The organism is Rothia sp. HMSC036D11 (genome assembly GCF_001814205.1).
In the GTDB taxonomy this organism is placed as follows: Bacteria; Actinomycetota; Actinomycetes; order Actinomycetales; family Micrococcaceae; genus Rothia; species Rothia dentocariosa.
The window spans coordinates 59,995-117,665 of record NZ_KV815300.1 but is presented as its reverse complement, the minus strand read 5'-3'; the positions used below and the strand labels follow the sequence as shown (position 1 = coordinate 117,665).

At 52.7% G+C, this 57,671-nt stretch carries 42 protein-coding genes, 5 tRNA genes and 1 pseudogene (1 of these 48 running past the window's edge); 35 read left to right on the top strand and 13 right to left on the bottom strand.

What is annotated here, in order from left to right; genetic code table 11:
* From HMPREF2958_RS05560 to HMPREF2958_RS05445, 24 genes are all read left to right on the top strand, one after another.
* Positions 1-492, top strand: the 3' portion of a protein-coding gene (locus HMPREF2958_RS05560; RefSeq protein WP_070697403.1) for a fumarylacetoacetate hydrolase family protein. The gene continues 264 nt to the left of window position 1, outside the view; only the last 492 of its 756 coding nucleotides appear in the window; its start codon lies off the left edge, out of view; it ends in the stop codon at positions 490-492.
* A gap of 97 nt (positions 493-589) precedes the next feature.
* Positions 590-2,104, top strand: coding sequence for a glutamate--tRNA ligase (gene gltX, locus HMPREF2958_RS05555; RefSeq protein WP_070697195.1), 1,515 nt, complete (start codon positions 590-592; stop codon positions 2,102-2,104).
* A 178-nt stretch (positions 2,105-2,282) separates the two neighbouring features.
* Positions 2,283-2,594, top strand: coding sequence for a hypothetical protein (locus HMPREF2958_RS05550; protein ID WP_246828051.1), 312 nt, complete (start codon positions 2,283-2,285; stop codon positions 2,592-2,594).
* Complete coding sequence (locus HMPREF2958_RS05545; protein WP_070697191.1) at positions 2,591-2,956, top strand: hypothetical protein; 366 nt, start codon at positions 2,591-2,593, stop codon at positions 2,954-2,956. The genes HMPREF2958_RS05550 and HMPREF2958_RS05545 overlap by 4 nt, the downstream gene beginning before the upstream one ends.
* A gap of 252 nt (positions 2,957-3,208) precedes the next feature.
* Positions 3,209-3,281 (top strand) — tRNA-Gly (locus HMPREF2958_RS05540).
* Between the two features lie 281 nt (positions 3,282-3,562).
* A complete protein-coding gene (locus tag HMPREF2958_RS05535) occupies positions 3,563-5,476 on the top strand; it encodes an S-layer homology domain-containing protein (protein ID WP_037231022.1) in 1,914 nt (637 codons plus the stop codon).
* 276 nt (positions 5,477-5,752) lie between these two features.
* Positions 5,753-5,824: transfer RNA gene (locus HMPREF2958_RS05530), tRNA-Gln, on the top strand.
* A gap of 20 nt (positions 5,825-5,844) precedes the next feature.
* Positions 5,845-5,917, top strand: a tRNA-Glu gene (locus HMPREF2958_RS05525).
* A 148-nt stretch (positions 5,918-6,065) separates the two neighbouring features.
* Positions 6,066-6,137, top strand: a tRNA-Val gene (locus tag HMPREF2958_RS05520).
* 82 nt (positions 6,138-6,219) lie between these two features.
* Positions 6,220-7,104 carry a hypothetical protein gene (locus tag HMPREF2958_RS05515; RefSeq protein ID WP_004004933.1) on the top strand — a complete coding sequence of 295 codons (885 nt, stop codon included), beginning with the start codon at positions 6,220-6,222 and terminating at the stop codon, positions 7,102-7,104.
* 147 nt (positions 7,105-7,251) lie between these two features.
* The gene (gene def / locus HMPREF2958_RS05510) at positions 7,252-7,824 is read left to right on the top strand and encodes a peptide deformylase (RefSeq protein ID WP_070697190.1); all 573 of its coding nucleotides are present in this window, start codon (positions 7,252-7,254) and stop codon (positions 7,822-7,824) included.
* Positions 7,825-7,859: 35 nt separating this feature from the next.
* Positions 7,860-8,801 carry a methionyl-tRNA formyltransferase gene (fmt, locus tag HMPREF2958_RS05505; protein ID WP_070554309.1) on the top strand — a complete coding sequence of 314 codons (942 nt, stop codon included), beginning with the start codon at positions 7,860-7,862 and terminating at the stop codon, positions 8,799-8,801.
* Entirely contained in the window at positions 8,798-10,540 is a 1,743-nt protein-coding gene (locus HMPREF2958_RS05500) for an RsmB/NOP family class I SAM-dependent RNA methyltransferase (RefSeq protein ID WP_070697188.1), read from the top strand. Before fmt ends, HMPREF2958_RS05500 begins: the two co-directional genes overlap by 4 nt.
* 81 nt (positions 10,541-10,621) lie before the next feature.
* Entirely contained in the window at positions 10,622-11,341 is a 720-nt protein-coding gene (gene rpe / locus HMPREF2958_RS05495) for a ribulose-phosphate 3-epimerase (protein WP_070697186.1), read from the top strand.
* A gap of 241 nt (positions 11,342-11,582) precedes the next feature.
* Entirely contained in the window at positions 11,583-12,656 is a 1,074-nt protein-coding gene (locus HMPREF2958_RS05490) for an ABC transporter substrate-binding protein (RefSeq protein ID WP_070697184.1), read from the top strand.
* Between the two features lie 171 nt (positions 12,657-12,827).
* The gene (locus HMPREF2958_RS05485) at positions 12,828-15,179 is read left to right on the top strand and encodes a hypothetical protein (protein WP_070697183.1); all 2,352 of its coding nucleotides are present in this window, start codon (positions 12,828-12,830) and stop codon (positions 15,177-15,179) included.
* Positions 15,180-15,293: 114 nt separating this feature from the next.
* Entirely contained in the window at positions 15,294-16,169 is an 876-nt protein-coding gene (locus HMPREF2958_RS05480; RefSeq protein WP_070697181.1) for a hypothetical protein, read from the top strand.
* A 203-nt stretch (positions 16,170-16,372) separates the two neighbouring features.
* The gene (locus tag HMPREF2958_RS05475; RefSeq protein WP_246828050.1) at positions 16,373-17,434 is read left to right on the top strand and encodes a FecCD family ABC transporter permease; all 1,062 of its coding nucleotides are present in this window, start codon (positions 16,373-16,375) and stop codon (positions 17,432-17,434) included.
* Positions 17,434-18,549: a FecCD family ABC transporter permease gene (locus HMPREF2958_RS05470; RefSeq protein ID WP_070448520.1), complete on the top strand. Its 1,116-nt coding sequence runs from the start codon at positions 17,434-17,436 to the stop codon at positions 18,547-18,549. The genes HMPREF2958_RS05475 and HMPREF2958_RS05470 overlap by 1 nt, the downstream gene beginning before the upstream one ends.
* A complete protein-coding gene (locus HMPREF2958_RS05465; protein ID WP_048755241.1) occupies positions 18,549-19,400 on the top strand; it encodes an ABC transporter ATP-binding protein in 852 nt (283 codons plus the stop codon). The genes HMPREF2958_RS05470 and HMPREF2958_RS05465 overlap by 1 nt, the downstream gene beginning before the upstream one ends.
* A 10-nt stretch (positions 19,401-19,410) precedes the next feature.
* On the top strand, positions 19,411-20,715 hold the full coding sequence (locus tag HMPREF2958_RS05460; RefSeq protein ID WP_070697178.1) for an enterochelin esterase domain-containing protein: 1,305 nt from the start codon (positions 19,411-19,413) through the stop codon (positions 20,713-20,715).
* Positions 20,716-20,742: 27 nt separating this feature from the next.
* Positions 20,743-22,458 (top strand): (2,3-dihydroxybenzoyl)adenylate synthase, encoded by a 1,716-nt coding sequence (locus HMPREF2958_RS05455; RefSeq protein WP_070697176.1) that lies wholly within the window; start codon positions 20,743-20,745, stop codon positions 22,456-22,458.
* A 276-nt stretch (positions 22,459-22,734) separates the two neighbouring features.
* Entirely contained in the window at positions 22,735-22,962 is a 228-nt protein-coding gene (locus tag HMPREF2958_RS05450) for a phosphopantetheine-binding protein (protein WP_239662009.1), read from the top strand.
* Between the two features lie 80 nt (positions 22,963-23,042).
* On the top strand, positions 23,043-27,275 hold the full coding sequence (locus tag HMPREF2958_RS05445) for a non-ribosomal peptide synthetase (protein WP_070697174.1): 4,233 nt from the start codon (positions 23,043-23,045) through the stop codon (positions 27,273-27,275).
* Positions 27,276-27,371: 96 nt separating this feature from the next.
* Here the strand turns inward: HMPREF2958_RS05445 and HMPREF2958_RS05440 are convergent, their stop codons facing one another.
* The 3 genes from HMPREF2958_RS05440 to aceE form a co-directional block, all read right to left on the bottom strand.
* Positions 27,372-28,988 (bottom strand): McrC family protein, encoded by a 1,617-nt coding sequence (locus HMPREF2958_RS05440; protein ID WP_246828049.1) that lies wholly within the window; start codon positions 28,986-28,988, stop codon positions 27,372-27,374.
* Complete coding sequence (locus tag HMPREF2958_RS05435) at positions 28,981-30,684, bottom strand: McrB family protein (RefSeq protein WP_070697170.1); 1,704 nt, start codon at positions 30,682-30,684, stop codon at positions 28,981-28,983. The genes HMPREF2958_RS05440 and HMPREF2958_RS05435 overlap by 8 nt, the downstream gene beginning before the upstream one ends.
* A 237-nt stretch (positions 30,685-30,921) precedes the next feature.
* The gene (gene aceE / locus HMPREF2958_RS05430; protein ID WP_070697168.1) at positions 30,922-33,657 is read right to left on the bottom strand and encodes a pyruvate dehydrogenase (acetyl-transferring), homodimeric type; all 2,736 of its coding nucleotides are present in this window, start codon (positions 33,655-33,657) and stop codon (positions 30,922-30,924) included.
* 477 nt (positions 33,658-34,134) lie between these two features.
* On the opposite strand from aceE, the gene HMPREF2958_RS05425 reads away from it, so the two are divergent.
* Positions 34,135-34,207, top strand: a tRNA-Val gene (locus tag HMPREF2958_RS05425).
* Positions 34,208-34,399: 192 nt separating this feature from the next.
* The gene (gndA, locus tag HMPREF2958_RS05420) at positions 34,400-35,872 is read left to right on the top strand and encodes an NADP-dependent phosphogluconate dehydrogenase (RefSeq protein ID WP_070697166.1); all 1,473 of its coding nucleotides are present in this window, start codon (positions 34,400-34,402) and stop codon (positions 35,870-35,872) included.
* Positions 35,873-36,214: 342 nt separating this feature from the next.
* Here the strand turns inward: gndA and epsC are convergent, their stop codons facing one another.
* The 8 genes from epsC to HMPREF2958_RS05380 all read right to left on the bottom strand — a co-directional run bounded on the left by epsC (position 36,215) and on the right by HMPREF2958_RS05380 (position 43,764).
* On the bottom strand, positions 36,215-36,799 hold the full coding sequence (epsC, locus tag HMPREF2958_RS05415; protein WP_041321815.1) for a serine O-acetyltransferase EpsC: 585 nt from the start codon (positions 36,797-36,799) through the stop codon (positions 36,215-36,217).
* 215 nt (positions 36,800-37,014) lie between these two features.
* Positions 37,015-37,950 carry a cysteine synthase A gene (gene cysK / locus HMPREF2958_RS05410; RefSeq protein WP_004004913.1) on the bottom strand — a complete coding sequence of 312 codons (936 nt, stop codon included), beginning with the start codon at positions 37,948-37,950 and terminating at the stop codon, positions 37,015-37,017.
* A 261-nt stretch (positions 37,951-38,211) separates the two neighbouring features.
* Positions 38,212-38,823, bottom strand: a complete 612-nt coding sequence (locus HMPREF2958_RS05405) for a DUF6318 family protein (RefSeq protein WP_246826015.1) — start codon at positions 38,821-38,823, stop codon at positions 38,212-38,214.
* 471 nt (positions 38,824-39,294) lie between these two features.
* On the bottom strand, positions 39,295-40,044 hold the full coding sequence (locus HMPREF2958_RS05400) for a DUF6318 family protein (RefSeq protein ID WP_048751519.1): 750 nt from the start codon (positions 40,042-40,044) through the stop codon (positions 39,295-39,297).
* Positions 40,045-40,294: 250 nt separating this feature from the next.
* On the bottom strand, positions 40,295-40,915 hold the full coding sequence (locus HMPREF2958_RS05395; protein WP_070697164.1) for a DUF6318 family protein: 621 nt from the start codon (positions 40,913-40,915) through the stop codon (positions 40,295-40,297).
* Between the two features lie 344 nt (positions 40,916-41,259).
* On the bottom strand, positions 41,260-42,069 hold the full coding sequence (locus HMPREF2958_RS05390; protein ID WP_141755796.1) for a DUF6318 family protein: 810 nt from the start codon (positions 42,067-42,069) through the stop codon (positions 41,260-41,262).
* 121 nt (positions 42,070-42,190) lie between these two features.
* A complete protein-coding gene (locus tag HMPREF2958_RS05385; RefSeq protein ID WP_246828048.1) occupies positions 42,191-42,904 on the bottom strand; it encodes a DUF6318 family protein in 714 nt (237 codons plus the stop codon).
* Positions 42,905-42,942: 38 nt separating this feature from the next.
* Entirely contained in the window at positions 42,943-43,764 is an 822-nt protein-coding gene (locus HMPREF2958_RS05380) for a DUF6318 family protein (protein ID WP_246828047.1), read from the bottom strand.
* Between the two features lie 256 nt (positions 43,765-44,020).
* Between HMPREF2958_RS05380 and HMPREF2958_RS05375 the strand changes: the two genes are divergently transcribed.
* On the top strand, positions 44,021-45,904 hold the full coding sequence (locus tag HMPREF2958_RS05375) for a dynamin family protein (protein WP_070554342.1): 1,884 nt from the start codon (positions 44,021-44,023) through the stop codon (positions 45,902-45,904).
* Positions 45,901-47,682: a dynamin family protein gene (locus HMPREF2958_RS05370; RefSeq protein ID WP_070697160.1), complete on the top strand. Its 1,782-nt coding sequence runs from the start codon at positions 45,901-45,903 to the stop codon at positions 47,680-47,682. Before HMPREF2958_RS05375 ends, HMPREF2958_RS05370 begins: the two co-directional genes overlap by 4 nt.
* Positions 47,683-47,760: 78 nt before the next feature.
* Here HMPREF2958_RS05370 and HMPREF2958_RS05365 read toward each other — a convergent pair whose 3' ends face one another.
* Complete coding sequence (locus tag HMPREF2958_RS05365) at positions 47,761-48,600, bottom strand: IclR family transcriptional regulator (RefSeq protein WP_246828046.1); 840 nt, start codon at positions 48,598-48,600, stop codon at positions 47,761-47,763.
* A 200-nt stretch (positions 48,601-48,800) separates the two neighbouring features.
* Between HMPREF2958_RS05365 and leuC the strand changes: the two genes are divergently transcribed.
* The 6 genes from leuC to HMPREF2958_RS05335 all read left to right on the top strand — a co-directional run bounded on the left by leuC (position 48,801) and on the right by HMPREF2958_RS05335 (position 55,884).
* A complete protein-coding gene (leuC, locus tag HMPREF2958_RS05360) occupies positions 48,801-50,285 on the top strand; it encodes a 3-isopropylmalate dehydratase large subunit (protein WP_115333561.1) in 1,485 nt (494 codons plus the stop codon).
* An 11-nt stretch (positions 50,286-50,296) separates the two neighbouring features.
* Positions 50,297-50,890 carry a 3-isopropylmalate dehydratase small subunit gene (gene leuD, locus HMPREF2958_RS05355; protein WP_013399252.1) on the top strand — a complete coding sequence of 198 codons (594 nt, stop codon included), beginning with the start codon at positions 50,297-50,299 and terminating at the stop codon, positions 50,888-50,890.
* A 348-nt stretch (positions 50,891-51,238) separates the two neighbouring features.
* Positions 51,239-52,672 (top strand): UDP-N-acetylglucosamine 1-carboxyvinyltransferase, encoded by a 1,434-nt coding sequence (gene murA, locus HMPREF2958_RS05350; RefSeq protein WP_070697156.1) that lies wholly within the window; start codon positions 51,239-51,241, stop codon positions 52,670-52,672.
* Position 52,673: 1 nt separating this feature from the next.
* Positions 52,674-53,528, top strand: coding sequence for a lysophospholipid acyltransferase family protein (locus HMPREF2958_RS05345; RefSeq protein WP_070697154.1), 855 nt, complete (start codon positions 52,674-52,676; stop codon positions 53,526-53,528).
* Positions 53,529-53,539: 11 nt separating this feature from the next.
* Positions 53,540-54,652: an NAD(P)H-dependent glycerol-3-phosphate dehydrogenase gene (locus HMPREF2958_RS05340; protein WP_070524146.1), complete on the top strand. Its 1,113-nt coding sequence runs from the start codon at positions 53,540-53,542 to the stop codon at positions 54,650-54,652.
* A gap of 107 nt (positions 54,653-54,759) precedes the next feature.
* Positions 54,760-55,884 carry a D-alanine--D-alanine ligase family protein gene (locus HMPREF2958_RS05335; protein WP_070697152.1) on the top strand — a complete coding sequence of 375 codons (1,125 nt, stop codon included), beginning with the start codon at positions 54,760-54,762 and terminating at the stop codon, positions 55,882-55,884.
* 124 nt (positions 55,885-56,008) lie between these two features.
* Here HMPREF2958_RS05335 and HMPREF2958_RS05330 read toward each other — a convergent pair whose 3' ends face one another.
* Positions 56,009-56,599, bottom strand: a complete 591-nt coding sequence (locus HMPREF2958_RS05330) for a DUF3515 domain-containing protein (protein WP_306762169.1) — start codon at positions 56,597-56,599, stop codon at positions 56,009-56,011.
* A 275-nt stretch (positions 56,600-56,874) separates the two neighbouring features.
* Here HMPREF2958_RS05330 and HMPREF2958_RS05325 point away from each other — a divergent pair.
* Positions 56,875-57,671 (top strand): annotated as a pseudogene (locus tag HMPREF2958_RS05325) (transcriptional regulator); the annotation flags it as partial.

The following is a 57,671-nucleotide window of genomic DNA, read 5'->3' as shown; positions in this document are numbered from 1 at the left end:
GTCGGCCCTGGTGATCCAGTGACTCTCCCCGAGTATTCCGAAGCGGTCAGCGTTGAAGGCGAACTGGCGGTTATCATCGGTCGTATTGCAAAGTCGGTTCCGCTGGAACGTGTGCATGAGGTCGTTTTTGGATACACTGTAGCCAACGATCTGACGGCACGTGACGTTATGGAGACGGACACGCAGTGGACTCGTGCGAAAAGCTTTGACGGCTCAACCCCACTGGGGCCCTGGATCGAAACGGAGGTTGATACCGACTCGCTGAATATCACGAGCTGGGTTGATGGTGACGTGGTGCAGGAAGGCAACACCTCTGATATGCACTACTCGGTGGCGGAGCTCGTGTCCGCGGCATCCGAGATCTTTACCCTTCTTCCCGGAGATATTATCTTGACCGGAACCCCGGCGGGTATCAGCGTCCTTCGTGATGGTCATGAGGTCGAGGTTGAGGTCGAAGGTATTGGGGCCCTGGTAACCCGCATCCGCAGTTAGAGCCTATTGGCTGAGAGTGCTAAACATAGATTCCTCAGCGCTATAGGCCGTACAGCAGCATGATTTTGAGATACATAAGTTCAGGAGAAAACCTACTATGACCGAATATCCCGGTCCCGATCTGCACGATCCACGCGAAACTCGCGTACGCTTTTGCCCTTCACCGACCGGAACCCCGCACGTGGGCATGGTACGTACAGCCCTGTTTAACTGGGCTTATGCGCGCCATACCGGTGGTAAGCTCATTTTCCGTATTGAGGATACCGATGCGGCACGCGATTCGGAAGAATCGTTCAACCAAGTGCTCGACAGTCTGCACTGGCTGGGCATTAACTGGGACGAAGGCGTGGGCGTAGGCGGCCCCCATGAACCGTATCGTCAGTCTGAACGCAAACGTGAGGACATTTACCAGAAGGTTTTCGAGAAGCTCATTGAGGGCGGGTATGTCTATGAGGATTTCTCGACCCCCGATGAGGTGCGGGAACGCCGTAAAGCAGCGGGGCAGGATCCTCAGCTCGGCTACGATAACTATGATCGTCACCTGAGTGACGAGCAGAAAGAGGCTTTCCGCGCCGAAGGCCGTAAACCCGTATGGCGTTTGCGTATGCCCGATGAGGATATTACGTTCAACGACCTTGTACGTGGTGAGATTACCTTCAAAGCCGGGTCTGTCCCGGACTACGTTGTGGTGCGTTCTAGCGGTGACCCCCTGTATACTTTCGTGAACCCTGTGGACGATGCTTTGATGGGCGTAACCCACGTGCTTCGCGGCGAAGATCTATTGTCTTCAACTCCGCGCCAAATTGCACTGTACCGGGCACTGATTGATACGGGCGTTACTACATTTATCCCCGAGTTTGGGCATCTTCCCTATGTGATGGGGCAGGGTAATAAGAAACTGTCGAAGCGCGATCCCGAATCGAATCTCTTCCTGCTGCGCGATGCCGGATTTATTAAAGAAGGTCTGCTGAATTACCTGTCTCTGCTAGGCTGGTCACTATCCGCAGATCAGGACGTTTTCTCAGTCGATGACCTAGTGGCGCACTTCGACATTCACGATGTGGTAGGCAATCCGGCACGTTTTGACGTCAAGAAGGCAGAGGCTATTAACGGCGATCATATTCGTCGTTTGGAGGCGGACGATTTCCGAAACCGTTTGGTGCCCTATCTACAAGCCGCTGGTGTTGTTGGTGAGGAACTTTCAGCACGTGAAGAGCAGATTCTGACAGAGGCCGCTCCCTTGGTGCAGGAACGTATGCAGCTCTTGGGCGAAGCTCCGAAGCTTCTGGCATTCCTCTTCAAAGCTGATGAAGAGATTACAATTGCCGATGATGCTCGTAAACAGCTCAAAGAATCTGCCCCTCAGGTTCTTGCCGCCGCTTTAGAAGCGCTTGAACCCCTCGAATCTTGGGATGCGGCAAGTATCGAATCTGCTCTGCGATCCGCTATCGTGGAAGGTCTGGAGATCAAACCGCGTTTGGCATTCGGACCGGTACGTATCGCCGTTTCGGGTGAGCGTATTTCGCCCCCGCTCTTTGAGTCCATGGAGATTCTGGGGAAGGAATCTTCCCTCAAACGTGTACGGGCTTTGGCCGCTGAACTTGGGGCTTAACCCCGAACGCATAGCCGTATCTTTTTTGAGAAGAACCCGGTGGTTCGCAAGTGTGCGTGAACCACCGGGTTTTCTCTATGCAAGATTTGTGTGAAAGCACTCTATATATGGGGCGCTAGTAAATTGTACGGTTCTCGGCTTATGCTGGTTATACGATCGTGCATCGTGGGAGGTGAAGGTGAACCACAATAAATACGTTTTGCGTGCCTTGCGCAAAGGAACCGTGATGGCGTTTGCGAATGCTTCAATCGTCTTGCTTATTGCCACTATTGCAGATGCAGTGAGATCTATCTGGACCATTGTGATAATTGTGTTAGCCAGTGCCTTAGCGTATTTCGCGGCATATCATGAAGCTAAGTTTGATGATGAACAGATTGCGCGTGAACGCGAAGCAGAGAATCAGCAGCAGGAAGGCGAGCATCTGAGAGGGGAGGAAGCCCGTGAAAACGTCCAGGAGCTGGCAGAAAACGATAAGGAGGATAAAGCATGACTAGGCGTGATGTAACATTTGCCGCCATAATGTCTGCCATAGCATTGGCAGTTTACATAGGTGTGAAGGTTTGGCTGGGTGGTCACTGGGACTGGGTAACCTTCGTCATCTGGGTTCTAGCTGCGCTTCTCTTTGGGTTTGGCATTATTTATGCGAAGTCATTCCTAATCCGCATGGTAGATGAGATGACCGAGGATGGAGTAACGCCCAGCGAAGGGGAGCGCCGCACCGGGATTGGTACGGGATCCGAACGTAATTCGCGTGCGGAATCCATCGCGGATGCAGCCGTTGACTCTTCTGCTGAGCACGCGCATCACCTGGGACATCAGCATCATCGTCGGCAGGAATCCTCAAACTCGTAAACATCCTGAGCATATTGGCGTGCTCTAAGCTTCTGTAAAGGGCATCATATAGAAAATATACGTGCTTGCTATCATGCCTATAAACCCTAGTCAGCGTGCTGTAGGCATGGGGAAAATAGTGAGCTGGAGAATGTCAAGAAAAGATTTATGCGTGTAAGAGTTGCGGGCCATCAAACGGTACAGTATAGTATTTACTTGTGAGCGCGTCGGAATGAAAGGTTCCGGCTCGTTATTTTGTGAAAACAGAATATTGCGGTTGTAGCTCAGTTGGTAGAGCACCACCTTGCCAAGGTGGATGTCGCGAGTTCAAGTCTCGTCAACCGCTCTGCGAAAGCCCTGAAGTAATCTTCAGGGCTTTTTGTGTGTATGTCGTAAGGAACCGTAAATGTTGGTTTATCTTCCGTGAAAATTCGGAGATTCTGCCGTGTTCCAAGATTTTGATGACGATAAGTCTCTAAGAAAATAAACGTCATAGATGGTATTTCTATTGCTTTTTGGGAGGAAAGACGTGAATATAGGGAGTACACCTTCTTAGGTACTCCTACCCTAAGTTTTAACTATAGGGTAACTAATTTTTAGTGTCCGTCATTCTCTTAGGGAGTTTATATGGTTCTTTTGCTCACTAAAGCTCAGCGTAAGCCTTTCAAAGCAGCTACCGTTGGGGCACTTTCGATGTCGCTCATGGGGGCACCTTTTGCAGTGCCCGCGTCCTTTGCGGTAGAGTCTCCTGCCCCGCAGCAGATTACTGCTGCTCAGGCTCAACAGGTGCAGGGGATTCCAGGGCAGTATCAGATTCGCCATTCAAAGAACGGCAAAATCTTCATTGCTGGCTCTAACCGTGATATGTCCACATCGACTATTGCGCGTCTGGATGAGAAGACTCTCCAGATAGAAGCAATAGCCACCTTACCTATCACCCGAGCCGGTACCGGATACAACGCTGGGTATAAGAATTTGGGTGCTTTTGGTATTGACGTGGATGATGAGAATGGCACCATTTGGGTTACGAATACTCGTGATAACGCTGTGTCTGTGTACGACCAAAATAATCTCAATCTCTTGTGGACCAACTACGGCGCTCAAGAGGGAGATGAAAACTGGATCGAGCATCCGCGTGAGGTAAAGGTGGATGCTGCCTCCGGCAAAGCATTTGTGACGGGTCGTTACTTCGTCTCTGCCATTGATCTGAAGACCCATAAGGTTGAGAAGATCAAGGTGGGTGGAGATGAAGAAGGTAAGCGCTACATCAGCATGAATGCCACCATTCATGATGGTAAACTTTACGTTCCCGAGCGCGCTACCGGCAAAGTTTATGTGATTGACACGAATACATTTAAGGTTCTGCAAGAAATCCAGACTCACGCCGATGTCGAAGGCGTTGATGTTCTTCCTTCCGATATTGCCATTGATGTTTCTGAACAGGAGATCTACGTCTCTGCACAAGGCAGTTATGACCGTCAGAGCGGCGAGTCTAAGGGTAATTCCGGGGTGACTGTGTATGACCTCAAGACTGGAGAATATAAGAAGTCTATTCCGTTCGGTAAGCAGGCACTTTCGCTCGTCAACGATGAAAATCGTGACCTCGTATACGTTACGGATTTTGCTACCGGTAAGGTCGGCGTGATTGATGGTCGCGCAGATCGTCTTATCGGCGAAGTGCAGTCAGCCTCCAAGGGGGCCAACGATATTACCTTGGGTGCTGATGGTGAGGTCTATATCGCTAATAAGGATGGTTTTGCCCCCGATACGACCATTCCCTTCGGTATGGATTACGCCCAGGGAACGCTAACTTCCAAAGAAGAAACTGCTGATTCTATTACCAAGGTGAAGGTTACCCCGGAGAATATGACAGCGGAAAACCCCGAGGTAGAGATCAATCAGATTACTCCGCAGCAGGAAACCTTTGCAGGTTACCCTGCCCCTCTGACGGGCGGCGATAACAGGACCCTGACCAACGTGTCGTATAACGATATTGCTGGCAACCTCTTTGAGAACGACATCATCAAGCTGGGGGAGAAGAGCATCACAACCGGTTACCCCGATGGCGGATTCCACCCCTTGGAGAGCATCGAACGTGGAGCAATGGCAGCGTACCTATATCGCCTGGCGGGTTCTCCCGAATTTGAGGCACCCGCGGAATCTCCTTTCAGTGATGTTCCTACAACCCACCCCTTCTATAAGGAAATTGCGTGGCTGAAGGCAACCGGTATTACGACAGGTTGGGAAGACGGTACCTTCCGTCCTGAAGAGTCAATAAACCGCGAGGCTATGGCGGCCTTCTTCTATCGTGCCGCAGGATCCCCGGAAGTTCAGCAGAAAGCAACCTTTACGGATGTTTCGGGAAACCCCTTTGCCAAGGAAATTTCGTGGTTCCAGTTCTCGAAGCTCTCCACCGGTTGGCCTGACAGTACGTTCCGTCCGCATGACTCGGTCAAGCGCGATGCTATGGCAGCCTATATGATGCGTTACATGGGTAATTTTGATTCCGTGAAGGTTTCAGCGTCCGCACCCAAAAAATAGCGCATAGCAGGTGAGATGCCTATCGTTGCTTAGTTGGTAAGTTTATATTGCCGCTTGAATAACATGTACGCGTTGGGTGAGGGCATCTCTTGGATGCCTTCACCCGATTGGCGTGTATTCGGGAGGGGTTCCGGAGGCGGGGTATAGATTTTGGGCAGACTTTTGTGATGACCATCTCAAGGTACGAAGTTGCATGATGCAACAAAGCACCGGTATAGTTATTATTCGTTGCGGCGAAAATCGTTGAGGTTTTACCGGAACAACATAATGAAATAGTGGGGTATGGTGTAATTGGCAACACAACGGTTTCTGGTACCGTCATTCTAGGTTCGAGTCCTGGTACCCCAGCGAGCATCACTCGATGCTATGGCCCCATCGTATAGCGGCCTAGTACTCCGCCCTCTCACGGCGGCAACACCGGTTCAAATCCGGTTGGGGTCACACTAGGAATAATCCTCAGATCACGGAGATCTGGGGATTTTTTTGTTGCTTTTAACGGGACACCAAATGCCCTTCTGGCGCCTCAAATAAGGGCAACAACCCATATTTGACGCGCTATCTTCCCACTCGGTATAGTGTTTACCTGTAGGCGTGATTGGCGCAGTGGTAGCGCGCTTCGTTCACACCGAAGAGGTCACTGGTTCGAACCCAGTATCACGCACGAGCCACCCCCGTTTGTACATCCACAACGGGGGTTTTTGTATACAGCCCCAATCACTATCCGCAGATCAAGAAGGTACTCGGTGACAGCACCAGAACTAGCAAATCCAACCGATTACGGTCGCATGTACTCTCGTAAACGCGGCGGAGAGCTGCTAGTTCCTTCCATCACGACCGTTATCGGTCAGCACGCTACCGATATGAGCGGATGGCACGGTTATATGGCTGCAAAAGCTGCTCTCGAAGACCAGAGAGCTTATCGTGCTGCTGGATCCTCGGGGCTCAAGTACGCTATTATTCGTGACGCGGCGGCCGCATCCGAACGGTACCGAGATGCTGCAGCCGAGCGCGGTGACAGGGTACATAATTACGCCGAGAATATTGCGTTACGCGCCATGGGAGCGGAACACAACGTCGAAGAATGTCGAGAACAGCTTATCCGCAACGGCGAACAAGCCTATGCGGATAGGTTCGATGAATGGTGGGACGCTTTTCGCCCTCAACCACTCGCCGCAGAAATTACTATCTGGAATAAGTCCGTAGGTTACGCCGGAACGCTGGACCTTGTCGCTCAGATCGCCGGACGAACCTGCATTATTGACTATAAAACTAAAGGCACCGACCGGCGAGGGCGTGTTAAACCCCTTGACGATAAGGTGGTTATGCAACTGGTTGCCGGGCTCAAAGCCGAAGAATCGCTGGTAGACCCCGTCGCGGGAACCTGGGAACCCTGGAAATACGGTGATGCCCCCATCCTGATGGGCGTGGCACTGGGCGAAACGCAGGTGGTGCCGCATCAGGCAAATCCAAAGATTCTTGAACAGAACTGGTATAAATTCTGTGCATTGCGGAGGGTCTGGGAATATAACCGTACAGTTCACGAATTCCCGGACGACGCTCTCATGCCGGTAGTTCCGCCTCCCGTGGCAGGTCAACCGTCTTCGGGAGATCACACACAGGTAGCCTAGTAAACCCGGTAGAAGAACAACAAAATAATCACGAGTGTTCTATTTGGACGAATACCTCAGCCGGTACAATAGAATGCTGGTATTTGACAGCCCTTCACCCTATTTGGAGTATATCTGCGTACCATAACAAGCGCATCAGGGAGACATATGACAATTCTGAGTATCCGTACCGTAGGCGACCCCGTTCTTCGCAGCGAATGTGAACCTATCACCGTTTTTGATCGGGAGCTTGCCAAACTGATCGACGATATGCTTGACACCATGTACGACGTTGAAGGAGTCGGGCTGGCTGGGCCTCAGATTGGTATCTCCAAACAAATTTTTACCTTTGGCGGTATTGACGACCGCGAAGGATATATTATCAACCCCGTACTTGAGACCGGAACGGAGCCTCAAGAGGGAGGGGAAGGATGCCTGTCGGTACCCGGTATGAAATCGGATACTCCGCGCATGAACTGGGCCCGGGTGAGAGGCGTAGACAAGATGGGAAAGCCCCTGGTGCTTGAAGGGGAAGGACTATTCGCGCGTATGCTCCAACACGAAACCGATCATCTTCACGGCAAACTCTTTATCGATCGCCTTGTCGGCGAAGATCGTAAACGGGTTATGCGCGCCCTCCGAGCCGCAGACTACAACAAGGTGACAGCACAGACCTCTGCCGAACGAGCAATGCGGGTAGGAGGAAGCTTCGGTGCTTCCCTAGGCAGCTTCAGTGCATAGATATACCGTACTCCACTAGGTTTAAGGACTCACCCATGACCCTCAAAATTCTTTACGCGGGAACCCCCGAGATCGCTGTGCACCCTCTCGATGCGCTTGTCCAGTCCCCGCGGGTTCAGGTGGTTGGAGTGCTCACGCGCGAGGACGCGCCGGTAGGTCGAAAGCGCATCCTTACCCCCTCGCCCGTAGCACAACGCGCTGAAGAGCTCGGGCTGCCTATCGTTAAAGCGAACCGGTGGTCGCCAGAAACTCAACAGCAGATAGCCCCGCTGGGAGCCGAAGCCGCCGCCGTGGTCGCATATGGCACAATTCTGCCGCAACATGCGCTCGATATGCTTCCTTACGGCTGGGTTAATCTGCACTTTTCGAAGCTGCCCGCGTGGCGAGGGGCCGCACCCGTACAGCGTGCTCTCATGGCGGGAGAAAATGAGATTTTCTCGAATACCTTCCTTCTAGAAGCCGGGTTGGATACTGGCGCGGTCTTCGAAGAAGAATCCACGCTGGTGACGGAAGACGATACTGCCGGGAGCATTCTCACACGTTTGGCGCAAAGCGGGGGAGAGCTGTTGGCGAATACCTTTGTACGGCTTGAGGCAGGCGAGCACGGAACCGCGCAGAACGAGGACGAATCCGTCAGCTACGCGGCAAAGGTGACCAATGCCGATGCGCGCATAGATTTCACCCAAAGCGCCCACAAAATTCTTGCTCAAGTTCGCGCAGTAACCCCGGAACCTGGCGCCTGGTGTGAATTTTCGGGGAACCGACTTAAGATCGGCGGTGTGCGTCTGAGCGATCAGGCCGGTACCTTGGCTCCTGGACAGCTTGAACTTCGTGGTAAAAAACTCTATGTGGGTACGGCGGACGGTGCTTTAGAACTGGTGCGTGTACAACCTGCCGGTAAAAAAATGATGGACGCGCTCGCCTGGGCACGCGGTCTCGGTAGCGGCCTCGCCGAAGGAAAGGTAGTGCTCTCATGACGGAGCGACGTTATAACGACAAAAATGGCTCACGGAATCCGCGAAATCGCGGTGCATCATCAAAACGATTTGACGGTAAGACTAGTGAACAACGCCGAAACGAACGTGCCCAGCGCTCCCACGATGGCATGAAACGCGGCGGAGGTGGTGCTTCCAAACGTAATAAGAGCGGACATGAGCGCAACCGTAAGCAGCTTTCGTCCCGTGAGTTCTCTGCGACTGCGCCCTCACAGCGCTCACGCTCTGCAGACCCCGCGCGCCTCGTCGCATTTGAGGTTCTCAACGCGGTAGCGCAAAACGACTCCTACGCAAATCTCGTGTTGCCCGGCACGATTCGTGCCCATCATCTTGACCATCGGGATGCGGGCTTTGCCACCGAACTCACCTACGGAACCCTGCGCAGCCAGGGTACCTACGACGCCATTTTGGCGCATTGTGCGGATCGTCCGTTAGAGAAAATCGGTACAACCACGTTGATTGTACTGCGTATGGGCGTTCACCAGCTCTTGAGTATGCGCGTGCCCGCCCATGCAGCTCTTAACCAAAGCGTCGCATTAGCCCGTGCTCAGATCGGCGGTGGCCCCGCGAACTTTGTGAATGCGGTGCTGCGACGCGTCAGTGAGCGTAGCCGTGAGGAATGGTACGCCCGTCTGGAAGCTGATGCCAAGGACGACATCGAAAAACTTGCGCTCGCAAAATCGCATCCGACCTGGATTGTGCGTTCCATGCGTCAAGCGCTTGCGGCTCATGGCAGGTCTCCGGCCGAAATTCAGGAACTTCTTGACGCCGATAACCAGGCACCTGTGGTAAACCTTATAGCGCTTCCCGGGATAGGAGACCTGCAGGAAGCCTTCGAGAAAGGCGCGGTAGAGGGCGAACTGGTGGAGGATTCCGCTTTATATTCCGCTGGCGATTTAGGCAGGCTGGAAAGTGTTCGCGAGGGTACCGTGCGTGCACAGGACGTAGGTTCGCAGCTGGTTACTCGCGCGCTTGTTGCAGCTCCTCTTGAAGGGCAAGACTCTGCGTGGCTTGACCTGTGCGCCGGTCCGGGCGGTAAGGCTGCACTGTTGGCGGCTTTGGGCGCGCAGCGTGGTGCTCGGGTGGTGGCGAATGAGTCGGCAGCGCATCGTGCAAAACTGGTTTCACAATCTTTACGGCCGCTTTCTCCCGACGAGTATGTTGTTCTCACCGGGGACGGGCGTGAGATATCCCAAACGCTTGTACAAAATGCTGAGCGGTTACCCGCGGGCATCGAGCCGGAACAGAAATTTGACCGTGTGCTGGTTGATGTTCCCTGCTCGGGGCTAGGTGCCCTTCGCAGGCGTCCGGAGGCACGCTGGCGTAAATCCCTGCGTGATATTGCCGATTTGCTTCCTCTGCAGCGTCAGCTTCTGGAGGCTGCGTGTGAAGTTACGCGGCCTGGCGGTGTGATCGCGTACGTAACCTGCTCACCGCATGCTGCTGAGACTCAAAATATTGTTGCGGAGATACTGGAGACTGGAAAAGTGCGTCTGCTGGATACACAGTCGATACTTCAAAGCGTTGCTCTGCCGAGCGCTGATGGACAAAGTACTCTTGCGGGCGATAAGGCTCCCGGGTATCAACCGCAGGTGCGCCTTAAAAAATCCTCCTCGGTTCGTCAGGAAGATATTCTGGGTGAAGCATCAACGACTGCACAGCTGTGGCCCCATATTCATGGTACTGATGCTATGTTCCTCGCACTTTTCCGTAAGAATTAGAATCGCGCAATACAACCGTATTTTTAGTGCGGCGATTATTGTTATCCGAACATCCGCATGTCATGTTGAGGAGGTTTTCTCATGTCTGTTGCTATTAATCCGTCTATACTCTCTGCCGACTTTGCAAATTTACAGCACGAGTTGGAACGCATTTCGACTGCGGATGCGGCACATATTGACGTGATGGATAACCATTTTGTACCGAATCTGACGTGGGGACCTCCGGTTGTTAAGCGTCTGCGCGAAGTTTCGCCCGTCCCTTTTGACGTGCACTTGATGATTGATGATCCTGATCGTTGGGCTCCCCAGTATGCCGACGTGGGCAGCGAATCGGTAACCTTCCACGCGGAGGCGGCTACCGCACCTATTAAGCTGGCGCGTACTCTGCGAGAATCCGGGGCAAAAGCTGGGTTGGCATTACGCCCGGCAACTGCCGTAGAACCATACCTCGATCTACTCACAGAAATAGATATGCTCCTGATTATGACGGTGGAACCAGGCTTCGGCGGGCAGAAATTCCTTGATGTCACTTTGCCTAAAATCCGTCGTGCCGCATCAGCGCTTGAAGGGTCCGGTATCCCGGTGCGGCTTCAGGTTGATGGCGGGATTACGGAGGAAACGATTGTGCGAGCTGCGGAAGCCGGAGCGGACTGTTTCGTTGCAGGCAGCTCGGTGTATGGGGCAGAAGATCCGCAGACCGCGATTGCTGCTTTGCGTTCTCTAGGGGAGAGTGCACGAAAGACGTGGAGGTCACATCCTCACACCGGGATAAATCTCTCTGATGGATGCAGTTGTTCTTAAAAATTTGAGTGCATTGTGCGCGTATTGTGACGCTGTAAACGGTTAAAGCGTGAAATATTTTTGATGACATAACGTCTTTATAGCTTTATGTAATGACTATAAAAAACCTGTATTTCCAATGAAAAAACCACATATCGGTAAAAAGATTGACGATTCTTAACGTTAACCATGAGAGTTTTTCCTTGAAGTAGGGCATATATGACGGTAAGGTTAGGTAGAGTTTATTTGTCTTAGGAGAAATATGTCTTTTGAACACCCAGCGTCACTAGCTCAATTCATGGTAAATCGCCGTAACTTTCTAGGTATGGCGCTTGCTTCAGGCACTGCATTCACACTTGCAGCATGCAGCCAGGAATCTACGACTTCTGACTCTTCGGAATCTCCCGAAAGTGAGACTCGCGTTGTTAAGAATGTAGATGAGGAAGAAATTACGGTACCTACTAAACCGCAGCGCGTTGTAGTTCTCTCAGAACCTACTTTGGATGCGGTACTCGCACTTGGCGTTAAGCCCGTAGGCGCTATTTCTGGTCGCGGTCAGCAGACTGTGCCTAACTACCTCAAAGATAAGGTAGGAGACGACGTTACACTTGTCGGTTCTGTGTCTGATGTTAACTTCGATAAGGTTGCCTCCCTCACGCCCGATCTTATTCTGGCGGATTCTACAGGTGTGGATAAACGTTCAGAACAGTATAAGACTCTGCAGGATATTGCTCCCGTGGTGTACACCGGATACGCTGGCGGCGACTGGACCATCAACTTTGAGCGGGTAGCGGATGCCCTTAACTTGGTAGATAAGGGCAAACAGGTTGAGGAAGACTATGAAAAGCTTACTGAGAATCTCAAGAAGGAGCTAGAACCTCAGTATGGTGATAAGACCTTCTCGATCGTACGTTGGACGGGTAACGGTCCCGCGCTGATCCTAAAGGAGCTTCCCGCTGGGCAGGTGCTTTCAGATTTGGGGCTGCAGCGTCCCCCGGCACAGGACCGTGAAGGGAAGGGACACTCAGAGCCTGTCTCGTTGGAGAACCTCTCGGATATTGACGCAGACTACATGTTTATTGGTACTTTGGGCGGTGCAAGCCAGAAGAACCCGAATGTTCAAGGTGATGCTAGCGCCAATGGTGCATCAGAAGTTTTGAAGAAGGCAGAGGCCACATCTGGCTTCACGAATTTGAAAGCCTACCAGAACGAACATATTATTACGGTTGAGGGTTCTAAATGGACCTCGACCGGTGGTCCCCTGTTGATGAATGGTATTGTTGCGGATGTTCGCAGCAAACTACTCGAAAATCAAAACAATAATCAGGGGCAGTAGGATTAGATTTTAGACGCGGCACCTCGCTTGAGGAGGTGCCGCATCTAGGCTCTTGAATACTCAACGACGAATACGCTGAAGATACACAAAATGCTTTTGAAAGACAGCAACATGCCCCTGGGGCTGTCTTGAAAGAGCTTGAAAACCTTATACACGAAACGGAACATAACGATGACACAGCACGCACATCATGCCGCCCGCTACAGTGCCGTGGTAGCGCTTGCGGGTGCTTTGCTTGCACCCGGCGTAACAACCCCCGCAACCGCTCTTGAAGATCCGGGTCAAACTCCGGACGCTACCCCCGCCCAAGCCGGTAATAATGCGCAGGCGCAGGATCCTGCTGTGAAGGTTCCGGGTGAAGGCAACGAGAGAATGCCTCAAAGTAAGGTAGAACAACCCGCCGCGAAAGCAAACGATACTGCTACCGTTGCAGGCTCTACGGTTATTAAGAACGGTCAAGGTCTTGAAATTAGTGGTTCGGGGTGGGGAGCTAATACCGTTATCGCTGTGAAATATGATAGCGGTGAGGTTAAACCCACAGATCCGGTGACGCACAATGGTAAGGATCTGTCGGCACGCGGTGTTGTAGCGGTTATTAAGGCAGACGAGAACGGTAACTTCACCGAAACCATCCCTTTCCCCACCAATGCTAACTGGGCCGTCGGCTCAGAGCACGAGATTAATTTCCTGAGTGGCAGCTTGCAAGATGGTGATCAAAAGCACTCAGCAACTCACAAGGTGACCGTGGGCGAAGAAGCTCCGGTAGCTGAGACCCCGAAGGCCGAGGAGACTCCAAAGGCGCAGACTCCCGAGGAGCAGCCTCAGGTTCAAGAAACCCCCAAGAACGAGACCCCTGTAGAAGCTCCGAAGGCTGAAGAAACGCCTGCACAGCAGCCTCAGACTGATGATGCAGCTAAGAATGAAACTCCTGCTGATACCCCAAAGGTAGAAGAGACTCCTAAAGCTGAGGAAACTCCGGTACAGCCCAAAGCTGACGATGCTGCTAAAAACGAAGCAGAGCAGCAACCCAAAGCAGAAGAGAAACCAGCTCCTCAACCCGCAGAAAATACTCCCGCCCCTGCCGCTTTTGAGAACTCGCAGACTGTTAAGTCCAACGGCGTTACCGTGACCGGCGTGAAATACGCGAAAAACGGTCAGGAAATCGAGGTTAGCGGTACCGGCTGGAAGAATGCCGACGGTACCGGTTCTGTGATCGCCGTGAAGTACGACGGCGGTGAAGTCAAACCCACGAACCCCGTAACGTACGACGGTAAGGATTGGGCTGGACGCGGTGTTGTAGCCGTCGTTACGGCTAATCCTGATGGTACGTTCACCGCAAAGCTGCCGTTCCCGAACGCTGAGAATTCAACCGGGTTTGAGAAGTGGATGGACGGTTCACAGCACGAAATTACTTTCCTCAGCGGCACCTTGCAAAAGGGCAACGCTGCGAAGCATTCGGTGACTCTCAACGTGACCATAGGCGATGCTTCTGCCACCGCCAAGGATCCAAAGGATAACGGTCAGCAGTCGACTAATGGCGACAAGAAACTAGAGCCTCAGCCTACTGAGCCTTCTGCACAAGATTATCAAAATGACGGTAACACCGGCGCTCAGCCTAGCCCAGCAGATAATCAGGGCGGTACTGTGAAACAGGGGCCACAAAATAATGCACCTGCACCTACTGCACCTGCTCCTGTCGTTGAGACTCAGACTGTATCCGACGGTAAGGCTACCGTAACCGGTCCTAAGACTGTGAACCACGGTCAGGGAATCGTCGTTAACGGTTCTGGATGGAGCCCCTATAGCGTTATCGCCGTTAAATACGACAGCGGCGACATCAAACTTGACCGTGCCGTGGTCTATAACGGTAAAGACTATGCGGCTCGTGGTGTTGTGGCCATTATTCAGGCTGATGCTGATGGTAAGTTTACCTATACTTTGCCGTTCCCAAATAGCGATAAATGGGGCGTGGGCACCGTTCACGATATCACGTTCCTGAGTGGTAGCTTACAGAATGGCGACGAGCAACATTCGGTGACGTTGTCCGTTAAGATTGCTGGCTCAGGCGGCTATGACGCAGGGTTGGGTAACAACGGATCAGGATATGGCTCTGTGGCACCTATTCCCACCCAGAGCTCCGGAATCAACTTTACAGCCCGTCAAGGCAGTATTACGAAGCAGGCTTCTCTTGGGGCTGCTGCTGAACTGGAAAACGATACGCTCATCAACCGTGTGCAGGCACGCGCTAAAGCTGCCGCAAAGAACGGTAGTAACAGCGGTGCCCAAGCCAAGAGCGCACCCAAGAAAACTCACACGGCCAAGGCCGTGCCCGGTAAAAACGGTACCCAGGGTAATGCAACTACCGCGGCAACACAGTCCGACAGCAATAGTGCCCCCAATATCATTGGCGCTGAGCTTAGCGGCTTCTCGCGCTGGTTTGCAAACAACGCAAATAACGTGTTGCTCTCTATAGCGGGCCTGATTATCTTGGTGCTTGCACTAACCTTCCGCAAGAGGGCTTAATCACCTCTCACACCTGAGGAAACATACACACTCAAACATTAGGGTTCCCTCCCACACCATTGGTGGGGAGGGAACCGGTATAAACTACCACTAGTCGCACAGAAGAGGAAACTCATGCGAACCACAAAGACAGTATCAAAGGCGCTCACTGCCTGCGCGGCAATATCCCTTAGCCTTGGTCTAGGGATGGGAACTGCGAATGCGCTCCCGCCTGGAGGAGCATCAGAGAATACTCCCGGAACCAGCTCAACTGTAAGTCCTCATGTGACTCCCGGAGGCGTAGTTAACTTCACTTTGACAGGTTTCCCCGAAAACACCCAGGTTACCGTCAAATTAGATGATGACGGCGTCGTGCATAGACAAACAACGGATAGCGAGGGGAACCTAAATGGTTCATTTGTGCTCTCTAACGCAGGCTCCGGTGATCATACGCTTCGCTTCCTTGCAACGGGAGAAGGTGGAGGTAAAGATGCCAACGGTCGTAATAAAGGTAATACGGGTGGACGGTATTCCAATAAGAGCCCTGTATTTACTGTTGGAGAACCTGATAACGGTGGCGGCAATAATGGCGGTACTGAAGATTCGGGTAATAACGGATCCGCAGATCATGGCGGTAACTCGGCACAGGACGGTGGTTCATCTGAGCAAGAGACCGTCTATCTTGATGCTGATGGCAACCCTATCTCTAAAGAAGAGTATGATCGTTTGAATGCTGAGGCTGACGAGGGCGGGAATAAAGATTCCTCCGAGCAGAAAAACGACCAGAACGCTAACAAGGGCGAGCAGAAGAAGACCGCCAGCGCCTCTGCATCCAGCAGTGCGAAGAGCAGCGCGTCGGCCTCTAGTGCCGCAAAGACACAGGCAGATAGCCATAAAACCAGCAACACAACGGTAACGTACGGGCAGGAATTCCCGTGGCTGGGCGTATCTGTGCTTGGCGTTGCTATTATCGGTGCTATTGCTGTACTGATTATTCGGAAGCGTCCATAGACAATGGTGATAAGCGCGCGCCGCAGGGGAGATAACGCTCCTTTGCGACGCGCGTTTGGCACTCTTGCTCAGGAGAAGAACCAAAGGTAACCTAACGCCATAGGGATCAAGACACGGTATCGAGATAAGGCGGTCTTAGCTACCTTTACGGTAGCGTTGTTGATAGCACTGTATCTTAGACCACACATAATAAAGGAGTCTCGTTGAGCGTAACCTTGGAACGCACAGGAGCCTCACGAACCATGAAAAGTGGGCGCAACGAAAAAAATGGCCGACGAATAACCTGGCTTATTATTTTCGCGGTTCTGCTCGGCGTGAGTATTCTTGCCTCGCTAACTGTTGGGCTAAAATCACTCTCCCCCGACAGCATCATAGAAACCTTAGCGGGGCAATCAACCCCCGAAAGTCATGCCATTATCTTTGAGCAGCGCATCCCGCGGACACTCATCGGGATAGCCTGCGGGGCGGCCCTCGCAGTTGCCGGATCACTCATGCAATCACTCACCCGTAACCCACTCGCCGAACCTGGTCTGATGGGTGTCAACGCCGGTGCCGCCGTTGCAGTCATCCTCACTGTTGTACTTTTTGGTGTTCTCGGCATCTGGCAGTATATGATTGCCGCCGCTTTTGGGGGCGCTATAGCCGCCACTGTCGTTTATACCCTCGGGCGTGGTCGAGACGGCTCAATTGTTAAATTAGCTCTCGCCGGTGTGGCTATCTCTGCCGCCCTTGCTGCTGTAGCACAGGGACTTATGCTCTCGAACCAAGATGCTTTTGACGAATTTCGTGTGTGGGTTACCGGGTCTTTAGAAGGGCGTGATATATCAGTCGCACAGGCTATTGCCCCCGTGATCTTCGTGGGTCTCCTTTTAGCGTTTTTTGTAGCACCCTCGATCAACGCGCTAAGTATGGGTGAAGAAGCCGCTATATCCCTAGGCGTACGGGTATATCGGACCCAAAACCTCACACTTCTTGCCGTAACGCTTCTTGCAGGTGCGGCAACCGCTGCCATCGGACCAATCTCCTTCGTCGGTTTGGCAGTTCCATTTGTAGTGCGTGCCATAATGGGCAATGATGTGCGCTGGGTTAACTACGGCTCCGCGCTTCTAGGTCCTGTCTGGCTGCTCATGTCCGATGTCTTAGCCCGTGTTATTATGGCGACCCCTGAGCACCCGCAGGAAACTCAGGTAGGAATTATCGCTACCCTTGCAGGGGCACCCCTCTTCCTATTCCTGATGACTCGTCGTAAGGTGGAGGCTCTCTGATGACAGATACACAGACTAAGGCGACGAACCTCAAGACTCAGAAACAGGAATCTTCGCGCCCTCGAGGTGCACGGCGCGGTCACGATTTGGCTGGCAGGCTTGTTCTTAACTCACGCGGACTCATTCAGGCGCAGGTTCCCTGGCGGGTTTTGACGCTGTACATTGTGCTGATCGCTCTCATCGTGGCACTTAGCCTGTGGGGGCTGCAACAGGGCGACTACAAAGTGACGACGATGGACGTCATTAATGCCCTCGTTGGGCGGGGTAAACGCATCACAGTGGTCTTAGTACAGAAGCGTGAAGCGCGCATCGTGGCAGCTCTGCTTGTGGGCGCAGCTTTAGGGCTTTCAGGGGCGCTGTTCCAGGTAATCTCAGGTAATCCGCTGGGCTCACCGGATATTATCGGCTTTACACACGGTGCTGCAACTGGTGCACTCCTGCAGATTATCGTCTTCGACTCTGGTCCGGTAGAAGTTGCTATTGGTGCCCTCATTGGCGGTATCGCAACATCCATTACGGTGTGGTTACTGACTCGACATACAGGTTTACGCGGGTTCCGCCTAGTGCTTGTGGGTATTGGCGTAGGATCGACTCTTGCGGCGTTCAACTCGTTGTTGGTAGTTCGGGCATCACTGACTCAGGCGCAGACGGCGGCATCCTGGCTTGCTGGTTCTCTCGATGATATGTCGTGGCCGCGTACGATTACACTGATGATTTTTCTGATTGTCACAGTTCCCGCGCTTCTCGCCCTGGTACGCCCTCTCGGGGCCATTCGGTTTGGCGATAGCGTGGCGTCGGGCTTAGGTGTGAATGTCAACGCTTATCGGGTGTGTGCGCTCTTCCTCGGTGTGCTTCTCGTATCCCTAGCCACCGCGACTACCGGTCCCATAGCATTCGTGGCACTTGCTGCCCCGCATATCGTGAAAACCCTGGGGCGAAGCGGCGGAGTTACCCTTTTCGGTTCTGCCCTCATGGGTGCGTTGATGGTGCTGGCCTCAGACCTTATTGGAAGGTTTGCAATTCCCGGCCGTACCCTACAGGTCGGTGTGGTTACCGGCGCCCTGGGCGGTTTATATCTGATTTACCTGATTTACCTTGAAAGGAAGAAGAGCTAGTGAAGGCTCGTGCAGAGATTAGCGAAAGCCGACTCGCAGGCGAAGACATGGTCGTAGCCTATGGCGACCACACGGTGCTCAGCGGTATAGACTTCAAGGTGCTTGAGGGTGAGCTTACCGTTATTTTGGGTCCTAACGCCTGCGGTAAATCTACCTTGCTCAAAGCTCTGGCGCGTGTGAATCCTCTCAAAGGCGGAAAGGTCTTTCTTGATGGTCTGCCGCTTTCAAAGATGAAATCCCGCTCCATCGCGCAGATTCTCGCCATGCTTCCTCAAACGCCGGAGGCACCCACCGGGTTGACCGTGGCGGATGTTGTGGCACGCGGCCGGTACCCGCATCAATCCCTTCTGCGTTCCTGGTCTGAGAAGGATGAGGCTGCCTGCGTTGAGGCTATGGAAGCCGCGAACGTGTTGGAGCTGGCCGAACGTCCTATTGAGGCGCTTTCCGGCGGTCAGCGTCAGCGCGTGTGGATTGCCATGACCCTTGCCCAGCAGACGCCTTTGATTCTGTTGGACGAGCCAACCACTTACCTGGATATTACCCACCAGATTGAGGTGCTAAACCTTACCAAGAAGCTCCACTCTGAGGGGCATACCGTTGCGGTTGTGCTACACGATCTGAACCTGGCTTTCCGATACGCCACTCATGCGGTGCTCATGAAGGAAGGTAGGATTATCGCTCAGGGTGATCCTCAGGAAATTGTCACTGCCGAGCTAATTCAGGAAGTTTTCGACCTAGAATCTGTTATATGCGATGACCCCTGTACCGGAACACCACTGGTAGTTCCGGCAGCTCACCAAGAGATTACTATTGCCGCGGACGCAATTGCCGCCGCCCGCGAAGGTCACTAAGGAGCCTTTTATGGGTGATTTTGAGACCCTTCCACATAAAACCACACAGAATCTCAAGTCAAAGATCATGGCGCGTCCTATGCCGCCTAAAACCCCGCGCCCAACACCTGCCCCGCGCGTACCCAGCCCGCTTATGACGCGCATCGTAAACGAAGCCGTGGGCGCGCAAGAACTTAACGCCCGCATCACAGAGATCGTAGCGGATGGGACTCCACTTATAGAGCAGGCTTACTATGACGACGGAACAGCGAATGAGAACGAACGCATTGTCACATTCCTGTATCGGCATGCCACGGCAGAGCAGGTTCTTATTTTTGTCAATAGACTGACAGATGAGAAAAACCTGCCGTTGTCTCTGATGGAACGTATTCCAGGCACCGATTGGTGGGAGCTGAGCTTCCAGATGCGCACCGACTGGCGGGCTTCCTATAACTTTATTCCCACACTGCCAGGGGAACGTCCGATCTGGCTGGGGGAGGACGATCAGGTGACACTGCGCACCGCTCTCGATTCTGGTGAAGGCGACCCGCTTAACCCGAAGACCGTCTGCAACCGTATTGGCCGTTGTATGGGCGTGGTTGAGCTTGCCGATGCGCCGGTTCATGAGTTTCTGCTCACCCAGCAGGAACTCGACAGCCTTCCTGAACCGCACTGGATGACTACTGCGGACGGGCATGAATATTTGTTGGGACGAGTAGGAAACCCAAGCCCCGATTCTCCGCTCTTTATCCTTTTCGACGGTGAAGTCTGGTACGGGCACGGTATGGAGCATATGCTCAACCGAGCCTGTGCCGCCGGGCGTATTCCGGATATGAATGTCTTCTTTCTGCACTCGGGCGGCCGAGAACGCCGCTGGCAAGAGCTCAATGGAGACAGCCCTATAGCCGACTATATTGTGGAAGAAGCGCTTCCTCATTTGAAGCGTCATCACGGGCTGCGGCCAGAGCCACAGGATATTATCATCAACGGACAATCCTTAGGCGGGCTGTCTTCTCTGCTGGCGGTTTTCTCGCGCCCAGAGTCTTTCGGAGCGGCAATCGCTCAATCGTCTTCGCTGTGGCAGCCTCAGGTTTTCGATAAACTCTCACAGCTGCGTGAAGCCAATGAACTGCACCGGTTGTCCCACCTTCACCTTGAGGTCGAGGTAGGTGAGCAGGAATGGATTCTGCTGCCGCCGCATCAGCGTTTTGTTCAGGAACTCGAATCCGTGGACACACACCTGAACTACACTGTATTCAACGGCGGTCACGACTACGCCTGCTGGCGTGGAGCTATCATACCCGCGCTGAATCGCATTCTTATGCCTAACCCCTAAAATCTTATAGCTGAGAAAGACATAAACATGACCGAACAGATTGTGGAACGCTCCGAACTGCTCGAAACCCCACTGATTCCTGAGGATTTCGCACGGCGTTACCGTGAAGAAGGGTACTGGATCGATCAGACCATACCCGAGTTTCTGCTTGATGCCTGCCGTGCTAAGCCACATTTTCCGGCGTTAGTGGCACTTTCGCATGCACAGAGCGACGCAGAGGGCAAACCGCAGCAGATCCGACTGAGCTATAGAGAGCTGGAGGCGGCTGCTCGTGCCGCAGCACGTCGCCTAGAGAATGCCGGGGTGCAACCCGGCGATCGTGTGCTTTTACAGTTAGGAAATATCGCCGAATACCTGATATATCTTATGGGTATTTTTTGGGCAGGAGCCTTACCGGTCTTTTGTCTGCCACAGCACCGCACGAGTGAGCTTGTTCATTTTGCAACCCGCACTGATGCCGCTGCGCATATATTTTCCTCGAAAACTCCGGGAGCAGATTTTGCAGCGCTCGCCGACGATGTGGCACAGACGATGCGTGCTGATGGTCTAGAACCGCCTATTGCCCTTGATGCTGCGCTCCCGGTAACTCCGTTGAGCGAGACTGAGCTGGCTGAACCGTTCCATCCCGGTGTTGTGCAGAATACCCAAAATACTCTGGCAAGCGAGCAGATTGCATTTTTGCAGCTTTCCGGCGGTACAACCGGTATGTCAAAGCTAATTCCGCGCACCCACGCAGCCTACTTGTACTCGGTGCGTGGTTCCGCCGATATCTGCAAACTGAATAACAACACAACCATGTTGGTGGTGCTTCCTGCGGCACATAATTTCACGATGAGTTCGCCTGGAATCCTGGGCGTAATGTGTGTGCAAGGTAAGCTCGTATTTGCTGCTGATCCTAGCCCTCAGACGGCGCTTAATCTGATTCAGATGGAAGGCGTTACCTTCACCTCACTCGTACCGCCCTTGGCGCAGGCCTGGCTGGCGTCTGTAAAGAAACGTGACGTGCAGCTGCCTTCGCTCCGCGTGCTTCAGGTGGGCGGATCGAAACTTGCTCCGACGGTGGCGGGGGAGCTCGAAACAACCCTAGGTGTGAGCATCCAACAGGTCTTCGGCATGGCGGAAGGCTTGGTGAATTACACTCGTCTGCGCGATGAACCCTATATACGCATGAATACTCAGGGATACCCTATCAGCCCGGCTGATGAAATCCGCGTGGTGGATGAACAGGATAACCCGGTCAAGCCAGGGCAGAGCGGTCACCTCCTCACGCGCGGGCCCTATACGATTCGCGGCTATTATCGCGAAGAAAACGCTAATCAGCTCAGCTTTACTGAAGACGGTTTCTACCGCACGGGCGATATCGTGCGTATAGTCGCGGGAAAGTATCTTGAAGTTACTGGACGCGCTAAAGATCAAATTAACCGTAACGGTGAGAAGATCTCGGTGGATGAAATTGAGGAGTTGGCGTTAGAGCATCCGGATATTTTGGATGCGGTAGCCCTCGGCCTGCCTGATGAAGCCGTGGGCGAGCGCGTCTGCTTGATAGTTGTACCTCAGGCTGGGAAATCGCTCGGTGAGAATCCGCGCCGTACCATGTACGAGTATTTCACTGAAAAGAAGCTGGCTGATTTTAAGATCCCCGAACGTGTACAGGTATTGAGCTCTCTGCCAACCACAAACGTGGGTAAGATCTCACGCCGTGAACTTCGCATTAAACTAGTTGAGATGCTGGCTCAGGAGTAAGAGCAACTAAGCTAAGCATTAGCGCGGGCTAAATAAGCGTGCGGATACCATAATACCGGGGTAAGAATCTTGAGATTCTTACCCCGGAAGTTTAACTCAAAAGCAGGTGCTCTATGAGGCATGCGCAGAGAATAATAGTCACGTATAGGTGGTCAACACCCGCTATATGACGGTGATGTAAAGGTTTACATAGTTTTCATGTAGGTGAACCTCATCTACAATTTATGTGTATATAAATTTTGGTATACGTAAGACATGATGCCAGAGAGGAACATAATGTCCGCAGAGACTACTCTTCGCCCCCTGCTTGCTCAGTATATCCACGAGGCAGATTCGCTGGATACCGCCTTTTCCGAGTCTACGACCGACCTTTTTTCTCTGGGGATGGACTCAATGGGCGCTTTTGCCCTGCTCGATGACCTCGCGGGCAAGGGGATTACTATCGAATTTACCGAACTGGTAGAAAACCCGACCGTCGAATTTTTGCTCACTCGCATCAGCTAACTTTGACGAAATCGGTACCTGTATAAGGCCGATACTCACCCAACCAGCACACGACACCGCCTGAAAGAATAGACCGGACTATGAGCATCACCGAGCATAGTGGGTCCAAGCATGACTGGATTCCCCTGACCAAAAGCGCTCAAGGTATTTATCTTGCCGCTATTATCGATCCCAAAAATCCCTGCTATAACACGGCAGAGATCATGGAATGCCCACCCGAGACGAATCTTGATTACCTGCGTGAGGCATTTATTCAACTCTATCGTGAAAATGAAGGGTTCCGGGTGCAGACGTGCGTGCAGACTGGGCGTCCAGAGCAACGAGTCGTGCCACTTAATGAGTTTTTGACTAATCTTGAGGTACTTCCGGTAATTTCCCTCCCGACTCAGGAAGAAACGGAAGAGCAGAATCCCGTTCCGGCAGCGGTGCGTGGCTGGGCATCCGAGCTGATCAGCGAAACGTTGAGGACTGATGCGGGTGTTACGGTACGTTCCGCTGCCACATACTATGGGGGTAAACTCTGGGTTTACCACAGCTTTAGCCATGTGGTGGCAGACGGCTTTGCAGCATTTAATGGTCTATCTCGTGTAGCGGCTATCTATCGTGCATTGAGCGCCGAAAAGCCTCTGCCTACCGTTAAACGCGCCTCTTTAATGGAGCTTCTTCAGGCTGACCACGCTGCCGAACATGCCCGAGAAGAAGACCTGGCCTTGTGGACTTCCGAGCAAGCGGAAGTACTTAGCCAGCCCGATACATCGCTGGCGGCACGGAGTGCATCACCGGCGCCACAGGCCTTGCGTGAGGTACTGACCCTGCCTGATAAACTACAGCGGGATATGCTGGAAATTGGCAAAATATACGGAACCTCCTGGCCCGTTACTGTAACCGGTGCCGTAGGGGCTTATCTGGCCCGTATTGGTGGGCGTAGAAGCGCTGCTTTTGGCATACCCCAGATGAACCGTATATTTGGGGCTCAGGTTCCCGCAGAAACCCGTGTTCTCGGCAAGACCAGCGCTCAGACTGGAACCACCGCCGTGAATGTGCTTCCGGTACAGGTTTCAGGTATTGGAAGTATTGCACAGGCACTCGATAGCGTAAAGAACCAGTATGCACGAAACGCCTCACATCCGCTTGCTCGACAAGAAGACCTAGAACGTTTAGCGCAGTCCAATAACAGCCGCCTCTTTGGTTCCCAGATCAATGTTATACCGTTTGATGCCGCTTTACCGCTAGGTGCACCTACCGAAAACACGCCTGCTTCTGTGGGATATATTCATAACATATCTGCGGGACCAGTTGCGGATATGACCATTACCCTGCGAGGCATACCCGGGCGCGGTCACACAATTTCTGTAGAGTTCGATGCCAACCCGAACCTGTATACCCGCAAGCACGTAGAAGTTCACGCCCGGCACCTACAAAATTGGTTGGAATCTTGGGCTCAGGCTGCCCTTGAGGAGCGGTCGATGGATACCCTGACGACTGCGTTACCGCATGAAGTAGAGCTGCTGGAATCGTTTAACGCTACCGCGCATCCGATAGAGTATAAAACTTTGCTTCAGCGTTTTCAGGATGCGCTCACACGCTACCCGAACGAACCCGCACTCTATGCTTGCGCGCCGGATGAGGACGGTACGCTGTCCCCGCAATCTCCGCAGGCCTATGAATTTTCGCAGGTACTCACGTATCACGAGCTGGATGTGCGAGCCCGCGCCCTAGCAAAGGCGATGCTGGAAGCTGGCGTGTGCCCTGGAACTGCTGTAGGCCTACGTTTTCATCGAGGACTTGAACAATATATCGCCTTATATGCGGCGCTCTATGCAGGGTTTGTCTATGTGCCGATTTTGCCGGATCTGCCCGCTGAACGTGTGAGCTCCATGATGGAAGATGCGCAGTGTTCGGCGCTTGTGTATGGTTCCGGGCTGAGTCCTATTGCAGAGGCCGAGTTAAAACCGGTGAATACGCAGAGTTTGTGCGGGCTGCAGCAATTTGAATTTACTTCCTTAACTGCTCCTGTCGGAGAACCTCTAAACCTTGTAGATGTTCCCGAGGTAAAAACATTCCCGGGTATCGGCACAGCACTGGATGATACCGCGTATATTTTGTTTACCTCGGGTTCGACAGGGCGACCCAAAGGTGTTGCGATTAGTCATCGTTCCATTGATAACCGGTTACGCTGGCAGCAGTCACAGATTCCGGTCGGCGCATCCACACAAGACCGTGCGGGGGACCGCATCTTACATAAAACGCCTATCTCGTTTGATGTTCATGTGTGGGAGCTTTATTGGCCGCTTCAGGAAGGGGCCGCCGTCGTTATTGCCGCTCCTGATGGGCACCGAGATCCGGCCTACCTGGCGCGTGTTATCGCCGAACAGAACGTTACCTGTCTGCATTTCGTACCCACGATGCTCACCGCTTTCCTAGAGTCTCCCTACGCTCAACGTACTTTAGCCGAAGCAGGTTTTGGATCGGGGGAGCAGCAACGCCATGTGCGCTATCTTATCTGCTCGGGCGAGGCACTTCAGAAGGATCAGATTCTCAGCGCGCATAATATTATGGGTGTTTACCCTTTAAATCTTTATGGGCCTACGGAAGCCGCCGTCGATGTTACCTTCTGGGATAGCTCCCAAAACCCAGAGTGCAGTACTGTTCCTATCGGCCAGCCCGTTTGGAACACCCAAACCCGTATTCTCGACCAGGCTTTACAGCCGATACCGCCCGGATTCGTAGGGGAACTCTACCTATCGGGTGTACAGCTTGCTGCGGGGTACCAGAACAATCCCGAGGCAACGGCACAAGCCTTTATCCTGGACAACGCCACAGGGGAGCGACTTTACCGCACTGGCGATCTTGCCGAGTGGAACCTCACCGCCACAAACCAGGAACCCGGCACCTTGGCCAAAAACCCTCGCGGAGTCATCCTCTACCGTGGTCGTGCCGATCACCAAGTAAAACTACATGGGCAACGTCTAGAGCTTGGCGACATCGAAACTACGCTCTCCCACGTTGAGGGAGTCCATAGCGCCGTCGTTTTGCTCTACACGAAGACGCCCGAACCTGCTCTCGCGGCATTCCTAGAGATAGGTGACGTTTCTGAAACAGAACGCAACCGTATTGTTGCTCAAGCTCGTCAGCATTGTGAGAACACCTTGCCGGACTATATGGTACCGCGCCTATGGCACGCCATGGCTCAGTTCCCGGTTAGCCCCTCAGGCAAGACAGATCGCAAAAACCTGGCACAGATCGAGTTTACCTTTGATACCAACACCGCAGACGGCCCCCATGGACTTTTAGAACAGCAAATTAGCGAGATTATCGCGGGTGTGCTAGGACGCTCACAATTCGGCGTAACCGAAGACTTCTTCGCAGCAGGTGGTAACTCCCTCGCGGCACTCTCCGTCATCGCCAAGATTGAAGAAAACCTTGGAAAGACGCTCAGTATTGGTGCCCTCTTCGCTAATCCCACGGTCAAGGGGATCGCTGCGGCCTTGAACGAGGATTCTACTGATGTCGAATTTGCCCCGGTTCTGCCTCTGCGTGAGGCGGACTCGGCGGACTCCGCAACATCGAAGAATACCGTACCGCTCTTTATCCTGCCGCCCGCAGGTGGTCTGGGATGGTGCTATGCCGCCTATCTGCCCTACATACCCGGGCATCCGTCGGTTTACGCACTGCAACATGAGGCATTCACGAACCCAAATGCTGGCTACGCCCAGAGCCTTCGTGAACTCGCCGAGGGGTATCTTGCGCGTATTCGTGAGACCCTTGAGGAACGTCAGCTTCCATCACAATTTTCCCTGATGGGCTGGTCCGTTGGCGGTACTGCCGCCGTCGAGGTAGCCGCGCTTGCCGAGACTGCCGGTTACGATGTACAACAGGTTACGCTTCTGGATGCATACCCCGTCGAACAGTGGCAGGGGATTCCTGAACCGGACGAGCAAGAGAGCTTTCGTGCCCTCTTACGTATGGGCGGTCTTCCCGAAGTATCGGCGCAGACCGTTCTTGACTTGCCACAGACGCTCGAACGACTGCGAGATGCCGGGTCGGCTATGGGATATCTACCCGAAGACAAGCTAGAAGTATGTTTGGAATCTATGCGTGCCTCTGCCGCCCTTATGCGCGGCTCGAACCACCTTAACTTTGGCGGAAAAGTCGTATTGATTGGAGTGAGCCATGACGATCAACCCTATCTGGATGCGCACGGCTGGGAGCCTCACGCGGGCTCGTTCCGTACCGTCACGTTGAAGAACGGTACCCACCCCGATCTGGTGAATCCGGAACGCATCCCCGAAATCATTGCAGAAGCCTTCTAAAAGCACCCTATGGGTATTGGGGGAAGAACAGAGACATCAACAGCACCACAAGCGATAGGAGTTCGGCATAGGTCACGCCTGCGGGCCTTTTGCACTCTATGAAGGCTCAGCAGGAACCTTCCTAAGCACCTTCGCCAAATGCGAGGCATCAGCGGTAGTGCGTCCATCCTCGGGTTGAGGGAAACGCACCCCGCAGGTCGTCACATGATGTTCCGCAGACATAGGCGCCTGAGGATACGCCCCGGGCTCGCCTACCGTCAGGATCCTGCCTAGAGTTCCGTTACCGGCTACCGGATATGCTGTATAACCGTCCGCACCCGTGCGGTACGCGACCGCCAGCATTCGGTACCGTTCATGCTCGGATCGCTGCATTAAATCTTCACAATACGTGGTGTACCTGCCATCAAGGGTTGCTACCAGAATGCCTCGGGAATACAGCATCATATCTGGTTTTGCAAAGGCCACACCCTGCTGGCGACCCTCAGCATTGCGGTGATAAAGCATACCAACGGGGTTTTCCACACGCACTTCTAAACCGGTATCCGTGAGGGCCCGTACCAACATTTTTCGCCATAATGACGAAGTATCAAATTTAATATTTGCCAGCACACCCGCCTCATACGGGCTATCGCTTAAACCAAAGCCATATTGTTGCGACAAAATAGATTGCGCATAGTGGTAAGCGCGCAAAGTTTGTGCCGACAATCGCATAGCAAAAGCAGGGGAGAGCGTTTCGGTCAGCAGACTACGAATATTCTGCGTGCTCACATCACGCAACACAGACTCGTACCCTAAAGCATCGTCGACGACCTCATTATCGGCGGCATGAGTTGCCACCTGCTGTAATCCGGCGCGGATCATTTGCCATAAATGCGTATCCGTCGTCAGAGAATCGAACTCGCAAACAACCCCAATACGTCGGTTAATCCGCCGGTTTACAAGCTCGCGTGGAAGCATACGACCACGCACAAAAAGTAATTCATCCACCTCAGGCTCAAAAACCGGACGACGATGCGCCAAAGCCTGCCCGCTTGAATCAACAAAAACGCGGTACATAGCCTCTTTGAGCGAAGGAATATGCGGAAAAAGTTCGGAACCCTGCGGGGTAATGTCACGATGCCCCTGAATAATTGCCTGTTCCTCATGATGCTCTGCCAGCATACGCCATAGCAAAGAAACCTTCTGCCAGCCAGTACCTTGACCACCTGCCGAAAAGTCCATATTCTCACGGGCCGTAGCCGGCCCTAAAACCCGTCCACAAACCGTAGCAGCCACTGCATAGACATGCTTTTCAGGGTACTCCAGCGCTGTCCACAGTGGATCTGAGGCACCGCCCTCATTATCATCATCATGCGGCGGCAGGGCAGAGCCCGAAACCGTCTCTAAATACCCAGCCCAAGGCTTCGGAAGCACCAGAATCTCAGTCTCATAGACATAGAGAGATAACGTACCGTCATCGCTATGCTCGTAAAGCGAAGACTCAGGATCCTGCACAGAGGCGAACTGTCCGCCTGCCTCAGGGGCGATTTTCACATTAAAAGGCGCAATAACCTCCGGCTGCTCAGCCGATACCCATTGTTTGCACCAGAGCTTGGGCAACACATGGATAACCAGAGTATGCACGGCACCCGGCTGAGGATGCGTGTGTTTTAGGATCGTAACGCCGACACCGTTACCGCGCGCGCTCGCTTGAAAGTAGCGAACTTCACTCACCACTCGTTACTTCCAACCAGGGAATTTGACCTGCGGGCTTAGGAGCAGAAGGCAGACCGGGACCGCTCCATGAACCAACCACGCGTGGGCGGCTGCCGAGTCGCTGGCCCACCATCTTGACGGATAGCCCATTGATAGAACCGATCTTTTCGAGAATGCCGGAACTGATATTGAAAGTCGCTGCAATTTCCGCAAGCTGGGTTAACAAAGCCCGTGCAATGTCTTCGGGGGTGGAATTTCGAGAGAAGAAATAGGAATGTCCCAGACGTGCATCGGGGCCAACCTCGGATTCTAGAATGGCGTTAATATCCGCATACCGTTCTATAACGATGTCTAATTCTTCAGAAATAGCACCTCGTTCAGCTTCAAGTTCTGTACGCAAATCTGTTTCATTGTGAGGATTCATTTCCATCCAGATAAAGCGACGGCGCAAAGCCAAATCAATGGTACCCACAGAGCGGTCGGTAGAATTCATAGTTCCCAGAATGTGCAGGTTATCTGGAACTACTAAACGGTTATATATTTTACCCTGATAATAAAGCGGAGTTTGTAAAGTCGCATAGGTGAAACCCTGGGGAATATCCGCATCAGCCGCAAATACTGAACCGTAAAGTTTTTCACGATGATCCTGAAGTTTTTTTACGGAAACACGCTTTGACGTTTCAATAACGAGCATAAGGTCGCCGAAAACACGAGAGGTATTGGCACGGTTAATCTCGTCAATGAAAAGCAGATGTGGTGTCGTGGGGTTCTCAACAGCTTTTCGGCAGGCTTGAAGAAATACACCTTCGTGCGACACAAATTCAGGCTCATCTTCTTGGCGTGAAAAGTTTGGACGCAGCCCGCTCACGAACTCTTCGTAACTCGTAGACGGGTGGAAGACTACCGTTGTAATGTTGGCCTTGCCGTACCCAGTATCCTCACGTGAGAGAGTATTGATCTGGTAAGATTTTCCGCAGCCCGCGACTCCCTCAAGAACAACACATTTATTTTTAAAAAGAGATTTTGCAACAGGTCCGGTGGGATAAAACCTGCCACTTTCTTCTTCAACAGCATTGAGGGTATTCTCAAAATCTTTAGGCGTGGGTTTTTTTCGTTGAGTAGGCGGTTTTTCGATTAAAGGTTTAATATGCTGCGAAATGAGATCCTGAAGTTGTACAGGAACTCGGGAATAGGGCATTCCGGCAGAATTTCCAAAATAGATGCAAATACGAATATCGCGGTATATGGAAAACTTTTTTACGGTATCTTGTGAACGTTTATGGGCTTCCTGTACTGCGGTATTAAAAAGAGGAATGCACTCCACAAGCTGGAGTGCAGAAATATTAGGATTTTGATTCTCAGCAGCTTTAATTTGACGATCGATAATACGGTTCATGCCACCCGGAAGCAGGTTGTCATGGCCGTCAAGGATCATACGCAGAGTTTCCCGAAAACCTTGCCAAATATTCTCGTAGAAAGCATGTTCTGTTTGAACGATAGTGTCATTGTATTTAAAGGAATAATATACCTGCACGCTACCATTAAAAGGTTTACTCGGTAGTATTTGAGTATTCTTTTGTTGTGCGGATTTAATTTTCTCGATAAAAGTATAAAAAGATACAAATTCGGAATCGTGGATACTTTCTCCAAAAGCCCACGACGATGTAATCTCCGCGTCTATACTTTTAAAGTTTGCCTGGAGGTTGTTAGACACTGAAGTCCCTTGGTGATTGTGGTGATTCTGACCTTCCAATTATATACCGAGGCATGGAGTAAAAAATATCATCAAAACATATTTATTTGATAAAGCTCCACCTGTGATAGAAGCCCCTCGGAAGTTGTACTGGACGGTTTTCAAGGGTAAAAAGTTCCCTCGCTCTTGCACCGTACAAGAGCGAGGGAACCAGTTAATTTGGCTTTCCGCTGAAAGCCTGGCTAGAACACAATGGAACTAGTCATCGATATGTGTTGCCTGAATTGCGTTAACGTTATTCAGATCGTACTTGGCAAACGCTTTGGCAGCCGCATCGGCGGGCACCTTACCGTCCTTTGCCAACATCTGCAGGGCACGAACTACCATTGACTGAGCATCAATGTGGAAGAAGCGACGTGCACCGGGGCGGGTATCCGCGAAACCGAAGCCATCGGCTCCCAGAGTTGCAAAATCGTTCGGGAGGAACTGGCGAATCTGGTCAGGCATAGCCGACATGTAATCGGAGGTCGCCACAATAGGACCTTCAGCACCGGCAAGCTTCTGAGTCACGTAGGGTACACGTGCAGGCTTATCGGGGTTGAGTAAGGTTTCTTCCTCGGCGGCAAGACCTTCGCGGCGCAACTCGTTCCACGAGGTTACCGACCATACATCAGCCGAAACGCCCCAGTCCTCAGCCAAGAGCTTCTGAGCTTCCAAAGCCCACGGTACAGCAACACCGGAGGCGAGCAGCTGAGTCTTGGGCCCGGAGGTAAGCTCAGAATCCTTGAGCTTGTAGATGCCCTTGAGTAGACCATCAACATCCAGGTTCTCGGGTTCTGCGGGCTGGTGGATCGGCTCGTTGTACACGGTCAGGTAGTACATGACATCGTGATCTTCATCGAGGTTGCCGTACATCTGCTCAAGACCACGCTTGACGATGTGTCCGATCTCGTAGCCGTATGCAGGGTCGTAGTGCTTCACGGCAGGGTTGGTGCTTGCCAGGATGGGGGAGTGGCCATCCATATGCTGCAGACCCTCGCCGGAAAGCGTGGTACGACCCGCAGTAGCGCCGATAATAAAGCCTCGTGCCAACTGGTCGGCAGCAGCCCAGAAAGCGTCGCCGGTGCGCTGGAAGCCGAACATCGAGTAGAAGATGTAAATCGGGATCATCGGCTCACCGTGTGTATCGAAGGAGGTACCGGTCGCGATAAATGCTGCGGTTGCGCCAGCCTCGTTAATACCCACGTGCAGAATCTGACCCAGAGGCGACTCCGTGTAGGAGAGCATAAGCTCGTGGTCAACAGGAACGTAGTTCTGTCCGTTCGGGTTGTACAGCTTAGCTGAGGGGAAGAATGCGTCCATACCGAAGGTACGTGCCTCATCGGGAGTAATAGGCACAATACGGTGGCCGAAGCCCTTGACACGCATTAGGTCCTTCATGAGACGCACGAATGCCATTGTGGATGCGGCAAGCTGCTTGCCTGAACCCTTCTTAGTACCCGCGTAGACCTTATCGTCCGGCAGCTGAATCTCAGGCTGAGTATTGGGGCGACCGGGGAGGAAACCACCGAGTTCTTCGCGACGCTTGAGCATGTACTGAATTGCCGGGTTGTCCTGACCGGGACGGTAGTACGGTGGGTTGTAGAGGTCCTTCTCCAGCTCTTCATCAGAGATCGGGATATTTAGGTGGTCGCGGAAGCCCTTGAGCGCTTCCATGGTGAACTTCTTGATCTGGTGGGTCGAGTTACGGGACTCGAAGTAGGGACCAAGAGCGTAGCCCTTAATGGACTGTGCCAGGATAACGGTTGGACGCCCCTTGGTCTCTAGCGCTTCCTTATACGCTGCATAGATCTTCTTGTAGTCGTGACCGCCGCGGCGAATAGCCCAGATTTCGTCATCGGTCAGGTCGGCAACGAGCTCCTTGGTTTCGGGGTACTTGCCGTAGAAGTGCTCACGGATGTAACCGCCGTCTTCACCGCGGAAGTTCTGGTAGTCGCCGTCCAAGGTTTCGTTCAGCAGTTGGATGAGCTTACCGCTCTTGTCCTTAGCGAGAAGCTCGTCCATCTCGGAGCCCCAGACAACCTTGATGACATGCCAACCAGCGCCGCGGAAGAATCCTTCGAGTTCCTGGATGATCTTGCCATTACCACGCACGGGACCGTCGAGACGCTGCAGGTTGCAGTTCACTACAAAGGTCAGGTTGTCGAGTTTTTCGTTAGCCGCGAGCTGCAGTGCACCGCGTGACTCGGGCTCATCCATCTCGCCATCGCCGAGGAATGCCCAGACGTGTTGCTGTGAGGTGTCCTTGATACCGCGGTTCTGCAAGTAGCGGTTAAAGGAAGCCTGGTGAATAGCATTGAGGGGGCCTAGACCCATCGATACTGTGGGGAACTGCCAGAACTCAGGCATGCACCGGGGGTGCGGGTAAGAGGGAATGCCGTGCTCGCCCTTGGTCTTCTCCTGACGGAAGCCATCCATGTCTTCTTCGTTGAGGCGGCCCTCAACGAAAGCACGCGCATAGTTACCGGGAGAGGCGTGGCCCTGGAAGAATACCTGGTCACCGCCGCCGGGGTGATTGCGCCCGCGGAAGAAGTTGTTGAACCCAACTTCATAAAGATCAGCGATACCTGCATAGGTGGAGATGTGTCCACCAACACCGATGCCCTGTTTCTGTGCGCGCTGCACCATAATGGCAGCGTTCCAGCGAATCCAGTTACGGTATTGTTCTTCAAGATCAGCATCGCCGGGGTATTCAGGCTGCTGGTCGACTGCAATGGTGTTAATGTAGTCGGTCTTGGTTAGAACCGGTACCTCAACGCCTTTCTTGCCTGCTTCCTGAATTAGGGATCGCAGGATGTACTCGGCACGTTCGGTGCCGTGAGTTTTGATGAGGTCCTCAAGGGACTCGGTCCACTCCTGGGTCTCCTCAACGTCGACGTCCTTGAGGCCGTCAAGTAGAGTACTCAGGGAGTGTTCGTTCGGTACGTTAGCCAAACTAATCCAACCTCTCTTCTTATCCAATTGTGAAGGCGCTTGTGGCGCTGGTGCGAGGCACCCTTCGGTAAGCATGCGCACAGTGTTCTAGGAGCATACTTCTTTCTCTACTATCTTAGACCTTATTTTGATCTCCGATGACTGTTTTTGAGGTTTTTTCGTTGGAGGCTTTGGGTTATGAATGAAAGTAGGCAGGTTGGTGCGATATTCCGCGGTAAGAATTTTTGCCTAAAATGTGCAAATTTCCCGATCTAGGGGCTTTCCCCCTTAAAATTTGACACCTTGAGGCATGTTGTTATTTGTGTTTATGTGGTTTTGTGAGGGGTATAGTCATGGGGTGAAGACTTTGAGGGCGTAGTAACCACTATCTAATTCTGATGTGACATATAACATGCACATCTCAGTTGCGAGTACATGAGAAACCCCGTATAGTATTACCTTGTTCGCAGGAAAATAAAGGTTTTTATAGCGAAAATTGGGTCTTTAGCTCAGCTGGTAGAGCGCCACGTTTACACCGTGGATGTCATCGGTTCGATCCCGGTAGGACCCACATATAAATCCCGTACCGTAACAGGCGGTACGGGATTTTCCTTTATATCCATTCTCTCCGCGCATCATGGGTATATCGTGGAATGCTCACAATAATCATTCAAAGACTGCCGAATGTTATTCCTGTCTAATCCAAACGCTTAATTCCTTGGATACACGCGGATAAAACGTAAAACAGCGTATTCTTGTATACATGACTGAAAACAAGAAGGCACAGATTGGTGTTACCGGGCTTGCCGTCATGGGCGCTAACCTAGCGCGCAACCTGGCACGTAACGGGTACACCGTAGCACTGCATAACCGTTCTGTTGAGAAGACCGATGCCTTGCTCTCTGGGCACGGTGCAGACGGTGACTTCATCCGCACCGAGTCACTTCAAGGTTTGGTGGACTCGCTCGAATCTCCCCGCCGTATCCTGATTATGGTGAAGGCGGGTGCCCCTGTAGACGCTGTTATTGAGCAGTTAACCCCTCTTCTTGATGAAGGGGACATTATTATTGACGGCGGTAACTCTCATTTCCCCGATACTATTCGCCGTGAACGATCTCTTGCAGAAAAAGGTATGCACTTTGTGGGCGTCGGCGTTTCTGGCGGCGAAGAAGGTGCCCTCTGGGGACCCTCGATTATGCCGGGCGGTTCGGCTGAATCCTACAAGCATGTAGGTCCTATGTTAGAGAAAATTTCAGCAAAAGCGCCGCAGGATGGTTCTCCCTGTTGCGCCTGGATCTCTACCGATGGCGCAGGACATTTCGTCAAAATGGTGCATAACGGAATTGAATACGCCGATATGCAGGTTATTGGCGAAGCCTACGATATTCTACGTTCTGTTGCAGGTATTGAACCCGCCGAGCAGGCTGAAATCTTCAAGAAATGGAATGAGACCGACCTCAGCTCATATCTGATTGAGATTACCTCGGGAGTCTTGGCACAGGTTGATGCGAAGACCGGTAAACCGTTGGTAGACGTTATTCTTGACCAGGCCGGTCAGAAGGGTACCGGTCGTTGGACCGTTCAGGCTGCTCTTGACTTGGGAGCTCCAGTATCCGCTATTGCTGAATCTGTCTTCGCTCGTGCCCTGTCTTCTTCAGATGTTAAGGCGCGTGCACAGGCTCAGCAGGAACTTCCTGCTGGTCTCATCGCGACCACCGGAGTCGGTGCAGGCGATCCCGAATTTGTCGAAGACGTGCGCCGTGCGCTCTTTGCCTCCAAACTGGTGGCGTATGCACAAGGTATGGATATGATCGCTCGTGCCGGGCAGGAATACGGCTGGGAACTGCACCTTGACACTATCGCATCGCTTTGGCGTGCCGGATGCATTATTCGCGCGGAGCTTCTGGGCGATATTATGGCGGCTTATGCGGGCGAGGTACCGGCCAATATGCTTCTCGCACCCGCCTTCAAGAATCTGATGGAAGAGCTTGTTCCTTCTTGGCGCCGTGTGGTTGCAAAGGCTACCGCGTTGGGTGTGCCGGTTCCGGTCTTCTCCTCGGCGCTCTCTTACTATGACGGACTGCGCCGCGACCGTCTGCCCGCAGCCCTTATTCAGGGACAGCGTGACTTCTTTGGAGCGCACACCTATGGACGTGTGGATGCAGAAGGCGCATTTCACACTATGTGGAGCGGTGACCGTTCAGAAGTAAACGCTGCAGATATCCACGTTCACTAGAACCTGGATCTTAAGAACAGCGTCAATAAAAGGGGTGTGGCCGCTTCGTGAGAAAGCAGCCACACCCCTTTTTGTCTGTGTTTTGTCCGTATGCGCGTGATCCAGTGACCGATAGACTGAGAACCTGGAGAACACGCTGCGAGCAATGATGCTCTGTCTGCCCAAAGAAGACCTGGAGTCGTGGGTGGTTCACACGGGTAACACCGGATTATCGGTGGATTTAATGACCTTATTCAGGGTACAGAAACCTTATATCGTAGTAGTTGCACTATTGAGGTTTGCGGCAAGATGCCGTTATAGATAAAACAACACCACAAACCTCATAGAGAGCACCACTCAAGATTAGATCCACATTGCCGGGTCGATATATTCCACAGCATCGACCAGAGGCTTCTTCTTCTCGGGTGTACGCAGACGATGTTTCGCAGGGATACCCGTAATTATGGAATCGCGCGGATGATCGTTCACCACCACGGCATTTGCTCCGATAGCGCTATCTGCCCCAATGACTACTGGACCCAGCACCTTAGCACCAGCACCGATTGTTACTCTGTCTTCGATTGTGGGGTGGCGCTTAATCTTTTCAAGCGAGCGACCGCCGAGAGTAACGCCATGATAGAGCATCACATCATCACCTATTTCGGTGGTCTCACCAATAACGATACCCATGCCATGATCGATAAAAAAACGCCGCCCAATGACGGCCCCTGGATGGATCTCGACACCGGTCAAAAAACGGGTGAGCTGCGAGAGGGTACGAGCTAGAGATTTCGTGCCGTCCTTTTGCCAAAGTTTGTGTGTAAGCCGGTGAGCCCATATCGCATGCATGCCCGAATAGTTAAGCATGATTTCGCCAGCCCCACGCGCCGCTGGATCATGCTCTCGAACATTTTCAATGTCTTCGCGCAGACGGGCAAAAAATCCCATAATCTTCTTTCTGTTACAGTAGATACTTCCCCAAGGTACCAACATCGAAGCCGGTTTTCATATTAGGCGCGCCTGCGCCGCACAATATTGATGTTGACCCTTTATTGCGTACAACTAGAAAAGAATGCTGATATTCCCTATTCTTCTCTGAGCAGAGGAAACGCCCCACAGCACCGTAGCGAACGGAAGCGTGGGGCGTTGTTTCTTGAGGAAGGTTAGCCGCGGATATCTTCGTAGAGTACCGTAGAGATATAGCGTTCACCGAAGTCGGGAACAACTGCAACGATCAGCTTATCCTTATTTTCGGATTTCTTAGCTTCTTCCAATGCTGCATAGACGGCTGCGCCGGAAGAAATACCACCCAGGATACCCTCCTGGGTTGCTAGTGCGCGGGAAGTGCGGATTGCTTCCTCACCAGATACTGCGATGACCGAATCGTAGATTTCGCGGTCGAGAGTATCCGGCACGAAGTTAGCGCCCAAGCCTTGAATCTTATGCGGACCAACGCGGCCTTCAGACAGGAGCGGTGAATCCTGAGGTTCAACGGCAACAATCTGCAGGTTGGGGTTCTTCTCCTTCAAGTACTTGCCAGCACCGGAGATAGTACCGCCGGTACCGATACCCGATACGAAAATATCAATCTTGCCGTCAGTCGCATCCCAAATTTCAGGGCCGGTGGTCTTGTAGTGAATAGCAGGGTTTGCCTCATTGGAGAACTGCGATGCGAGAATTGCGTTGTCCGTGGTGGCAACGATTTCCTGTGCCTTCTCAACAGCGCCGCGCATGCCGTCGGTGCCGGGAGTGAGAACAATTTTCGCACCGTAAGCGCGAAGCAGTACTCGACGTTCAGCCGACATGGTCTCGGGCATTGTCAAAATAACGTTGTATCCACGTGCTGCACCAACCATTGCAAGGGCAATACCGGTGTTTCCAGAAGTCCCTTCGACAATGGTACCGCCGGGCTTGAGAGCTCCGGCTTCTTCAGCGGCATCAATGATGGCGCGGCCGATGCGGTCTTTCACAGAGCCTGCGGGGTTGTAGAATTCGAGCTTGACGGCTACGTTGCCGGGCAAACCAGCATCGAGGCGGTTGAGTCGAACAAGGGGAGTCTGACCAATAGCATCAACAATGCTGTTTACGATCTCTGCCACAGTATTTAATCCTTTAGTGTGTGGTGAAAAATCCTATTGATTTTCCGGGGAACCTTGGGTACGTGAGAAACTTTACTACGCTGCGGGTAACGGTGTAAGTTTACCCGTCACAGTTCGTAATATGCTACTGAGTTGGGAATAAAAACGCTGGCGGCGGTGTAGCAGACAATAATTTTTCACCCTTAATAGTCCGCGTACCGTATATATTTCCTATTGGAAAATTATACGGCACGGCGTTCCTTCTCGAGGTTCTAAGCGGTACTAATGGTCGAGTGAAAGAATAATCCAAGAGTTATTCTGGTACTTTGCTTTGATATCGATATCTTGATCTAGATTTAATCTGTTGTTTTGAGTGTCGGTTGCCGTACCGTCGTTAACAGTCCATGCGCCAAAATCGACTTTGAAATGACCCGGCCAGGTATATGTATCACCATCTTTGGTGGGAGAACCAGCTTTGAGGGCGATGGTTACAACGGGGTTATCGGTCCATGTAGTACCCCCGAGAAAAGGGGAGTTAGACATAAAGAATACTTTGGTTCTCTCAGGAATATTGACCTCTTGAAGATAGCTCGTATCTCCAGTGCGCAGTGCATATTGCATGGCAGCGGCGGCAAAAGCGAGGGTTGAGTATAGCCCGCCGGTTGAATCATCGTTGATGTCTTGAGGCTTCTTGGGTTTTGGAACATTCTGCGCTGGATGCTCCTTTGTCGCGGGCTCGTAAGAACCTGCAGATTCGTCATAGGAATCAAGTTTGACTTCGCCTTGGTAATCTTTGCCGCATGCGGTGAGCATTGGAATAACCGCGAGACTCAGTATTCCTAAAGTGGTAAATCTGAGCGTGTTACGGCGGGAAAATACCCCGGAAGTAGGCATGATGAAGTAGTCCTCTCTCATGGGATGGGTTGGTGATGGTTTTAGCTTACCTAAACTTTATTATTTGGTACAAGCTTTTAATGTATTTCGCACAAAGTTAACACGCACTCTAAACGCTTTTGTCCGAGTTGCATTTATACAAGCGTGAAAAGACAGCATTTGACGAGCAAGTGACTGACTGCCAGCTGCTTGTAGAACTAGAGTTAAGCACAAGAATCGAGAGAGTCGTCGCACACATCCTGATACCCGTGTTGTGTCGTCTGTTGGACTCTTGTTAATTGGTGTCTTTTCGGTACGAAGACTGCTGCTTTGGCGGGTAGGGGGAGCCTCACATAAATATTTTTCTGCCGCACGTATTTTGTTTGGTATGCGGTACAGAAAAGAGATTTAAAAAAATAATCGAGAAGATATAAAAACACCGTATACTCAACGTTTGTGAGCATACGGTGTTGTGCTGCGGAACGATACCTATTAGTCGATATCCATGTGTAGATCCCACACGTTATTGATGTAGCGGCCTACAGCCTCGCCCTGCATACGTACGTAGCGTTTATCAGAAGGGGTATCTTGCTCTTTACCCTTATTGAAGAGTTTTTCGCCCAAATCAATGGTGAAATCGACGGTCCAGTTATAGGCACCCTGCGCGATAGTAGGCTGCTTGCTGCTAATAACCATTGTGGCCGAAGGCTTTTCGTACCATGTCTTTTCTTCGATACCCTTCATCGTACGATCGGCGTATTTCTGGAGTGCATTCAGAGTATCAGCATCGGTGCTGACCTCCCGAACATACTTCATATCGCCGGTCTGCAGGAGGTAATCGACAGCAGCACCAAAATATGCAAGCGCAGAGGCAAAGCCCGCAACGGTGTTCTGGTGCATTGCTTCGGGAATAACGGGGGTGGGTACGTTCTGCGCGGGAGATTCCGCCGTAGCGGGCTGGTACTCTCCGGGGGTTTCGTACTGCTCTAACTTAGCGACTCCGGAGTAGTCTTTACCGTCGTTGACGAGTTCCGTAGGAGTCGGGGTGGGGGTAGGTGATTCGGAAGCTGAGGGGGTAGCAGAAGCTGAAGAGGAAGCGCTGGAGCTCTTCGTCTGAGAAGTGCTTGCGGAGGCTGAAGAATTAGATTCTTCTTTCTTATCGCTGCCGCACGCCGCTAAGAACGCGACACTTCCCATACTGAGAATCCCCAATGCTGCACGACGATTCAGAGCCGAAGACATCGTTATACCTTTCGTGTGAATGCATTAATCCCGTATAAGTCTAAACGTAAAACAAAACGAGATACTTGATTGTACCGAGGAATGTGACCTAACCCTAACCAAAGGTGAGTAACGTTACCGTATAAGGTAATACCTGGCATGGAGAGGGTATGGGTCTCATACGCACTTAAAACGCCCGGGCAAAGGCTTATTGCCATGCCCAGCGCAGACTTAGAAGTCCCGTATTTTTCTCTAGAGAATCCGGTGAAGACTAGTCAGCAATGTCCCGAATAGCCCATGCGCCATCGGTGTATTTTGCCTTGATTTTTCCTTCACTTGTAACTTTTTGCTCATTTTCTGGAACGTTGATTGCTCTGTGTTGAGCGACCGCCCAGTCGCCCTTGGTGAGTGTGAGCTTTGCAGGCCAAAAGTATTCGTTGTCCTTTTGCTCCGGTTGATCGGTAGTGAGCTCAATCGTAACCGTGGGATTGGAGAGCCAGGTAGAACCATTGGTGATCTCTTCGATGGAATCTACAGTATGTTCTAGCTTGACCTCTTTGAGGTACTGGGCATCGCCCGTAATAAGCCGGTATTGCAGTGCAGCCGCAAAGAACGCGATGGTCGAGTAAAGGCCCGCTACTGAGTTGTCATTCATATTATTAGGCTTAACAGGCTTGGGTACGTTCCGTGCCGGATGCTCGCGCGACGCTAATTCATAAGTTCCGGCAGATGTATCGTAGGTATCAAGCTTAGCCTCGCCCCTATAGCTCGATCTTTCGGCGCTGTTTTGCGACGTATTGCCACACGCAGAGAGTACGGTGATTCCGCCCAGTCCAACAGTACCGAGGGCGGTGGTGCGCAGGAGGATTCGGCGCGAAAAAGTGAAAGACATAAAATGCCCCTTCAACGTTGAAATAGCACTAGCTTCTCAAGTGTAGCTCTACATAGAAGACGCCCTGGCAAGATAGATATAGGGGACCCGCGAAATAGTTATACGTTACTGTGCAGGAACCCCAATAGTTCACAGGGAAAGTAACACTGCTGCGCGGATAATACCGTATATGCAGGGCTCTCCGACATGTGAGAGAAAATACATATCTAGAGGTATATGTCGAGACATAAAACCCTTAGTTTGACTTTGAAGAACGCAAGGTGAAGAGCAGGAATTCAAAATACCCAGCCTCCGGTTCCTGCATCACCAGAGCCTCGGAGGCTGGGCAAAGATAACGATAGCTACTATTTCTCAGGATTAGCTGCCGGTTCTCCGGTTGCCGCAGGGTCCGAGGCTCCACCCGTTGCCGATGCAGCAGGACTTGCTGCCGCATTTCCCGAGCTCTTCGTGCCATAGGATAGATTGAGTTCCCAGGATTTCGTGGTGGGGTTATAGCGACCACGGAAATCACAGTCCTGGGTAGAGACTCGCTCTTCCTCCTTAACCGGTTTTATTTCGCCGTTTGCCACGCTTTCAGCACCGTAATCGAATGTGTAGACGCTTTTGAAGAGCAGATTTCCATCGCTCATAATGGCGGGCTGTGAGTCCTTGAGCTCGTACCAGGCAGATGGATCTACATACCAGGTTTTCTGTTCAATTCCTTGAGCGATGGATTTAGCAAGCGCCTCATTTTCTTGGGCATCGTTACCTGCAAGTTTGACCTTTTTTACGGCGTCAAGGCTGCCGGTTTTCACTAGGTAATCCATGGCTGCAGCATAGTAAGCGACGGTCGCGTGGAAGCCTGTCACGCTATTTTCGTTGGCGTTATCAGGCAGCTTAGGCATAGGTGCGTTTTGTGGGGGATGTTCGGTGTTGCCTGGTTCATAAGTGCTACCCGGTTCAAAATTGTCAAATGTAATACGCCCGGAATAGTTATTGCCGTCGTCGCTATACCCGTGTGGGTTTGAGGATTTTGGGCTTGGTGCAGAGCCGTTAGCGTTATTGTCGTTTGATGTGTTGGTGGAGCTGTTCGAGGAACAAGCGGCGAGCATAGTGAGTCCGGCACCTGCTAAAACGGCTGTAACAGCTTGCCTGCGAGTTAAGTGCTGTGACATGGAAGCATTTCGATGATTATGAGGGTTAAAGCGCATAGGCACCTTCACCCGGATGCGGTTGGAGAAGAAAATATTATGTCTCTATATTCTCATGCGGAGGTGCCGCTGAGCCTTCTTAGTTCTAGGACGGACTCGCGCCTGCCGTGGATTGCGGGTCACGAACTGTGAGCGTGAGTGACCAGGCTTCTTTCTCGAAGGTGCCTTGGATAGTACCCGCATAGTGGAATTTTTGCTGCTCGGCAGGTATTGCACTGGCCTGAGAATTGACGACCTGCTGCTCTCCCAAACTGATATCGAGGGTGTATCGCCAATCTTTTCGATAATCGTTCACGGCTGTTGGCATGCGTGAGGTGAGGGAGAGCGTAGCTTGAGGAGAAACATACCAGCTTTTAGCAGCCTGACTCTCACCAGTCTCGTCAGTGAAAAGCAAGAGAGCTTTGGTGAACTCGGGGTTGATAGTGATGACTTCCAGAGGATTGGTGTCACCGGTAGCCAAGAGATAATTGAGTGCCGCATTGAGGTAACCGATAGTATCGTAAAAACCTGCAATGGAGTTTTTGCCCATATTCTCTGTTTTTATGGGGACCGGAACGTTTTGCGCCGGATGCTCTGCGTTTGCGGGCACATAAGTACCTGCTGAGGTGTTGAAGCTCTCGAAAGCCACCTCACCGCTAAAATCGCTGCGCACATACTGACTTACCGAAGGGTCACTTGTAGCATGAGTTTGCTGATGTCGAGAGCATGCGGCTATCAAAGTAGAGGCGGCGGTGCCGAATAACCCTGCCCCAACGGTACGTAATACACGGCGTCGGGAATAGGGAAGTGAAGTTACCACGTGGAACCTTTCACGTTGAGAAATAAAGGATTAGGGGTTTAGTAGTCTGCGGGTATAGTACTCACCTTTGGGGTGTAGGTAGAAGTCGGTTGTGGAGCGGGTGTATAGGCTCGTGTGGGCTTTGCCGCTGGGTCGAACTGCTGTGGGGAGATGATGAGCCACCTGTCCTTCACCCATTGCGCGTAGAGAGCCGTAAAATCGCGTATTTCATCCTGTGAAAGCGGTTTCGTCACGTTTGTCGTTTTATTGATGAGCGTTCCGTTTTCCTGGGTAGCGGTGCATTCCCACGAGAATTTGCCGTTATGCTCTGTCGGTTTCTCCGAGACGGAGATCTTCCAGGCACCTCCAACGATCCAACTATTATTAGGTTCGGCGTACAGAGTTTCCCAGGCCTTAAGCCGCTCAAGATCGACGGTGTTTTCGCTGTGTACCACTTTGAGAGCAGGGGTGAGATCTCCAGTCATGCGTGCATAGTTAATACACGCCACATAATAGGCGAAGGTATTTCGCAACCCCTGAAAATCCTCTTTGAACATCAGGTCGTCTTCTTGGGGGATGGGAACGTTCTGAGCCTTGTGATCGGCAGTTGCCGGGTCTGCCTGGGGAACCGGAACGACCTTTTCCCCGGTTTCGGGGTTCATACTGGGAGTGACCGGGGTGGCGGAATCGTAACGTTGCCAGAGTAGCTCTCCCGAAAGATTTCCATAGTGCGCGCCTGTCTCTGAGGGGGATGCTCCCTCAGCGGTTGCCAAGCCAGCGGCAGAATCAGAGGAATCGCTAGAGGCACATGAAACTAATAATGGCGCGGCGACAACGGTGCTGCCAGTAAAGACGAAGAACTGGCGACGTGAAGGGCGCATAGCAACTCCCAAAATATCGTTATTTCCAAAAAATCTGAAACCCGGGTTTAGTGTGTAAAACCAGACTAGGGCGTGGTGGGTGAAAGCACAAACGTACAGCGACCTAAACCGTGATATTAGGCTAGAGTTACGCAAAATACAGCGCTTCGACTCTGTTTACGGCACCTAAAATTCGTGAGGTAAGCAACTTAAACTCACAGGAAATACTCTAAGTTTCCTCAGCAAGCATGCAATAAAGTGTGAAACAATAGCGCACGTGCAACACACAAACGATGAGCGTGTATATTCTGCACGCAAACTCCTAGATGAGCTCACTCTACCCCTCGATACCGCTGATGTTACTCGGGCGAGGGAACAAGTGCGTTCTCTGAGTAAACAGTACGACGATTACATTCTGCCGCGGCTTACCGCTTTGGAGGCACCCCTTACCGTGGTAGTTGGTGGTTCTACGGGTGCCGGTAAATCGACTTTGGTGAATACCTTGATGGGAACCCCCGTATCTCGTTCCAGTGCGCTTCGCCCCACCACTCGGCAGCCAATCTTGCTTTATCGTGCTGAAGACTCCGAATACCTGACCCCCGAACGTTTTCTGCCTACCCTAGAACGGCAGGAGATGGCATCTATCTCTGAAACTTCACCACGCCGGAGTGACATTTGGGAGCTGCCAGGTGCCGAACATCATCTGCAAGATACGCTTATCAGCGTGCAAACTAGCGCTCTGCCGCGCGGCATCGCCCTGATCGATGCCCCCGATATTGATTCGGTCTCCGACGAGAACCGCAGGCTTGCCAACGAGCTCTTATCTGCCGCCGACCTGTGGCTTTTCGTCACAACTGCTAACCGTTATGCGGATGCCGTACCCTGGGATTTGCTGCATCGCGCTGCCCAGCGGAATATTGCTGTAGCAGTCGTTCTCAACCGAGTTCCCAAAGGGGCTGTGGATGAGATCGAGTCCGACCTTATGCGGATGCTCACCGAAGCCGGTATAACACCGGTTATTCTGCATAGTATCCATGAACAGCCGCGGGACGAACAGGGGATGCTGCCCGCAGAAGCGGTAGCGCCTCTAACATCCTGGCTTGAACAGCTTGGTGCGGATGCGCCAGCCCGTGCAGCGATCGCGCGTCGCACCCTGGCGGGCGCTATCACCGGGGCCGGTAACTCTCTACAAGAACTTGCTGATGCACAAACCCGTCAGGTGGAAACATACACCGGATTAGAAACTGCGGTGACCTTAGCCTATGAGGATGCGCTTGTCCGTGTGGAAGATTCCCTCACTGACGGCTCATTGCTTCGCGGCGAGGTTCTGGCACGGTGGCACGATTTTGTGGGGACGGGCGACTTCTTCCGCTCTTTGGAGAACCGCATCGGACGGCTGCGGGACAGGTTTGCCGGAATGCTGACCGGGAAACCGGCAGCGACCACGCGGGTTGAGCAGGCTCTCGAAACGGGTCTGCACGCCGTTGTTCTTGATGCCGCTCAACGTGCGCATGAAACTATCCGTCGAAGCTGGGGAGCGGAACGAGCAGGGCGCGTACTCTTACAGAATATTGACGAGAGCCCGTACCCTCCGCACAGCACCCAGGCTCGTGCGGAGCTTGATGAGACTATCGCCGCAGAAATACGAGCCTGGCAAAGTTCTGTACTTGATATGATCCGTGCTGAAGGCAGCAGCAAACGCCAGCGAGCGCGCGTGCTCTCCCTCGGTGTTAACGCGACAGCGGTGCTGCTCATGATGGTGGCTTTTTCGGCGACTGGCGGACTCACCGGCATCGAAATTGGTATTGCGGGAGGATCTGGGGTCGTTGGATCTAAGCTTCTTGAATCGGTCTTCGGTGAGGATGCTGTGCGCCGCATGGCGACTCGCGCTCGCAGTGATCTAGTGGCACGCCTAGAAACTCTGCTCAAACGGCAATCCGAAGATTACCGGCAGGTGCTTTCTTCCCGTGAACCGCGCATACAGCCGGACGAAATTCGTGTCGCTGCCGAACAGCTTCATGACTTAGGTCAAGAACTAGATCATGATCCCTTGGCTCGGCGTGAAGACTCGCTTCAGAACTCGGGGCTCGTTCAGCACATGCATGACGATACAACACAGCCATTACCTGTTAATAACTCTTGCCAGGAGCACACACGATGAACTCATCTTTAGCATCCGCTACGCCGCGCGGGTCTTTTGAAGAACGTGCGCTTCGCCTTCACGATGCGCTCGGCCTGGGTCTTGACGTTATTCCTGATACCGTGCAGGAGACCGCATCCGCAACGCTGAGCCGTGTCATGGAACGTCGGCAGCTTTCGGCAGAACACACTGTAATTGGTTTTTTCGGGGCCACCGGAAGTGGAAAATCCACCCTTTTCAATACCATTGCTGGGATGCCCCTGGCACGTACCGCCGTTACACGACCGACTACCTCAGAAATTCAGGCGGCGATTTGGGGACGGGACGGAAGCGAAGAGCTTCTGGACTGGCTTAAGATCGAACATAGGGTCTATCCCGAGGAGAACGAATCGATACGCCAGATTCGTACCCAAACACAAAATTCGGCGGCAGATTCTGCAGCACCCCACGAAATCGTAGAGCCCGTTCCTGGCATGTGGAATAAGCTCAAAACGGCGGTTGGGCGCGGGCAGACCCGCACACGATCTGGCGGGCTGATCCTGCTGGATCTGCCCGACCTTGACTCGGTAGCGCATCACCACCGGGAGCAGGTAGAGCGCATGCTCTCCTATGTGGATGTGTTGGTGTGGGTCCTCGACCCCCAAAAGTATGCGGATGCGGCGGTGCACCACGATTTTCTGGCTCCTCTCTCCACTCGTGGACATCGCATGGTATGCGTTCTGAACCAAGCAGATACCCTAGATTCCCATGAGGTTCCACAAGTACTTGATGCGCTCACGGAGCTTTTAGAAGCGGACGGTATTACGCCTCTGCTCATTACAGCCCCATTTGCACTCTCGGCGCATACCGGCGAAGGCGTTTCTGCCCTGCGGTCGTTGTTAGGACGTGTGGCGGCTGAGAAAAATGCCGCGTATGAGCGTACTGAGGCGCAGCTATATGCGATTCGCCGTGATCTTGCAGACTATCAGGGTGGTGAAGCACCTCTTCATGAGCCTGACTACGCCGTTGATGAGCTGACGGAAGGCTGCTTTCAAGCCTGCGGGGCTGTTGAAGTTCTTGATGCCGCAGAAGCCTCGTATCGTCGTCGTGCCGTTGCCAACACAGGATGGATAGCTACGCGGTGGGTTGCTAAGTTCCGTGCCGACCCGCTTAAGCGTCTGCATCTTGGAGACGATACTGCGGGTACTCATAGCGCGAGTGAATCTGCACCACAGAAATCTCCGATGCATCTAACGGCTAGTTCGTTACCGCCGCTTACTGCAGCTCAGCAGGCAGCATTAGCTCAGGCAGCGCGCGGTTATGGTGAGTCTGTAGCCCAAAATATTGAAGCTCCCTGGAAGCAACGTATCCAGAACGCCGCCTTGACCCGAGAACAGGATTTTCCGGAGGCCTTTGAGAGGGCGATCGCGCGTGTAGACTACAACACTACCCAGTCACGTTTCTGGTGGAAGCTACTTAACGCGGTGCAATGGATTGCATTTCTCAGTCTTTTGGGAGGCGTAGCCTGGCTGACTGCAATGGCATTTGCAAGCTACCTGCAGATACCTCTGCCGCCTGCGCCCGTACCCGAAGGATCCCCTGTGCCGGTGCCCACACTTCTACTTATCTTGGGGGCGCTTTTAGGAATCCTGGGTGCCGTATTGGGTAGGGCACTGGTAAATGTGAGTGCCCGTGCTTACCGGCGTTCCTTGCGAACGCGCATGATCCAACAGTGCGAAAACGCGGCACAGCAGGTTGTCGTGGCGCCCGTATTGACAGAATGCGAGAAGCTCAGGCGCTATAGGCAGGCTCTGACATAAGAATGAACACCTAAACAGCATGAGGGGTGTGGAACCAACTAGTCGGTTCCACACCCCTCTATGGTTTGACCTAAGCTACTATACGTTCCGAAGCGCTTGTGAAATCTTATGAGCCGCATCAACAACAACCTCGGCGTATTTGCGACCGGGCTGCATACCGAGTCTTTCGATAGGACCGGAAATAGAAACGGCTGCAATAACTTTGCCCGACGGTGAACGCACAGGGGCAGACACGGAAGCCGTGCCGCGCTCGCGTTCACCTGCCGACTGTGCCCACCCTAATCTGCGCACGGAAGCAAGCATGGCAGCGCTGAAATACGCATCTTGCAGACCCTCAACAAGGCGGTTCTGATCTTCCCATGCCAAGAGTACCTGGGCTGCGGAACCAGCCTTCATGGAGAGCTGGGTTCCTATAGGAATTGAATCATGCAGCCCAATGGGACGTTCTGCGGATGCTACGCATACGCGCCAATTTCCCTGACGCCGATAAACCTGCGCCGATTCGCCGGTCACATGGCAAAGCTGATTTAAAACCGCTCCCGAAACCGCTAGGAGGTGATCGGCACCAGCTGCATTCGCCAGTTCCATTAGGCGGGGCCCCAGCATAAATCGCCCCTGAACATCGCGTGCCACCATACGGTGGTGAGAGAGCGCCACCGCCAAACGATGCGCCGTTGGACGGGCTAGCCCGGTGGCCTTAACAAGCTGCCCCAGCGTGACCGGACCAGCCTCTAGGCATGAAAGAATAAGCGCGGCTTTATCAAGTACCCCCACGCCAGAGGAGATGTTTGGTTCGACCTCAACAACCTGTTGGTCATCCGTGAGAGTATGGGGAGTCTTCAAAGGAGTCGAAAGCCCCGACGTATCGCGAGGGTGACGTGCTCCAGGCAACGGTGTAGACGATGGTGCAGATGTCATAACTCTAGTTTAGCTCAGTGCATCTCAAAATGTGGAAGATAGGGCGCACTTCATAGACTCTTCCTCTGAACCTGCCCATGATGGAGGAACCCTGAATACCAAATTTTTGAAATATATTCCAGGGGCAAGAATATATGTGTTATAAGGCACTATATATCTATGATTGGCGGAAAGCCCGCCATATCAAAGCAGGAGGAAAAATGGCAGGGGACAATACTGCTGCGACAAGCGCTATACCCACATCTGTGAAGCGCCCGCGTACTCTCGCCGAAAAAGTCTGGGAGAACCACGTCGTGGTGCCCGGGCAAGATGGCAAACCCGACCTTCTCTATATTGACCTGCATCTTCTGCATGAGGTGACCTCGCCCCAGGCTTTTGAAGGGCTACGCCTCGAAAACAGGCCCCTGCGCCGTCTCGACTTGACGATCGCAACTGAAGATCACAATACTCCTACCGAAAATATTTTTTCGACCATTGCGGATATTACTTCGCGAACCCAGATCGAAACCCTGCGTCGTAACACCGCGGAATTTGGCGTGCGCATCCATCCGCTCGGCGATATCGAACAAGGTATCGTACACGTAGTCGGCCCGCAGCTGGGATTGACCATGCCCGGAATAACCGTCGTCTGTGGTGACTCGCACACCTCAACCCACGGTGCTTTCGGTGCACTTGCCTTCGGCATCGGCACCTCTGAGGTTGAGCACGTGATGGCAACCCAAACCCTGCCGCTGGCGCGCTTTAAAACAATGGCAATCAATGTCGAAGGGACTCTAAAACCTGGAGTAACCGCCAAAGATATTATTCTTGCCGTTATCGCTCAGATCGGTACCGGAGGCGGGCAGGGATACGTACTCGAATACCGCGGTTCCGCGATACGCTCCTTGTCTATGGAAGGGCGTATGACCATCTGCAACATGTCGATTGAGGCTGGCGCTCGTGCGGGTATGGTAGCTCCTGATGAGACTACTTTTGAATACGTTAAAGGACGCCCTCACGCACCTAAGGGGCAAGATTGGGAGGATGCGCTCGCCTACTGGAAGACCCTTCCCACCGACGAAGGGGCTGTTTTCGACAAAGAAATCTTTATTAATGCAGACGAGCTTGAGCCCTTCGTTACCTGGGGAACAAACCCGGGTCAGGGTGTGCCGCTGAGCCAAGCGGTTCCCGCACCTGAAGACTTTGAGGATGAAAACGACCAGGCAGCCGCATCCCGTGCCCTGGAGTACATGAACCTTAAAGCTGGAACTCCCATGAAAGATATTCCGGTGGACGTCGTATTCTTAGGTTCGTGCACTAACTCACGCATTGAGGATTTGCGTGCTGCCGCCGAAATCATTCGTGGGCGTACCCTTGCCTCAGGCGTGCGTATGATGGTCGTTCCCGGCTCACAGAAAGTTCGCGCACAGGCCGAAGAAGAAGGCCTAGATAAAATCTTCAAGGACTTTGGGGCAGATTGGCGCTTTGCCGGATGCTCTATGTGCTTGGGCATGAACCCCGACCAACTGGCACCGGGGGAGCGATGCGCATCCACCTCGAACCGAAACTTTGAGGGACGCCAGGGTAAAGGCGGACGAACCCATCTTGTCTCGCCGCTAGTCGCTGCCGCAACGGCGGTTCGCGGAACCCTCTCATCACCTTCTGACTTAGAACCACACGCAGACAATGCCCCTGCGGCGGCGTAAAGGAGAACATTGTGGAACCAATTATTAAACACACCGGAATTGGTGTTCCTCTGCGCGTCTCGAACGTGGATACCGACCAAATTATCCCGGCGGTTTACCTCAAACGCGTAACGAAAACAGGCTTTGACGATGCCCTCTTTGTGAATTGGCGTAAGAACCCCGAATTTGTTCTGAACCAAGAACCTTATAAAAATGGGTCAGTGCTGGTGGCGGGCCCCGATTTTGGCACAGGGTCCTCGCGTGAGCACGCGGTCTGGGCGCTTAAGGATTACGGGTTTCGAGTCGTTATATCGTCACGATTCGCCGATATTTTTCGTGGTAACTCAGGTAAACAAGGACTCGTTGCCGCTCAGGTGGCTCAGGATGATGTCGAGTTGATTTGGAAAGCTCTTGAGCGGGAACCTGGTACCGAAATTACCGTTGATTTAGAGAATAAGACGGTAACTGTGGGTGCCCTCGTGGTGCCTTTCCAGATTGATAATTATGTACGCTGGCGTTTGATGGAAGGACTTGACGATATCGGGCTTACCCTTCAGAACATTGAGGCCATTAAAGACTACGAGGCGCGCCGCCCCGCGTGGATGCCCCGAACTCAGGAAGTCTAGACTGGACACTCGGTGAGGTGCGTACCCTGTGACATCAGGGTACGCACCTCACCGAGCGTTACGGGGTGTATATATAGAAACATATTATTGGTATGTTGCTGGGGTTTGATGGTTATATGAGGTGGTTCTTCGAGGAAGTTTATGAGCGGCATCTTTGAACTATCTCGATAAACATCGCGAAGCACAGGTTCTACACAGCTCTTCCGTTTGTAGCAGCCCGTTCGAGAACGTAAAATGATAGCTTGAAAGTCTGTGCAGACCTATTAATAATTCGTTAATGGCGCCGGACCTCAGCACTAACAGCAGTTCTTGTCGGCCCCACCGAGCCGACCGTTCGAAGGATTAGTTATGTCCCTTAACATCAGCGAACTTCGCATTGAGGGTGGTACCCCTCTTAAAGGCGAAGTCCACGTTCGAGGCGCCAAAAACCTCGTACCTAAAGCGATGGTAGCAGCGTTGCACGGATCCACCCGTTCGACCTTGCGTAACGTACCAGACCTAAGCGATGTTGAGATTGTAACTACCCTTGTTGAACTTCACGGTGCGAAAGTTAACTATGATCCTGAAGCCGGTATTCTCACGTTAGATCCCGCCCAAGACGCGAAGACTGCGGCCGAGAACGCTGAAGAGATTCAACTCTTCGGCGGTAACTCACGTATTCCGATCCTGATGGTAGGTCCGCTTCTGCATACGCTCGGTACCGCGCGTATCCCTAATCTAGGTGGATGCAAAATTGGTGATCGTCCTATCGATTACCATATGGATGCGCTCCGTAAATTTGGTGCCGTCGTTGAGAAAGACGATGAAAGCGGCACTACTCTGAACGCTCCCGATGAAGGCCTGCACGGTGCTGAAATCGAACTCAATTACCCCTCCGTAGGGGCTACCGAACAGGTTCTTCTGACTGGTGTGCGCGCCCGCGGCACCACGGTTTTGAAGAACGCCGCTATTGAGCCCGAGATTATTGATCTTATTGCGGTTTTGCAGAAGATGGGTGCAATCATCTTCATTAACGAAAATCGCACCATTATTATTGAGGGGGTTGACGCCCTAACCGGGTACGACCACACCGCCTTGGCAGACCGCAATGAGTCCGCTTCCTGGGCATCCGCCGCGTTGGCAACCGGCGGAGATATTTTTGTGCGCGGCGCTTCACAGAAGGATATGACTGCTTTCCTCAACCAGTTCCGGAAGATGGGCGGTGAATTCGAGGTTACCCCGGAAGGAATCCGCTTTACTCACCCCGGCGTGATTACCCCCGGCGCAGAGCTGAACCCTATCGTGTTTGAGACCAACGTGCACCCCGGTTTTATGACCGACTGGCAGCAGCCGCTTGTCGTTGCGCTCACGCAGGCAAAAGGAACTTCTATTGTGCACGAGACCGTGTACGAAGAGCGTTTTGGGTTTACTAATGCCCTCAAACAGATGGGCGCCGATATTGTGGTTATGCGCGATTGCATCGGCAGCGAGTTTTGTCGTTTCCACGGTAAGAGCTTCGGGCACTCCGCTATTATTAGCGGCTCTACCCCGCTTAAGGCCGCTGACATTGAGGTTCCCGATCTGCGCGGTGGATTCTCGCATATTATCGCCGCTCTGACAGCAGAAGGTACATCCCACGTTACGGGTGTTGAAATTATCGCGCGCGGTTACGAGAACTTTGAAAAGAAACTCGAAGCTCTGGGCGCAAAGTTTGAGGTACTTGCCCGCAAACAGAGCAAGACTCCTAAGCCCGATGCAGAAATTGAGATTGTTGTGCCAGAAGAGGTTGAGGTACAGGGCTAGTATGAGCGGTCAACAGGGGAAAAAAGCATTACCCACACTTGAGCCTACCCCTCAAGGAGATAAGCTCTTTAAGGTTCTTGGTAACGCTGCGCGCGTGGTGTATAAAGGCATAGCCCGCATCGAAATTATCGGGGGCGAGAACTTCCCGACCGACCGAGGCTATATCGTGGTTGCTAACCATTCCACCGAGATAGACCCTGTGACCGTTGCACTCCCTATTTTCAATAACGGAGTTTTCCCGCGGTTTTTAGCGAAGGACTCTTTGTTCCGAGCGCCCGTTCTGGGATATATTATGCGTAAAATGGCGCATATTCCCGTGATACGCGGCTCTGTAGACGCTCGCAAGGCGCTTATTACTGCCCGTAAAGTTGTAGAGGCTGGCGGCGCTGTAGTGATTTACCCTGAGGGAACAACTACCGGTGATCCTGAGGGTTGGCCCATGCAGGCCCGTACGGGTGCTGCCCGTCTTGCCCTCGCAACTGGTGCTCCCGTAGTACCGGTGGCGCACTGGGGCGATGAGCAGATTCTTGGGTATGACTACGAAACCGTGGATGGTGGCCGCGTCAAAGAGCATCGTAAGGTTTCCCTATTTCCCCGTAAAACGGTCAAAGTGAAGGTGGGTAAGCCTCTCGATATCGCCTCTTTAATCGATGATCCTTCGCCGGAGGCAAAGCATACGCGTACTGAGCTTGGGGTCGTGACCGAGGCTATGCTTGATGCAGTGACCGAATTGCTGGAAGATATACGTGGTGAAAAGGCGCCAACCGGTCGTTGGAATCCCCGAACCAAGCGTCGTGAAGCTCCCGGTGAAATGACCGGGATAGCTGGTAACCTGGGCGAACCGGATCCTAAATAGGAGGCGAGGTTATGGCTCTTTTCACGAATTCCGCTGACAACAGCGAACCGGCTCCACGTAAGGTATTAAAAATTGCGATCTTGGGTGCGGGAAGCTGGGGGACAGCATTCGCCAAAATTGTGGCTGATTCGGCGCGAGAAAATAAAACGGGCGTGCAGGTAGTCCTTATTGGCCGCAGCGAACAAGCTATGGCAGAGTGCTCTCAGACTAGGGAAAATAGTAAATATTTTCCGGGGATGAAGCTACCCGAGAACCTGGAATTCACGGCGGATGCTCCTACCGGGCTCACTGGCGCCGATTTGGTGGTACTGGCTTTACCCTCACAGGTGCTACGTTCGCAGCTTCAACTTTATGCCCGCTATATTGAGCCGCATGCCCTGCTGGTTTCGCTTGCGAAGGGATTAGAAACCGGTACCGGTTTGCGCATGTCCCAGGTGATTACCGAGGAACTTGAGGAAGCCTTGGCGATGCGCGGCGCAGACATCCGCACTATCGGGCACATACCGCATCGGGTATGCGTGCTTTCAGGGCCGAATCTTGCTACTGAGATTATGGGGGAGGAGCCTACCGCCTCTGTAGTCGCAGCACGCACACTGCCCATCGCAGAAATTGTCGCGCAGGCTTGTGCCTGTAGCTATTTCCGCCCCTACACGAATACCGATGTGGTGGGTACGGAAATCGGTGGTTTGGTGAAGAACGTGATCGCCTTGTGCGTCGGCATCTGTGAAGGTCGCAATTACGGTGATAACTCCAAAGCCTCAATCATGACGCGCGGACTTGCCGAAATTACTCGTCTTGCGGTCGCACTGGGTGGTGAAGCAGCAACAATGAGCGGGCTTGCGGGGATGGGAGATTTGATTGCTACCTGTTCATCGCCGCTTTCACGAAATCATACTGCCGGGCGTCTACTTGCCGAAGGGGTAAGCCCAGATAAACTCAGCGAACATATGAGCCAGACAGCGGAATCCATCAAATCAGCCCCCGTCGTAGCGCAATTGGCACGCCGTCACGGAGTCGAAATGCCTATCGTGGAAGCGGTCGTTGCTGTCCTGACTGGACGCATCGAGATCGGACAGCTGGCACCGCTGCTACTGGGACGGCGCCTGAAACACGAAGGCCATTAACATCGAGATCTTCCGCAAGAAAATTTTTGTGGCAGATAAAACAACTAATACAGCACGTGTGCGCAGACATGGGCGCTTGAGGGGCGCCCTCTTACGAAGGAGATACAATGACCGAAAACGCACAGAAGAAAACTGTTGCTCTACTGTGTGGCGGACGTTCTTCGGAACACCCTATTTCTCTGATTACTGCCGTAGGCGTGCTAGGCGCCATTGACAGCAGCGTCTACGACGTGGTGACTATTGGCATTACAAAAGATGGTCGTTGGTATTTGACGAATCTGGAAGAGCTGAGTGCACTTCTCGACGCTGCCCCTGCACATGCAGAGTTTACAGGTGGTTCGTACCAGGTTTTCCTGCCTCTTGGAGCCGGGGATTCGCGAGTGCACCTAGTAGATGCTGACGGAAATCTTGAGTACGGTCCTGCCCTTGACGTGGTATTCCCCCTCATACACGGTCCTTTCGGCGAAGACGGAACAATTCAGGGTCTTCTGGAACTCGCTGAGTTGCCCTATGTAGGATGCGGCGTGACGGCATCAGCCGTAGGTATGGATAAGCACTTTATGAAGGTTGCATTTGAGTCGGCTGGGCTGGAGGTCGGGCCTTATGAGGTGGTGACCGATCGCCAATGGACTCATGAGCGCGAGGAATCGCTTAAACGTATAACCGCCCTTGGTTACCCCATGTTCGTTAAACCTACGCGTGCGGGTTCTTCTTTTGGCATTACCAAAGTGGATAAATTTGAGGAACTTGTTCCGGCTATCGAAGAAGCGCGCCTCCATGACGCAAAGATTATTGTGGAAGCTGGCATTGTGGGGCGTGAAATCGAGTGTGGCGTCTTAGACGGTCACCACGGTGATATGCCGCGTGCATCATACCCTGGCGAAATCGAGGTTGTTGATGAGGACCACGGTTTCTATGATTTTGATGCTAAATATATCTCAAAGTCTTCGGCAGTTACCCGGTGCCCCGCCGATTTACCGAAGGATATGCAGGAGCGTTTGCGTGCTCTGGCGGTTAAGGCGTTTTTGGCCCTTGACGGCGAAGGATTATCCCGCGCAGATTTCTTCTACACCCCGGATGGTCGTTTGGTGATCAACGAGGTGAACACTATGCCAGGATTTACCCCGATTTCAATGTACAAAACCATGTGGGAAAACACCGGAATTTCCTATACCGAACTGATTGATGAACTGCTGACTCTTGCACTGGAGCGTCCTTTAGGGCTGCGCTAATGAAGTCTTAAATAGAGAAGGAAATTCCAGTGTTAGAGCCCTCAAGACCTCAGGTTTTGGGGGCTCTAAAATTTGCGTTTGCGTGAAGCGAACTGACGGTAAGGATCCAGAGGTCTTGAATCCTCTATTTTCCGGTTTTGACACCGTTGAGAGTATCGTTGATGTTCGTGCATTTCTTCTGAGACGGAATTTGTTTGACCGCCGAGTTGAGCTCAGCAAGAAGAGTTGATGATGAAACCTTATCTGCGTCGAAGGTTACTTCAATGGCGGGCGTTCGTCCGTACGTGGTTGCCGTCCACGTTCCCGTCGCACGGTTTTCAGGGCCTGCAGCGGCGGAGGAAGACGCTGAGACTGGCGGTGTCGAGTTCTCTGGCGCATTCTTGGGACGCAGCACCCAATCAATCCCATTGACCTCAGCGCATGGGTCCGATACGGGTTCCTGAACGGTAACACCGCATTTGAGAATCACGGAGGCTGGTTCGCCCCAAGCGGTCGTTCCTTGCGCCGTAGTTTCACGCTGCTGTAGGCCAACGAGTTTTTCTGGCATAGCAACCATCGCATAAGCGCATACAGGGTTGGCGGCATCTGGAGCCGGATCAAGATTGACGTTGCCCGCTCCACACGCGCTGAGCGACAGCACCCCGGTGAGCGCAAGACCCAAGCCTGCTCGCTTCGCTGGGGACATGACGAAAAAGTTAAAAGACGTAAAAGTCACTCTCTCATTCTAACGTACGGTATATTCACTGGCGTGTCGCAGAAACATAGCGCGGCAGATCAGAGGAAAGCAAAAATTTGAATACCAATTTAAAGCTCAAAGTCACGACAATTTGCCCATAGTCCAGGTACCATGAAAGTAACAGTTAATAGTTGATCGTGAAAAGATTCTTAAAATTCGATAAACTTTTGAGAGAAGCACATCCTTGTTATTTAGGGTGTAGACTCACCCAAGCACGCATATTGTTCGGTAGCTATTCGGTATAAGGACACTTTTTGGGAAACAGACAATGCAAAGTAGCGTCGGCTAGCCTAGCGACTGCATTGATTGCATTCGGTAGTGTGCCGATCGCCGCAACGCTGACACAGGAGGCACGTGGCGCTTCCGGGAAGGTCGCAAACCATCCTGCGACCTCTGAGGCTGCCGCGCCCGGTCAAGCTATCACGCAGCCTGCCGTACCAGCTACCTTCGCAGCTTTAGGTCAGAAAAATGCCGTGACTCCTATGCCCATGCCGTCTGCAACCGCTACCTTGACTATGTACGGCATGGCCTCGGGCAACGTGACCTATGCTGCTCAACCCGCCGTTGCCCTGCAATCGGAATCTCCCATTGCAGGTGCCGAGTTTGCCGCTGCACCTCCGCTTGACTATGACCAGCAGGACGACGAGATTCCTGAGGCTACCGAGACCCCTGCGCAACGAGCTACCCCGGCTCAGAAAACTGATGAAGATGAAGCGGAAGTTCAGCCTGTTACCCCCGAATATGAGAGTCCACAGGCGCAGCTTTATGATGCCGAAGTTCCTACTGAGGATTCTGAAACAGAGGCTGTAACTCCAACTCCTGCTGCTCCCGTTCAGAACCTTCCTGCTGAGGACGCTGAGGCAGCTTCCCCGGATCTCGGAGAAGAACCAGCGGCTACTCCTGTGACGCCTACTCCGGCTCCTACAGATCAGACTCCGGTGAATCCCGCACCAGTAACCCCTACGCCCACACCGGTTAATCCGACCCCGGTGAACCCGGAGCCTGTGCCTGCCAACCCTACTCCTGTGACGCCTACTCCGGCTCCTACAGA

Coding starts and splice junctions, on each gene's coding strand:
- gltX (WP_070697195.1), top strand. CDS start 590: ATGACCGAATATCCCGGTCCCGATCTGCACGATCCACGCGAAACTCGC.
- HMPREF2958_RS05545 (WP_070697191.1), top strand. CDS start 2,591: ATGACTAGGCGTGATGTAACATTTGCCGCCATAATGTCTGCCATAGCA.
- HMPREF2958_RS05535 (WP_037231022.1), top strand. CDS start 3,563: ATGGTTCTTTTGCTCACTAAAGCTCAGCGTAAGCCTTTCAAAGCAGCT.
- def (WP_070697190.1), top strand. CDS start 7,252: ATGACAATTCTGAGTATCCGTACCGTAGGCGACCCCGTTCTTCGCAGC.
- fmt (WP_070554309.1), top strand. CDS start 7,860: ATGACCCTCAAAATTCTTTACGCGGGAACCCCCGAGATCGCTGTGCAC.
- HMPREF2958_RS05500 (WP_070697188.1), top strand. CDS start 8,798: ATGACGGAGCGACGTTATAACGACAAAAATGGCTCACGGAATCCGCGA.
- rpe (WP_070697186.1), top strand. CDS start 10,622: ATGTCTGTTGCTATTAATCCGTCTATACTCTCTGCCGACTTTGCAAAT.
- HMPREF2958_RS05490 (WP_070697184.1), top strand. CDS start 11,583: ATGTCTTTTGAACACCCAGCGTCACTAGCTCAATTCATGGTAAATCGC.
- HMPREF2958_RS05485 (WP_070697183.1), top strand. CDS start 12,828: ATGACACAGCACGCACATCATGCCGCCCGCTACAGTGCCGTGGTAGCG.
- HMPREF2958_RS05480 (WP_070697181.1), top strand. CDS start 15,294: ATGCGAACCACAAAGACAGTATCAAAGGCGCTCACTGCCTGCGCGGCA.
- HMPREF2958_RS05470 (WP_070448520.1), top strand. CDS start 17,434: ATGACAGATACACAGACTAAGGCGACGAACCTCAAGACTCAGAAACAG.
- HMPREF2958_RS05460 (WP_070697178.1), top strand. CDS start 19,411: ATGGGTGATTTTGAGACCCTTCCACATAAAACCACACAGAATCTCAAG.
- HMPREF2958_RS05455 (WP_070697176.1), top strand. CDS start 20,743: ATGACCGAACAGATTGTGGAACGCTCCGAACTGCTCGAAACCCCACTG.
- HMPREF2958_RS05450 (WP_239662009.1), top strand. CDS start 22,735: ATGTCCGCAGAGACTACTCTTCGCCCCCTGCTTGCTCAGTATATCCAC.
- HMPREF2958_RS05445 (WP_070697174.1), top strand. CDS start 23,043: ATGAGCATCACCGAGCATAGTGGGTCCAAGCATGACTGGATTCCCCTG.
- gndA (WP_070697166.1), top strand. CDS start 34,400: ATGACTGAAAACAAGAAGGCACAGATTGGTGTTACCGGGCTTGCCGTC.
- epsC (WP_041321815.1), bottom strand. CDS start 36,799: ATGGGATTTTTTGCCCGTCTGCGCGAAGACATTGAAAATGTTCGAGAG.
- HMPREF2958_RS05405 (WP_246826015.1), bottom strand. CDS start 38,823: ATGCCTACTTCCGGGGTATTTTCCCGCCGTAACACGCTCAGATTTACC.
- HMPREF2958_RS05400 (WP_048751519.1), bottom strand. CDS start 40,044: ATGTCTTCGGCTCTGAATCGTCGTGCAGCATTGGGGATTCTCAGTATG.
- HMPREF2958_RS05395 (WP_070697164.1), bottom strand. CDS start 40,915: ATGTCTTTCACTTTTTCGCGCCGAATCCTCCTGCGCACCACCGCCCTC.
- HMPREF2958_RS05390 (WP_141755796.1), bottom strand. CDS start 42,069: ATGTCACAGCACTTAACTCGCAGGCAAGCTGTTACAGCCGTTTTAGCA.
- HMPREF2958_RS05380 (WP_246828047.1), bottom strand. CDS start 43,764: ATGCGCCCTTCACGTCGCCAGTTCTTCGTCTTTACTGGCAGCACCGTT.
- HMPREF2958_RS05370 (WP_070697160.1), top strand. CDS start 45,901: ATGAACTCATCTTTAGCATCCGCTACGCCGCGCGGGTCTTTTGAAGAA.
- HMPREF2958_RS05365 (WP_246828046.1), bottom strand. CDS start 48,600: ATGACATCTGCACCATCGTCTACACCGTTGCCTGGAGCACGTCACCCT.
- leuC (WP_115333561.1), top strand. CDS start 48,801: ATGGCAGGGGACAATACTGCTGCGACAAGCGCTATACCCACATCTGTG.
- murA (WP_070697156.1), top strand. CDS start 51,239: ATGTCCCTTAACATCAGCGAACTTCGCATTGAGGGTGGTACCCCTCTT.
- HMPREF2958_RS05345 (WP_070697154.1), top strand. CDS start 52,674: ATGAGCGGTCAACAGGGGAAAAAAGCATTACCCACACTTGAGCCTACC.
- HMPREF2958_RS05340 (WP_070524146.1), top strand. CDS start 53,540: ATGGCTCTTTTCACGAATTCCGCTGACAACAGCGAACCGGCTCCACGT.
- HMPREF2958_RS05335 (WP_070697152.1), top strand. CDS start 54,760: ATGACCGAAAACGCACAGAAGAAAACTGTTGCTCTACTGTGTGGCGGA.